General features: G+C 60.7%; 50 protein-coding genes and 6 pseudogenes. 20 read left to right on the forward strand and 36 right to left on the reverse strand.

Going from position 1 to position 49058, the window contains the following annotated elements; all coding sequences use genetic code 11:
- Positions 1-183: 183 nt before the first annotated feature.
- From CXY72_RS03050 to CXY72_RS03060, 3 genes are all read right to left on the reverse strand, one after another.
- Positions 184-729, reverse strand: coding sequence for an RNA polymerase sigma factor (locus CXY72_RS03050; RefSeq protein ID WP_104126244.1), 546 nt, complete (start codon positions 727-729; stop codon positions 184-186).
- Positions 726-1310 (reverse strand): hypothetical protein, encoded by a 585-nt coding sequence (locus tag CXY72_RS03055; protein WP_104126245.1) that lies wholly within the window; start codon positions 1308-1310, stop codon positions 726-728. The genes CXY72_RS03050 and CXY72_RS03055 overlap by 4 nt, the downstream gene beginning before the upstream one ends.
- 294 nt (positions 1311-1604) lie before the next feature.
- Positions 1605-2546 (reverse strand): DMT family transporter, encoded by a 942-nt coding sequence (locus CXY72_RS03060; RefSeq protein ID WP_104126246.1) that lies wholly within the window; start codon positions 2544-2546, stop codon positions 1605-1607.
- Positions 2547-2618: 72 nt separating this feature from the next.
- On the opposite strand from CXY72_RS03060, the gene CXY72_RS03065 reads away from it, so the two are divergent.
- Positions 2619-3536 (forward strand): LysR family transcriptional regulator, encoded by a 918-nt coding sequence (locus CXY72_RS03065; RefSeq protein ID WP_104126247.1) that lies wholly within the window; start codon positions 2619-2621, stop codon positions 3534-3536.
- A 333-nt stretch (positions 3537-3869) separates the two neighbouring features.
- A complete protein-coding gene (locus CXY72_RS03075; RefSeq protein WP_104126249.1) occupies positions 3870-4262 on the forward strand; it encodes a hypothetical protein in 393 nt (130 codons plus the stop codon).
- Positions 4263-4486: 224 nt separating this feature from the next.
- Here the strand turns inward: CXY72_RS03075 and CXY72_RS03080 are convergent, their stop codons facing one another.
- The 3 genes from CXY72_RS03080 to merA all read right to left on the reverse strand — a co-directional run bounded on the left by CXY72_RS03080 (position 4487) and on the right by merA (position 8096).
- Complete coding sequence (locus CXY72_RS03080; protein ID WP_104126250.1) at positions 4487-5836, reverse strand: NAD(P)/FAD-dependent oxidoreductase; 1350 nt, start codon at positions 5834-5836, stop codon at positions 4487-4489.
- Positions 5837-5943: 107 nt separating this feature from the next.
- Complete coding sequence (merB, locus tag CXY72_RS03085; protein WP_104126251.1) at positions 5944-6606, reverse strand: organomercurial lyase MerB; 663 nt, start codon at positions 6604-6606, stop codon at positions 5944-5946.
- A 32-nt stretch (positions 6607-6638) separates the two neighbouring features.
- Positions 6639-8096: a mercury(II) reductase gene (gene merA, locus CXY72_RS03090; RefSeq protein ID WP_104126252.1), complete on the reverse strand. Its 1458-nt coding sequence runs from the start codon at positions 8094-8096 to the stop codon at positions 6639-6641.
- Between the two features lie 144 nt (positions 8097-8240).
- Between merA and CXY72_RS03095 the strand changes: the two genes are divergently transcribed.
- Complete coding sequence (locus CXY72_RS03095) at positions 8241-8630, forward strand: heavy metal-responsive transcriptional regulator (RefSeq protein WP_104126253.1); 390 nt, start codon at positions 8241-8243, stop codon at positions 8628-8630.
- 108 nt (positions 8631-8738) lie between these two features.
- On the opposite strand, the gene CXY72_RS03100 is transcribed toward CXY72_RS03095, so the two are convergent.
- The 3 genes from CXY72_RS03100 to CXY72_RS03105 all read right to left on the reverse strand — a co-directional run bounded on the left by CXY72_RS03100 (position 8739) and on the right by CXY72_RS03105 (position 9744).
- The gene (locus tag CXY72_RS03100; protein WP_104126254.1) at positions 8739-9011 is read right to left on the reverse strand and encodes a hypothetical protein; all 273 of its coding nucleotides are present in this window, start codon (positions 9009-9011) and stop codon (positions 8739-8741) included.
- A gap of 67 nt (positions 9012-9078) precedes the next feature.
- Complete coding sequence (locus tag CXY72_RS20310; protein ID WP_255409247.1) at positions 9079-9204, reverse strand: hypothetical protein; 126 nt, start codon at positions 9202-9204, stop codon at positions 9079-9081.
- Positions 9205-9330: 126 nt separating this feature from the next.
- Entirely contained in the window at positions 9331-9744 is a 414-nt protein-coding gene (locus tag CXY72_RS03105) for a helix-turn-helix domain-containing protein (protein ID WP_104126255.1), read from the reverse strand.
- A gap of 81 nt (positions 9745-9825) precedes the next feature.
- On the opposite strand from CXY72_RS03105, the gene CXY72_RS03110 reads away from it, so the two are divergent.
- A complete protein-coding gene (locus tag CXY72_RS03110; RefSeq protein ID WP_104126256.1) occupies positions 9826-10641 on the forward strand; it encodes an NmrA family NAD(P)-binding protein in 816 nt (271 codons plus the stop codon).
- A gap of 33 nt (positions 10642-10674) precedes the next feature.
- On the opposite strand, the gene CXY72_RS03115 is transcribed toward CXY72_RS03110, so the two are convergent.
- The 11 genes and pseudogenes from CXY72_RS03115 to CXY72_RS03165 form a co-directional block, all read right to left on the reverse strand.
- Positions 10675-11208, reverse strand: coding sequence for a hypothetical protein (locus tag CXY72_RS03115; RefSeq protein WP_104126257.1), 534 nt, complete (start codon positions 11206-11208; stop codon positions 10675-10677).
- A gap of 2 nt (positions 11209-11210) precedes the next feature.
- Complete coding sequence (locus CXY72_RS03120) at positions 11211-11807, reverse strand: RNA polymerase sigma factor (protein ID WP_104126258.1); 597 nt, start codon at positions 11805-11807, stop codon at positions 11211-11213.
- A 342-nt stretch (positions 11808-12149) separates the two neighbouring features.
- Positions 12150-13295, reverse strand: a complete 1146-nt coding sequence (locus tag CXY72_RS03125; RefSeq protein WP_104126259.1) for a CU044_5270 family protein — start codon at positions 13293-13295, stop codon at positions 12150-12152.
- Positions 13261-13857: an RNA polymerase sigma factor gene (locus tag CXY72_RS03130; RefSeq protein ID WP_104126260.1), complete on the reverse strand. Its 597-nt coding sequence runs from the start codon at positions 13855-13857 to the stop codon at positions 13261-13263. The genes CXY72_RS03125 and CXY72_RS03130 overlap by 35 nt, the downstream gene beginning before the upstream one ends.
- Positions 13858-14176: 319 nt before the next feature.
- Positions 14177-14488: a hypothetical protein gene (locus tag CXY72_RS03135; RefSeq protein ID WP_104126261.1), complete on the reverse strand. Its 312-nt coding sequence runs from the start codon at positions 14486-14488 to the stop codon at positions 14177-14179.
- 590 nt (positions 14489-15078) lie between these two features.
- Positions 15079-15699, reverse strand: a complete 621-nt coding sequence (locus tag CXY72_RS19450) for a hypothetical protein (RefSeq protein WP_158252450.1) — start codon at positions 15697-15699, stop codon at positions 15079-15081.
- A gap of 191 nt (positions 15700-15890) precedes the next feature.
- Complete coding sequence (locus CXY72_RS03145; RefSeq protein WP_146071032.1) at positions 15891-16250, reverse strand: hypothetical protein; 360 nt, start codon at positions 16248-16250, stop codon at positions 15891-15893.
- Between the two features lie 984 nt (positions 16251-17234).
- Positions 17235-17489 (reverse strand): alpha/beta fold hydrolase, encoded by a 255-nt coding sequence (locus CXY72_RS03150; RefSeq protein WP_233197627.1) that lies wholly within the window; start codon positions 17487-17489, stop codon positions 17235-17237.
- Between the two features lie 5 nt (positions 17490-17494).
- A complete protein-coding gene (locus tag CXY72_RS03155) occupies positions 17495-18985 on the reverse strand; it encodes a hypothetical protein (protein ID WP_104126264.1) in 1491 nt (496 codons plus the stop codon).
- Between the two features lie 554 nt (positions 18986-19539).
- A complete protein-coding gene (locus tag CXY72_RS03160) occupies positions 19540-20127 on the reverse strand; it encodes a hypothetical protein (RefSeq protein WP_146071033.1) in 588 nt (195 codons plus the stop codon).
- A 450-nt stretch (positions 20128-20577) separates the two neighbouring features.
- Positions 20578-20772: pseudogene (locus CXY72_RS03165) on the reverse strand (IS3 family transposase); the annotation flags it as partial.
- 579 nt (positions 20773-21351) lie between these two features.
- Here CXY72_RS03165 and CXY72_RS03170 point away from each other — a divergent pair.
- The 6 genes and pseudogenes from CXY72_RS03170 to CXY72_RS03190 form a co-directional block, all read left to right on the forward strand.
- Positions 21352-21759: a DUF4383 domain-containing protein gene (locus tag CXY72_RS03170; RefSeq protein ID WP_104126266.1), complete on the forward strand. Its 408-nt coding sequence runs from the start codon at positions 21352-21354 to the stop codon at positions 21757-21759.
- A gap of 44 nt (positions 21760-21803) precedes the next feature.
- On the forward strand, positions 21804-22388 hold the full coding sequence (locus tag CXY72_RS03175) for a hypothetical protein (RefSeq protein ID WP_104126267.1): 585 nt from the start codon (positions 21804-21806) through the stop codon (positions 22386-22388).
- Positions 22389-22699: 311 nt separating this feature from the next.
- Complete coding sequence (gene lepB / locus CXY72_RS03180) at positions 22700-23431, forward strand: signal peptidase I (protein WP_104126268.1); 732 nt, start codon at positions 22700-22702, stop codon at positions 23429-23431.
- A gap of 135 nt (positions 23432-23566) precedes the next feature.
- Complete coding sequence (locus CXY72_RS19145; RefSeq protein WP_146071034.1) at positions 23567-23923, forward strand: hypothetical protein; 357 nt, start codon at positions 23567-23569, stop codon at positions 23921-23923.
- A gap of 402 nt (positions 23924-24325) precedes the next feature.
- On the forward strand, positions 24326-24769 hold the full coding sequence (locus tag CXY72_RS20520) for a DUF1883 domain-containing protein (protein WP_104126288.1): 444 nt from the start codon (positions 24326-24328) through the stop codon (positions 24767-24769).
- Positions 24672-25605 (forward strand): annotated as a pseudogene (locus CXY72_RS03190) (IS256 family transposase); the annotation flags it as partial. The gene CXY72_RS20520 and the pseudogene CXY72_RS03190, both read left to right, overlap by 98 nt.
- A 35-nt stretch (positions 25606-25640) precedes the next feature.
- Here the strand turns inward: CXY72_RS03190 and CXY72_RS03195 are convergent.
- Positions 25641-27962, reverse strand: a complete 2322-nt coding sequence (locus CXY72_RS03195; RefSeq protein WP_104126289.1) for an FdhF/YdeP family oxidoreductase — start codon at positions 27960-27962, stop codon at positions 25641-25643.
- A gap of 393 nt (positions 27963-28355) precedes the next feature.
- Here CXY72_RS03195 and CXY72_RS03200 point away from each other — a divergent pair, with 393 nt between their 5' ends.
- From CXY72_RS03200 to CXY72_RS03215, 4 genes and pseudogenes are all read left to right on the forward strand, one after another.
- Positions 28356-28577, forward strand: a complete 222-nt coding sequence (locus CXY72_RS03200) for a YrhK family protein (protein ID WP_104126269.1) — start codon at positions 28356-28358, stop codon at positions 28575-28577.
- Between the two features lie 105 nt (positions 28578-28682).
- Positions 28683-28805, forward strand: a pseudogene (locus CXY72_RS19945) (IS481 family transposase); the annotation flags it as partial.
- Between the two features lie 36 nt (positions 28806-28841).
- A complete protein-coding gene (locus tag CXY72_RS03210) occupies positions 28842-29156 on the forward strand; it encodes a transposase (protein ID WP_104126271.1) in 315 nt (104 codons plus the stop codon).
- Positions 29153-30079: an IS3 family transposase gene (locus CXY72_RS03215; protein WP_233197630.1), complete on the forward strand. Its 927-nt coding sequence runs from the start codon at positions 29153-29155 to the stop codon at positions 30077-30079. Before CXY72_RS03210 ends, CXY72_RS03215 begins: the two co-directional genes overlap by 4 nt.
- A 257-nt stretch (positions 30080-30336) precedes the next feature.
- Here CXY72_RS03215 and CXY72_RS03220 read toward each other — a convergent pair whose 3' ends face one another.
- Positions 30337-31704 carry an NAD-dependent succinate-semialdehyde dehydrogenase gene (locus CXY72_RS03220; protein ID WP_104126273.1) on the reverse strand — a complete coding sequence of 456 codons (1368 nt, stop codon included), beginning with the start codon at positions 31702-31704 and terminating at the stop codon, positions 30337-30339.
- Entirely contained in the window at positions 31701-31964 is a 264-nt protein-coding gene (locus CXY72_RS03225) for a transposase (protein ID WP_104126274.1), read from the reverse strand. The genes CXY72_RS03220 and CXY72_RS03225 overlap by 4 nt, the downstream gene beginning before the upstream one ends.
- 21 nt (positions 31965-31985) lie before the next feature.
- On the opposite strand from CXY72_RS03225, the pseudogene CXY72_RS19950 reads away from it, so the two are divergent.
- The 4 genes and pseudogenes from CXY72_RS19950 to CXY72_RS03240 all read left to right on the forward strand — a co-directional run.
- Positions 31986-32666 (forward strand): annotated as a pseudogene (locus CXY72_RS19950) (recombinase family protein).
- A gap of 143 nt (positions 32667-32809) precedes the next feature.
- The gene (locus tag CXY72_RS19785) at positions 32810-32953 is read left to right on the forward strand and encodes a GPGG-motif small membrane protein (RefSeq protein WP_199183939.1); all 144 of its coding nucleotides are present in this window, start codon (positions 32810-32812) and stop codon (positions 32951-32953) included.
- Between the two features lie 100 nt (positions 32954-33053).
- Positions 33054-33236 (forward strand): annotated as a pseudogene (locus CXY72_RS03235) (transposase); the annotation flags it as partial.
- Positions 33223-33435 (forward strand): annotated as a pseudogene (locus tag CXY72_RS03240) (helix-turn-helix domain-containing protein); the annotation flags it as partial. The pseudogenes CXY72_RS03235 and CXY72_RS03240, both read left to right, overlap by 14 nt.
- On the opposite strand, the gene CXY72_RS03245 reads toward CXY72_RS03240, so the two are convergent.
- The 4 genes from CXY72_RS03245 to CXY72_RS20315 form a co-directional block, all read right to left on the reverse strand.
- The gene (locus CXY72_RS03245; RefSeq protein WP_233197628.1) at positions 33414-34337 is read right to left on the reverse strand and encodes a DNA/RNA non-specific endonuclease; all 924 of its coding nucleotides are present in this window, start codon (positions 34335-34337) and stop codon (positions 33414-33416) included. The pseudogene CXY72_RS03240 and the gene CXY72_RS03245 overlap by 22 nt on opposite strands.
- Before the next feature lie 807 nt (positions 34338-35144).
- On the reverse strand, positions 35145-36332 hold the full coding sequence (locus CXY72_RS03250) for an NAD-dependent formate dehydrogenase (protein ID WP_104126275.1): 1188 nt from the start codon (positions 36330-36332) through the stop codon (positions 35145-35147).
- 136 nt (positions 36333-36468) lie between these two features.
- Positions 36469-37437 (reverse strand): LysR family transcriptional regulator, encoded by a 969-nt coding sequence (locus tag CXY72_RS03255; RefSeq protein WP_104126276.1) that lies wholly within the window; start codon positions 37435-37437, stop codon positions 36469-36471.
- A 1034-nt stretch (positions 37438-38471) separates the two neighbouring features.
- Positions 38472-38600 carry a hypothetical protein gene (locus CXY72_RS20315; RefSeq protein WP_255409248.1) on the reverse strand — a complete coding sequence of 43 codons (129 nt, stop codon included), beginning with the start codon at positions 38598-38600 and terminating at the stop codon, positions 38472-38474.
- Positions 38601-38687: 87 nt separating this feature from the next.
- On the opposite strand from CXY72_RS20315, the gene ccsA reads away from it, so the two are divergent.
- Positions 38688-39425 carry a cytochrome c biogenesis protein CcsA gene (gene ccsA, locus CXY72_RS03265; RefSeq protein ID WP_104126278.1) on the forward strand — a complete coding sequence of 246 codons (738 nt, stop codon included), beginning with the start codon at positions 38688-38690 and terminating at the stop codon, positions 39423-39425.
- 154 nt (positions 39426-39579) lie between these two features.
- Positions 39580-39948: an iron-sulfur cluster assembly accessory protein gene (locus tag CXY72_RS03270; RefSeq protein ID WP_104126279.1), complete on the forward strand. Its 369-nt coding sequence runs from the start codon at positions 39580-39582 to the stop codon at positions 39946-39948.
- A 470-nt stretch (positions 39949-40418) separates the two neighbouring features.
- Here the strand turns inward: CXY72_RS03270 and CXY72_RS03275 are convergent, their stop codons facing one another.
- The 9 genes from CXY72_RS03275 to CXY72_RS03315 form a co-directional block, all read right to left on the reverse strand.
- Positions 40419-41537 (reverse strand): folate-binding protein YgfZ, encoded by a 1119-nt coding sequence (locus CXY72_RS03275; RefSeq protein ID WP_104126280.1) that lies wholly within the window; start codon positions 41535-41537, stop codon positions 40419-40421.
- Between the two features lie 245 nt (positions 41538-41782).
- Complete coding sequence (locus CXY72_RS03280) at positions 41783-42334, reverse strand: iron-sulfur cluster assembly protein (protein WP_104126281.1); 552 nt, start codon at positions 42332-42334, stop codon at positions 41783-41785.
- A gap of 6 nt (positions 42335-42340) precedes the next feature.
- Positions 42341-42793, reverse strand: a complete 453-nt coding sequence (gene sufU, locus CXY72_RS03285) for a Fe-S cluster assembly sulfur transfer protein SufU (protein WP_199183941.1) — start codon at positions 42791-42793, stop codon at positions 42341-42343.
- Between the two features lie 14 nt (positions 42794-42807).
- The gene (sufD, locus tag CXY72_RS03290) at positions 42808-44133 is read right to left on the reverse strand and encodes a Fe-S cluster assembly protein SufD (RefSeq protein WP_199183942.1); all 1326 of its coding nucleotides are present in this window, start codon (positions 44131-44133) and stop codon (positions 42808-42810) included.
- On the reverse strand, positions 44130-44906 hold the full coding sequence (gene sufC / locus CXY72_RS03295; RefSeq protein ID WP_104126283.1) for a Fe-S cluster assembly ATPase SufC: 777 nt from the start codon (positions 44904-44906) through the stop codon (positions 44130-44132). Before sufC ends, sufD begins: the two co-directional genes overlap by 4 nt.
- On the reverse strand, positions 44906-46369 hold the full coding sequence (sufB, locus tag CXY72_RS03300) for a Fe-S cluster assembly protein SufB (RefSeq protein ID WP_104126284.1): 1464 nt from the start codon (positions 46367-46369) through the stop codon (positions 44906-44908). The genes sufC and sufB overlap by 1 nt, the downstream gene beginning before the upstream one ends.
- Before the next feature lie 51 nt (positions 46370-46420).
- The gene (gene fdxA / locus CXY72_RS03305) at positions 46421-46741 is read right to left on the reverse strand and encodes a ferredoxin (protein ID WP_104126285.1); all 321 of its coding nucleotides are present in this window, start codon (positions 46739-46741) and stop codon (positions 46421-46423) included.
- Between the two features lie 49 nt (positions 46742-46790).
- Positions 46791-48116, reverse strand: a complete 1326-nt coding sequence (locus CXY72_RS03310; protein WP_233197629.1) for a SufS family cysteine desulfurase — start codon at positions 48114-48116, stop codon at positions 46791-46793.
- 26 nt (positions 48117-48142) lie between these two features.
- On the reverse strand, positions 48143-48910 hold the full coding sequence (locus tag CXY72_RS03315; protein ID WP_104126287.1) for a metalloregulator ArsR/SmtB family transcription factor: 768 nt from the start codon (positions 48908-48910) through the stop codon (positions 48143-48145).
- Positions 48911-49058 lie beyond the last annotated feature (148 nt).

Here is a 49058-nt window from a genome sequence, read left to right on the forward strand (position 1 = left end):
GCCTGCTTCTCCACCAGCTCATACTTCGACCACACGTACAACACCTCACAAAATCGAGTGTTGCGACGACCGGTTGAATCCGCCGTTCCCTTTGCGGGCATTGTCGATGGTCTGGTGGTTTCCGGCGCTGCAGTTGCGGCGCACCGCCGTGAATAAGTAGATCGCCCGACAGGCATTCGCGAGCTATCCAACGGATAAACACGGAACGTGTGCGAGGTTCGCTGGCTCGGGCTGTGCTGTTGACAGTAGCGCTCGTAGCTGCGCCTTGGCTTTTGTCATCCTGGATCTGACGGTTGAGGGATTGATGCCGAGGATTGCTGCTGCCTCGTGTGATTTGAAGCCGTCCCAGTAGATCAGTCGGACTAATTCACTTTCACCGGCGGAAAGTGATGCGATCGCATCTCGGAGCTCAACACCCTTGTCTTCGGGCTGGGGTGCCGGAGTGGTTCGCAGTTCGTCGGCGAATCTCTGCACCGCGGCCGAGTGGCGTGCGGAGTTGCGTCGGGTGCTTCGCAACACATTGTGAGCGACACCGAATAGCCACATGCGTGCTTCTGTCGCGTCTGTCGGCATTTTGCGATGGAGTTTCCATGCCGTGATGAGCAGCTCACCATATGCTTCGGCGGCATCAGCCGGGTTCGAGATCCTGCGCAAGAAGTAGCGGAATAGGTCGCCTTCGCTGTACTTGATAGCCACCTCAAAGCGAGCTTGCCAGTCAGCAGCGCTCACAAGCCGCACCCTTCCGTGGCCATGCCGAAGCCGACGAGATCGGGGTCGTAACCCTTTGCCTCCAGGTGCTCCCACGTCAAGTTCGAGGCCACCCGCCACACAGCCATCTGCTTGGCCTGCGCATCGCTCATGGTGATCGGATTTACATCGCCACTCTCATCGCGGGCGGTGAGATACGACTCGCGGTTCTCGGCTTCCATCTGCGCGGTGTCCAACGTTTCAAGATCGAGCGCGCCCACGAACGCTCGTGTTTCACGCGCGATGTCTGAGTCCTCGTCTACGCCATCCAAGAAGCTGACGGTGAATCCTGCGAAGCAGATCTCGGCACCATTGGACACTGAGAAGACATTGTCCGCGACCCAACCCCAGGGCGTTTCCATGCCGCCGGCAGCCATCGCTGCTGACCCTCCACCGAGAAGCAACACCGAAACTGCGACGCCGGCGGTCCACGCCCGCAAACGACGTGCACGGCGCGGCTTTGCTTCAGCGAGGATCCGCTCACTGTGCCCGGCCAAGCCTGTGGGCAGCAGCGGCTGGGGTGCCGTCTCGCGGAGCAAGAGTTCGAGTTCAGTGTTGTCCATGGTGCGCCCTCCGATAAGTACATTCACTCAGTACATGACCGCTGGCACCCGTTTTGTCCACGTGTCCTCAAGAATAGGTCAGGAGACAGTAACGCCAGTCATAGATACCGCGACGTCTTTTCCAGGACTCGGAACCGCTTTGCGGGCTGAGGATCCGACACCTTCGACTTTGGACTGCTCCAGCCAAAAAATGCCCGTATGGGGTTCCCTGACTGGGACTGGAACGCGCGCTGGATGACGCGGATGTGCCGATCGCGGACTAGCGTTTCAGACAGTTCCCGCTGCTCGTCCCCTTCATTTTGCAGTCGACACTCGTGACTCTTGGCGGTCGGGTGGGTTGACGTTGAGGCGGTGCCTTTGCTCGATGGAGCGGCCCCACGCTGTTCCGGCGAGGATAAGGGCGATACCGAAATATCCGGCGGGTGCCACGCTGTCGTGAGCGATCGTGATCCCGACGATTGCGGCCCAGATCGGCTCGGTTCCGAGGAGGAGGCTGACTCTGGATGGCGATGTGCGCCGGACCGCCCAGGTTTGTACTAGGAAGGCGAAGACTGTGCAGGCGAGAACGAGGTAGAGGAAGAGGACTGTACGTACGGCGTCGAGTTGCGCAAGGAAGTGCGGGATCGCTTCCCCGTAGAACAGTGACGTCGCCGAGAAGAGTATCGCGCAGGTGGCCAGTTGCACCGTGGTGAGGTGAAGCGAGTCCATCGGTCTGTTGATCGTGACTTTGAACATCGTGGTGACGTGGACGGCGCGAACGATTGCCGCAACGAGGATGAGTAGGTCGCCAAGGCTCGGCGGTTGGAATGCGCCGTTGCTGGCGAGAAGCGCGACTCCGGTGATGGCAATCATGGCGGCGAAGAAAAACCTGCCGGGCAGCCGTCGACCGGATACCGCGGAGTCAAGAATTGGGGTGAAGACGATCGTCAGGCTGATTATGAGTCCGGCATTCGTGGCTGACGTATGGACTATCCCGAAAGTTTCGAAGGCAAACACAGCAGCCAACACAATCCCGAGGATCACCCCCACCCGCAGCTCTGCTGCGGTCACACGGTTCCGCCTTGCGGCCACGATTGCCGCCATGATGGCAGCGGCGAGCATCATGCGTAGCGCGAGGAGTGACACCACGGAATTTGGCGTGACCAGTTCTTTGGCTACGAGGTATGTCGATCCCCACGATGCGGCGACCAGGAGTAGGAGCAGGTCGACACGGAATCGGCTGAGTAGAACAGTCATTCCTCAATCGTCCAGTTTGACCTCGCGTAAGATAAGAAAGGAGTTTCGTGACGAATGGTTTAGTTTGAACTTATGGAACTAGGTCAGCTTCGCGCATTAAGAGAGTTGGGTGACCGGGGCAGTATTGCCGCCGTCGCTGCGGCGCTCTACGTCACGCCGTCGTCGGTCTCGCAACAGATCAGCGCTTTGCAACGTCACTCAGCCGTCCCATTGACGTTCAAGAACGGACGGCGGACGGCACTCACCGATGCCGGGCACGCCCTAGCGTTGGCAGCGATCGATGTGGAAGTGGCGCTCGAACGCGCCGGACAGGCAGTAGCACGCTTTCAGGGCGACCCGTTGGGCACCGTTTCAGTGGCGGCCTTCCACAGTGCGGGCCGGGCGGTCTTCGGTCCACTGATCACCGCGTTGAACAGCTCCGATCAGCCTGACGTCCGACTGAGCGATTTCGACGTGGCTCAGGAAAATTTCCCCCCTCTCACGGCCGAACATGATCTCGTCCTCGCGCACCGGCTGGTCGGCAGCCCGTCATGGCCAGGGTCCGTGCGTGTGGAACCTCTCCTGTTCGAGCCTCTGGACATTGCCGTCCGACGCGATCACCGACTGGCAGCGAAAGTTGCGATCGAACCCGCGGATCTCCACGACGAGGCATGGGTGGCAGTGCAGGAAGGCTTCCCGCTCGAGCAAGCTATCACCGTGATTGCGGGCATCGGCGGCAGCGAAGCGCGCATCCTGCACCGGATCAACGAGTTCCTTGTTGCTGCCGCGGTTGTCGAAGCAAGCGGCTGCATCGCACTGATGCCCCGGTACACAACCGACATCCACGACCATCCAGGCCTCGTCCTGCGTCCGCTCGCCCATCCCGGGCTGGGCCGGCACATCGACTGCCTCGCTCGACCCGAAACACTTGAGAGAAACAATGTGAAGGCAGTCCTATCGCAGATCAGGACGATCGCCATGAGCCTCACCCGGCGACCGCCTACCGTGTAGCCGGATACGCCTTCAATCTCAGGCGTCCCGTTGGGGGTTCCCCATACGGTCGAGCATGGCGGATTATCACCTATCCGGCGCTCCTCGCCCTCGGAGTGCGGGTCGTTGCACGGGAGAGGGTACGGTCCCGGCGGCTTCGAATGGCAATGGCGACGCCGCCAATGATGCGAAGACCAGGTGCGCCGCAATCAGTGGCTCCGCTAGCCTCATCGGTAACGAATGAATGGGGACAACATCGCTAACACGGTACCGGCCACGGCGGTCAAGCATCTCGTCGGTCTTTGCGCCGTGTTCATCGCGAGTGCAGTCCTGTCTGGCTGCTCGGGTCCGATTATGAATGCGTGTACGGCGATCGGGTGGGCAAATACGCTCACCGTGACGCTTGACGGTGGAACGGCTGATGTCAGCCTCGTGCAGCTGTGCATCGATGATGAGTGTTCAATTCCTGCTCCGAGCGACATCCTGGGACCGGAAGATCTTGAGATGTACACGCCCGATCCCCGTGCAGTGAAGCTCCCGTATTTCGCTTCCAAGATCAATGACCACTCGTGGGAGATCGACCTCAGCATGTCGTCCCCGGACAAGGTGACACTCCGCGCCTTCTCAGCGAACGGAATTGTCCTCGCCGAGGAGGACATGACGCTCAGCTGGGTCCGAGTCGGCGGTAGCGAGCGTTGCGGCGGCCCTGAAGAAGCCGCCCCGGTCACTATCGAAATTACGACCTGAACCCATCAAAGGTTCTTGAGATGAGCGCGTCCCGCAAGGGGTTCGGCTTGCGGGACTGGATCGAAAATCGTCGATCGCCTGCTCGGCTCTCCGACTCGACGTCCCCCTTGCAGGCTCACCGTAGGGTCCTATTCGCGCGAACGGCACCGTGCTATCCGAGCGGCCTTGCGCGAGCGTTCAGGCGCCCGGGAACGGCAGCACTTCGGATCGTCCGGCGATAGGAGCTAGATGTCCAGTTCCTCAAGTGCTGCTTGGTAGGCCTCGTTGTAGGTGGGGAATTGGGCGACTTGGTCGCGCAGGATTTCGATTGGGATCTGTGTGCGGATGGCGAGGGCGGCATGATGTATCCATTCGCCGGCCATTGGCCCCACAGCCCAAGCGCCAATGAGAGTCTTGCTGTCGGTGTCGGCGAGGAGTCCGAGGAATCCGCGAGGGTCTTGTTCGTAGGTCCAGGGGCGAGCGATGGCACTGGCAACGTCAAGCTCTGTTGCGACGGTCCGCAAGCCGTGCTGCTCGGCCTGTTCTTTTGTGAGCCCTGCGGCCGCAATTTCGGGATCTCCAAACACGACGCGGGGAATGCCGCCGTAGGACGCGGTGTGCGGTTTGCCAAGAATGGCGTCTGCTGCGATCCGTCCCTGATATTTAGCGACGTGGGTGAAGGGCATGATGCCGGTGACGTCTCCGATGGCCCACACATTCTCGGCCGCACGACAGTATTCGTCCACCTGCACCTGCCCGTGATCGCCCAGAGGGACACCAGCGTTTTTGAAGCCGAGGTTTTTGGTACGAGGGGTGCGTCCGGTTGCGAAAATGACAACGTCGCCCGTCACCTCCGTGCCGTCATCAAGTTCAATCACGCTCTGGTCACCGTTACGGTGGGCCCGGCGGGCGGTCACGCCCAGACGGATATCGATTCCGGACTCCGTCAAATACTTATGGGTCAGCTCCCCGACCCTGGGTTCTTCGCGTTCCAGGAGCCGGTCGCCGCGGTGGACGAGTGTGACCTTCACTCCGAAAAGGGAGAGGAAGGTGCTGGTCTCGGTCCCGACGGCGCTACCGCCGATGATCACCGCACTCTTCGGCAGGGTCTTGGTCGTGTACTTTTCTCGGTTCGTCCACGCGGTGATCTGATCGAGACCTTCGAGTTCGGGGATGACTGCCTCCGAGCCGGTCGCGATAATGATGTGCTCTGCGGTGAGCTCGCGGTCCTCGACTTGGATCCGGCCGGGGCCCGTGATCCGGGCTTCGCTCTTTATTACGACGGCACCGTGGCGGGCATACCCGTCGACCTGTGCGCTGTCGTCGAGATTCCGGATCATGTAATCGCGGTACTTACTGGCCTCAGACCAGTCCAATTCCGCGCCAGATACCCCGGCTGCCCGTTGGACTTCCGTGCGGGCTTCAGCTGGCCGCAACAGCGTCTTGGACGGAATGCAGGCCCAGTAGGCGCATTCACCGCCGGTCAATTCCCGCTCGATGACCACGACCTTCTTACCGGCCTTGAGCAGCCGGCTTGCGGCCACCTCCCCGCCGGGCCCCATGCCTATTACCGCAACATCAAAATGTTCGCTCACAATTTTCTTCTTAATCTCAGATGTTTACATCAGGTTCTGCGCGTGGAGCTCTAACGGAGACTGCAGTGGATTGGTGCCGGTGACGGTGCCGGTGCGGCATTGCGGTCTTAGCAGCAGCCGTGCGCCCCGTTGTCAGGGTGGGCGGACCGCTGCGGTGTCGTCTCTGTGAGCATTGTTTCGGCAATGGAGGTACCGAGCCGGTAAGCCTCGTCGATGGGTATCACGGAGCCGCCGGGGTGGCTGTCAAGCCAAGGCTTGGCTTCTTCAGGGGATGCGAAGAAGTGGACCTGGTTACAGAACGATGAACGCACCGAGCTCATGTCTTTCGGATTGACCAGGGAGACCACGGCCGTGGCTGGCTCAACGCTTGTCACCCCGGTGGCGTCAACGCTGACCCGAACTGGGATTCCTGTTGCCCCGTAGGCTGATTCGATTCTTGCGGATGTTCCGAGGGCGGTTGGCAGGATCAGGGTATCCAGGGCGCACCATGTGTAGAGCTGTTCACCGTTGACCTCGAGGCGGTGCGGGGTGGACCGAAGAGTCAGGCCCTGCCCGCTAATGCGACCGGACCCGTCGTACTCCGTTTCGGGCACGGCTGCCAGAGCACGGTGAACGTCTTCGGCGGGCCGGCCGGATGCAGCCACCAGGTCGGCAATGTCTACTGCGTCGCCCTGGGCCAGCAGCTTCATGAGCGGCAGCCAGACCCAGGTTTCAAGTCCTGCATCGCCGGAGGTGAGTCGTTCTGTGACCTGATGGGTTTCATTCGTCATGAGAAGTGCCTTTCTTTGTGAGGTTGAGGTGGTTAGGCGGCGCAGCAGGAGAGCTTGGAGACGTCCGTGTTGTAGGACTGGCAGGCGATCTTGATGCCTTCGGCCATGGTCAGGTACGGGCTCCACATGGTGGCGACTTGGTCGACGGTCATCCCGGCTTCCAGGATGTAGACGCCGGCCGCGGCGAGATCACCGGCGTCTGTGGCGACGGCAGTGATCCCCACGATCCGCCGTGTCTGGGCGTCGGCGACGATCTTGATGAAGCCTCGAGTATCCCGGTTGACCAGGGCTCGGGGGACGTATTCCAGCGGCAATACCCGGCACTCACACCGGATGCCGGCCGCATTGGCTTCCTTGTCGGTCATACCTACCGCGGCCAGCGCGGGGCTGGTGAAGGTGACTCGGGGGAGGTGACGGTAGTCGACCACACGTCCGGCATCGGTGAACGCGTTGTCCACCACCAAGGATCCGTGGGAGGCGGCCACATACACGAACTGCGGGTGTCCGGTCACGTCCCCGGCACCCCAGATTCGCGGGTTCGAGCTGGCCAACATGCCGTTGACCACAATTTCGCCCTTCTCTCCCACGTTGACGCCGACCGCGCCCAAGTTCAGGCCGTCCGTCACGGGGCGTCGCCCTGTGGCGACGAGGAGTTTGCTGGCACGGAACTCTTCCCGCCCGCCTCCCGTTGTGGCCACGGCGACAACCTCGCCGGTGGACTTGTCGAGGTGCACGGCGGACACGGTGGTCCGGCGGATGACCCGCATGCCCTCGTCCGCGAAGACGCTCATCAGGGTGCGGGACGCTTCCGGCTCCTCCGCCGAAGCGAGCCGGGAGCGGACCAGCATTGTCACAGTGGAGCCCAGCCGTGAGAAAAGCTGCGCCTGTTCCAACGCGACGTATCCACCGCCCAGGACCAGCAGGGACTTGGGCACCTCGTCCAGTTCCATGGCCGTCGTGGACGTCAGGTAGCCCACCTCCTCCAGACCCGCGATCGGAGGCGCCCACGGGGTCGACCCGGTTGCCACCAGGTAATGGGCGGCGCGCACGGTTTCCACCGACCCATCGAAACCGGTAACTTCCAACACCGGCTCATCGGCAGTCCCGGCGAACACGGCAGTGCCTTGGCGCAGCTCCCAGCCATACTCACCGATCAGGTCCACGTACTTACCGGTGCGCATCGTTTCCACCAGAGAACGTTTGCCACCAATCAGCTCCGACATATTGACTACGTCAGCGGCGGTAGAGATCCCCGGGAACCGTCCGGAATCCAGTGCGACGTGGCGCGCGTCGGCCGCCGCTAGCAGGGCTTTAGACGGAACGCAGCCTGTGTTCACGCACGTTCCACCGACGGTTCCGCGCTCAATCATCACGACCCGCTTACCCAAATTCGTCGCTCGAATGGCGGCAGCGAACGCGGCCCCACCGGAACCGATGATCGCCAAGTCAAAATCAGACGCGGCTGTTTCAGACGTTGTTGCTTCAGACATGAATCCTCCGGAAAAGCTGTGGACGCCCAAACCTGTCTTGGACAAGAACGTGCATGATTTTTTGGTGCTGAGCCCAGTCTGCACCTTCCCCTAGACTGGAAGGTCAAGTGTGAAAGTTCCCGATATGCGAGCGAGAAGTACGGAGTGCGCATTGGTGAAGCGGCCGCGGCCGTTGGCATGACAACCAAAACCCTAAGGTTTTACGAGGACCGGGGACTGCTCCCCGCCGCTCAGCGGGCGGCCAACGGGTACCGATCCTATGGGGACGAAACAATCACGCGTCTAGATTTCATTCGCCGGAGTCGGGGCGCGGGGCTGACCCTGGCCCAGATCAGTGACATCTTGCACATCCGTGACGCCGGCCAGGCTCCCTGCACGCATGTGAGCGACCTTCTGGCCAGGCAACTGAAGGATCTGGACTGGCAGATCACCGAGCTGGTCGCTCTTAGATCCACCGTCGCCCGATTCCATGACACCGCCGCCGCTGCCGATCCTGCCGCGTGCGACTCCAAACGAATCTGCAGCTACCTCTGAAACGTTCCGAGCCCAGACGCTAGACACGCCGCGCCTCGGCGCTACGGGTCGCGGACGGCAAGCAAGTACGCGACGCGGGACCAACGGTCAGGATTGTCGGCGTGCAGATCATGGTTCCTGAGCGGGCTCGCAGCAGTCGTCACCTTCGCGCAACCGGCGGGACCTAGCCCGTTGCACCAAAGCGCCAATAACTGTCACCGCGACTACCGCGCTGGCGACGATGACGATCACCAGCTGGTTGCTGCTAATCCAGCCAGACAGTGACCCGGCTGCCCCAGACAACGCGGAGGTACCCGGGCCACCGCCGAGAAGTTGCGGCAGCCAATACACGATCAGATAACCGCCGGGCAAGAGCAAGATCGCGCCGGTGATCCGGTTCATATGCGGCAGGAGGCGGCGCAGGTACCGGTAATTAACATGCTGGCGAAAGCTGTCACGACCACCAGGATCAGCAGAAGCACGGCGGAACCGACGACTTGACTTTGCCGACCGCGTAGGCGGCGAAGACCAGGAATACCGTGGCCAGACCTGTCCCAGCCAGTGCCTGGGTGATCACAGCCAGCAGCAGGGCCAAGCTGCGAGAGTTCGTCTCCGGGCTGGGTCTCGGAAGCCTGGCCTCAAGCTGCCGCTCGCGTCGACTCGACCGTCATAGTCGACCTGAACCGTCCCGGTGAGGGTTCGGCTTGCGGGCGGCTCGTGTTTAGCGGATCTCGTTGTCGGGGTGTTGGGCGTCGTAGTGCGCTCGGGAACGTCCAATGGTTTCGCGGTGGTCGAGTGACCAATCGGCGAGTTGTTTGACGAGGTGGGTCAGGCTGCTGCCCAGAGCTGTCAGCTCGTACGTGACTTGGGCGGGGACTGTGGGGTACACGGTTCGGGTGACAAGGCCGTCGCGTTCCAGCCGGCGCACGGTCAGGGTCAGCATCCGTTGAGAGATTCCGTCGATGCCGCGTTGTAATTCGCGGAAGCGGCGTATGCCCGAGGCGAGTTCGACAATGACGAGGACGGACCATTTGTCGCCCACCCGGGTCAGTACGTCGCGGATACCGCAATCCGGGTGCTCGTCCAGACCGCAGGGATCGAGGGATGCGGTTACCTGAATGTGACTGTCTGACATGAAAGTGCCTCCTTGTGGAGTGCCGGTAAGTTACCGAAAATGAGTCTAGTTACTGTTCAGAACCACCGAGGGGACTTACGCATGATTTTAGTTACCGGAGCATCCGGCCAGTTAAGCCGGGCCATCGTCGAACGACTGGCTGGCGGGGGCCAGCCAGCTGTCGCGGGCACACGACGACCAGTCGAGGGCAGCGAGCAACGACGCGTCGACTTCGACGAACCCGGTTCTTTGGACTTCACCGGTTTCGCCACAGTAGTCATGGTCTCCGCTGGATATGCCGAAGATGACGTGGTGATTGCTCGGCATGAAAGCGTCGTCGCGGCTGCGGAACGCGACGGAGTGCAGCACCTGATTTACACCAGCATCGCCACAGACGGGGACCATCTGGGCTTCGCCCTCGCGCATCGCTGGACCGAGCGGCGAATACAGGGAAGTACTTTGCGGTGGACTATTTTGCGCAATGGCCTCTATGCCGAGCTTTTTGGGTCGTTGCTCGCGCCGAGTGACGGCGTCATTACCGCGCCGTTTGGAACGGGTTCTGTGGCCGTGGTCACTCGCGCAGATTTGGCCGAGGCAGCAGCCATCGTGGCAGCCGCACCCGACCGCCATATCAATCGTGTGTACGACCTAGTCGGGTCGAATGTGGTCACTGCCGGCCAGATCGCCGAGGGGGCCGGTTTGCTCTACCGACCAGCTGCGCTCGGCAGTCACCGCGCCGCTCTCGAACAGAGCGGGCTGTTGCCCTTTCAGCCAGCGATGCTGCTTTCAATCTATTCGAGTGCGGCACACGGATTTCTTTCGCGCACGACTACCGACCTCGGCGATCTCCTCGGTCGTGGGCCGACTGATCCCGGACCAACCGTCATGCGCATCCTGGAGAAACAGGCTGCTGCCTGATCCCACTGTGTCCCGCAAGACGTTCCTCTGTGGTTAGGGGGTGAAGGGTCTGCCGGATCCGATCCGGAATATGCCAATCACTGTGGTGCCGTCCGATGCGTAGGCCAAAATGTCGACGTAGGTTCCTTCATGCGCATTCGTCCACTCGATCGCTTCCTCGGGTGACTTCACGTTCGAGCCTTCAGCGACTTCAAGGTCCTTGGAATAGACGTAGCCCGACTGCATATCGAGGGTTTGGACGAGGATGAGGTCGGGTGCGATCGCGCTGTCTCCTTGGACACCGAACGTTTGACCGTTTGCGTTGACAGGCCAATCCGGAACCGGCTCGAGTGTGGCCTGTGCGCCGGGAGAGGCCGAGGGCGTGTAGAACAGGGTCCCGTAATTCAGTGCCGTCGCCGTTCCACCTGTTCCGACGGCCGCGATCAGGAGGATCAGCGCAGTCCAGCGGATTGCGCGCCCTCTTCGAGTCACGGGATGCTTCTCCTGAGGGAGCGAACCTTGCGCTTCAGCGACAAGGAAGTGCCTCATTTGGGTTTTGCGTTCCGAGAGAAAGTTGTCGTCGTTCATGATCAGGCAGTCCCTTCTGGCTGCACGTGCGGAGTCGGTGCTGCACCAGTAACCCCGAGGGCAAGACGGCCTTTGGCTCGGGCGAGTCGGGATTTCACCGTTCCGACCGGGATCCCCAAGGCCGATGCCGCCTGGGCCATCGACATGTCCTCAAGGACGCACAAGGCCAGGACGTCCTGGTCCCGTGCGCTCAACCGGGAGAATGCCTTCCGGACGCCAGTTCGGGGCGATTGAGCGTCGAGACGTTGGCCGGTAGCTTCCGCGAAATCGTCGGCGTCTCGAGGTGCAGGGAGTCTGGCAAGGGCCAAATGTTGGCGCCGCCGGGAACGGGCCAGATTGCGGGCCGTGTGGGTGGCCGTTACGAGGAGCCAGCCGATGATCGATGTGTCCACTACGCGAACGGATCGGCGGCGCTTCCAGGCTGTGAGAAAGGCAATGGCGGTCACATCGTCGGCGTCGGCGCGTGACCCTGTCAGTCGAAGGCTGTGGCCGAAGACGCGATCCGCGTGAAGTTCAAAGACTCGCCCGAACGCTTCAGGATCGCCGGCGACCGCGCGCAACCACAGTGCGCTCTCGCTCACGTCCTCCGAATGGTCCATACCTAATAATGTCCACTCGGCTCATTCGAGTTCCCTTTCTCGGACACGAGCGTCAAACGTCGTCGCGGAAAGAAGGCACTCCACGCGGCACTCGCGAGAAACCTGTTGTTCACAGCGCTGACAAGGTGCTTGACAGCATTGACGCGGTCAAGCACTGGGCTCATGGGTGCGACCCTCACCTCGTAGTTTGTCTCTTGCAGATGCGAGGGGGACTTCCGGCGGCTGCAGGAAGCCCCACTCCCATGGAGTGCTTTCTATCGAATTTCGGTTCGGAGTAGTGCGGTGATGTCGATGGATTCCGTCGGTGGGAGGCCGACAGCGGCCGGGTTGATTAAGGGGGTGTCATTCATCGGGGGCTCCTTCGGGCGGGCATTGGGACACGCCCGGTGCGGTCTGCGTGCACCCCATTTCGTCGAAGACGCCGTTCGCGCTCCCGCCTTCGGGCGCACCATCGACGACCGTGGTCGTGATCGCCGTCCAGGAAATGGTGGTTCCGATCGGGAAGCCACTTTGCTCTTTGCCTTCGTGGGTAAGTACTTGTCGTTCTCCGATCAGTTGGCCGGTGGTCGGGTCGATGATGAGGTCCTGACGGATGCCGTTCGCATCCTCCAGGCGACCGATCGCGACCCCGGTCGCACCGTTAAGGTTCGCCTGCTTCTCGGTGATCTCGACACCCGGGATCATCGCGGCCGCCTGGTAGAGCGCCGCGCGAAGATCGGCCGGGACGGCGCCGAAGCGGAGAGTGTCGGCGATCCATGTCAGCGCTTGGCCGTCCGGGGAGTTGCCCTGTCCCATGGTCGTCTTATAGATGTGGTTCAGCAATAGGTACGGATTCCGGGAAAGCTCGGCGAGCTGATCAGGTGAGTGTACGTTTTCATAGCTGTAGAACGCACCCTTTGGTGCCCGTACCAACTCCTTATAGTCGGCACCGCGCTCCGAAACGACCGCTGCCCAACTCTCCTCGGCGACCCGCTCCGATTCAGGACCGAATGTATCGTAGGGCTCCGCAAGGCCGCGTACCCACACCCAGTCCTGGGCGCGGTCGGCGGGAACGTACAACTCGTCATTCGTGATGGTCAGGTAGCTCACCATCCTGGCTGAGTCACCGATCTGTGTCGTCGCGCCGTATACCGCCGCCGTATCAACGCGCAAATACTGACCGGGCGCGAGCAACGCGTCGGAGTTCCCGATCGATGCCAGCGCGGCGCTGTGCAGGACTTCGGCTGCAGCCGGCTCCGCGCTTCCGCGCCAGCCAGCCAGACCAATCACGTTGGTCACGATTAGCCCGGTCACGAGAGCTGCCGTACCGATGGCGCCGATTCCCGCGCTAGCCCAACGGACGCGGGCCTTCTGCTTGGGGCGTTTCACCGCCGTCGAGCCCGATTCGTTGATGCGATTGAACAGTGCGGCCCGCCCCTTATCGAGTATGTCGCCGCTTGCTTCAGGGACGTCGCTACGCACCTTGCGCAGCAGAGTCGATTCGTCCATGTTCCACCTCCATCTCAGGGGCTTGGCCCCTACTGATCGCTTCACGCAACACCCGTCGCGCGCGGTTAAGTCGTGAGCGGACAGTGCCCACCGGCACTCCCAGCGCCAGCGCGATGTCCTCGTAGCTGAGCTCCGCCCACGCCTGCAGCAGGAGCGCGTCGCGGTCTCGCTTCGCCATTCGGCGAAGCGCCGAGCTGATTCTTTGAACGGAGGCCTCCGCATCGACCCGGGATTCAAGACTCGCGATGTCGTCCGTGACTACCTCGGCCGCGCCTGAAGCAGCCATCCCCCGCCAGGAAGCGGCCTCGAGTCGCGCGTGTTTTTTCATCAGTGTGGTCGCGATCCCGTAGAGCCACGGAAGTGCGGCACCAACCGTTGGATCGAACGCGGCACGGCGTTCGAATGCAACGAGAAACGTCTCCGACATCACGTCATCGGCAACACCCACCCCGAGCCGACGTGCTGCGTACCGGTAGATCGCGCCTGCGTGCCGATCGTAGAGCCCGGCGAACGCGCCGGGAGTGTCCCTCGACCGCTCGATGATCTCGTTATCACTGCTCATAACTGTTATTGCCGCAACGCAAACATTAAGTTCACGGCAATGTCGTCAGATACGGCCAGATTTCCTCGAATCCACATAAGTCATAGTCTTGCCGCAGTCAAAGGGCTTGCGACGCCCGTTACGCAATCTGCGCCGCAGAGGGTTCCTCTTGTGGATGTTTGTACAACGGTCACGACAGCGCCGAGAAGCCTGAATCAGCAGCCTCGTTGGGAGGGATTGGCTCTCGAACGAGCCGGCTGGAAAGAGGCACGCCCGCGATCGACGAACGTGGCCGCCATGCCCACGATGCGACCGCCAATAAGAATGGGGCTCCGCCGGATTACTTCGATTCGAAGAAGGGCGAATCTGCCGGCCAAAGTTCTCCGCCCATATCCGTCTGGGCCGTCAGGAGATCTTCGGGATTTTCGCTTCCAACAACCCACAGGTCACCGACGAGGAAAAGGCCAGTCTCGGGGCTGGCCTCGTTGAGTTGCAGGAGACCGTCCAGGTCGGCCTGAGTAGCAAAAGTATTTAGACCGTTTTCACTGTTGCGGCACACGCCCGATTCAAACGAACCGGCCATGACGTTCTCTGTGACTACCCATTCACAGGGCAGACCTGTGGCGATGTAGGCCTCGTGCAGTTCATCCAAGGTGATCGTCGCTTTAGGAGCGACAGTATCCGGCGCCGTCGTTTGGGTTTCTGGCGTTGCTACGGCGGTCTCGGATGATTCCGGCAGTGACGACGCTGTGCAGCCTGCGAGAGCGGCGGCGACGATCGTTATAACGGCTAACGCAAGTGACGTGCGGATGGTGACTCCCAGAGCAGATGAGGACGCCTTGAGCGCCCGACTCAGTTAAGACACTATCGCGCCATCAATGTTGGCGGCGCTGCGGTGGTGGCATTGTCGCCGCGGGTTAGCCAGCTTCGACTGGCGAGAGACGAACCATGTCCCGTAGGGGGTTCGGCTTACGGGCAACTCGCTCAGGGAATCGATTTGAGGAATCACGCTTCAACGCGTCCGGTGGGAGTCCGTCTTGCGGGCATGTTGGCAAGGAGTCGCGCTATTTCGTCCGCAGTCGGAAGGCGAACGGTGAGTCTGACAAACTGTGCGGCTCGGGGAGCGTAGCGCGTGGAGCGCGTGGAGCGCGGGCACCGATTGCGCCGGACCTCTCGGCTGATGGTGGAGGGGCTGTGGCCGAGAGCGGCGGTGATCATTCGTGTCTTACGGCAGAAGGAGCTCTATTCGAGATTTAGGCTGCTCGCCACCTGGCGAACCAAGTCATAGGCAGAGTCATTTGCGGGGAGGGTGAGCGTAACGGTGTAGTAGCCCATGTCCGGCGTGACCAGATGGATCCGTGCATCGAAGATGGTCCCGGAGAGAGTAACTCCCTCAGTCGTGTCGTTATACGGTTTCAGGGGCGTCACTTTAATCGCTGCGTACGCTGCTCCGCTGACGTCCAGACGGAATGATTCCGTTCCGTCCTCAGCGTCCCAACCGCCGTACCAATCGGTCTTCTCACCTTCACAGGCGAACGCGATGCTTTGACCTAAGGAAGTGCTGCGTTCGGGATTTTCCACGATTAGTGCCGCCTCGGCATTATTTATGAAAGATCTTACACCTGCATTGAATGACACGTCCTCCCAGTCGGCCGGGGACGAAAAGCTCAATCCCTCACATGTTCCCGCTACCCAGCCCTCCGGAGCAGCGGCGGCCACGCCATCAAGTAGCGGCAGTAGGTCAACAGGCATTGATTCGGGAGCTGTAGTGGCAGTGGGCGTTGCGGTAGCGATTGGCGCCGATTCGCTGGCGGTTTCCGTCTCGGGTGCAGAGCACGCCGCCACCGACAGAAGAAGCGCCACGCCAAGTGTGACCGCGAGCAGATTGCGTTTGTGAGTCGAAATAATGTTCCCCCATTTTGTTACAGTGTAACGGCCACGGAGCGCGGGGATCGTCTCGACCCGCAGGGACCCCGCGACCCTCTGCGGAGGCCTCGGCAAGAGTGGGCCGAGGGTTGCATTGCCGCCAGCCGATTCAGACTAGGCTCCGCGGATCACCCGGCAAGAATGCCTTGCTGGGATTGCACCCATTCGGTCGCGTCCCCACTGGCATCCACTTTGGCCGTCGTCAGACACCACGCCGAGTGGATGCCAGCGGCCCAGTCGACCTCATTCACGTCGTAGCAACCCGACATCCAAGACCGAGGGTCTCCGACCGGAGTGTATCCGCCGAGATACTCGCTGAGCGCCGGCCCCTGCAATGCCGTCTGTGCCGCACCGAGCTGTGCCGGGAATTCCTCCCCGGGATACTCGCCCACCCAGTAGACCTCATGGGTGTGTGCATCCGTGCACGGCACTGAGACGAACTCTCGAAGACAGTCTCCGAACACTGGAGAGTAGGGTGCTGCTTCCACTTCGGGGGTCGTCTCCGGCTCCGGCGTTACCGACGTAACGATGTCCTCAGCTGTAGCTGACGGGGTAGCTGTGTCGGGCTTGGCGGAGCTGGTCGAACAGCCGGTTAACGCGAGAGCGGCGATTCCTATCGCTATGAAAGAGACAGCAAGCACTCGTTGTTTCTCGCTAGACCTTATATTTTTCATATTGAAGTGATCATATCGTTCCGATCGATGACGGCTGGATCGCCCCAGGCTCCGAGCCCGACCAGTTATCGTCAACTGCCCCGACCGGTACCGATGAGATCTGCAGGATGGAGATGGTGCTGGTGTCGGCCCAGTGGTCGGTGCCGAGAAGGCGAAGTGCCCGTTATGGCCAGGGCGGCGACGGCCCGGTTGAGGTAAGGGCATCGTGTGTGTCGCTGGTTCTGGTTCTGGTTCTGGGACTGGGACTGGGACTGTCGGCAGAGGTGACCAATATTGTTTGCTAATTTGGAATCGTTGGAGGTGCGGTGGAAACAGCGACCGTGCACGACAAGATGGCGGCTCGGCGCCATCTCAGAGCCAACTGGGGGGGGGTCGCGCTGTCGATGGTTGCGATTGTGATCAGCGTGAGCTCATTCGTCTATCCCCTCGTTTTCGCAAGCGGGCCATGTGGGTCGTAGCGGTAAGGGGGTCTTTGCGCCGCCTCAGCCGGTGGGGAACGATTGGCCCGACTTCGTGCGGTCAGTTCTGGAGCAGGGATACTGGCAGGCGATCATGGTCAGCGAGTTCGGCGGGGTGAGCTACGCGCCCGACGCCGCCGAGAACNTTGCGCGACAACCCTCTGCTGGCAGGCTTCTGTTACACCCAGCTCACGGACCCCCTGCAGGAGACCAACGGCCTGACCGACGCGAACCGCACTCCCAAGCTGCCCATTGCGGTCATTCGCGCCATCGTGACGGGGGACGCCGACCGCGGGGGTGCCGAGGACGTGGGTCAGGCATCCGCTACCTGGAGTGGGCGCTATTTGGCGAGGAAGGCGAGAACGCGCCGGTTCCACTCCTCTTTACGCGAGACGGTGACGCCGTGCGGGGCGTCTTTGATCAGCGCGAGTTCACTGCCGGCGATGAAGGCGTGGGTGCGGTGGCCGCTGACCTCGAAGGGCACGATGGCGTCGGAATCGCCGTGGATCACCAGCGTCGGCACGGTGATTTTCGTGAGGTCGGCGGGGGCGGCGGAGGGGGGGAGGCGGAGCGGCCTGCGGGAGCGGGTCGGCAACTGGGTCAGTCGGTGAGGGTGTAAAGTGCGAGACCCGACGCTCCGCCGATCACGTAGGAGTTCTCGCCGGCTTCGACGCCGCCCATGCGCACGGCGGCCGCCGAGAACGCGGTTCCGCCAGTCGGGGTTTGGTCGCTCGAGCACGCGAAGACGTCGCGTCCAGCGCTGTAGGCGAGTATCTCGCCGGTGCCATTCTGCGGCGCCTGGAACCCGTCACGGTAGTCCAGGCAGGCGAAGATCGCGCCGCTGGGCAGGTCGGTGACCTCGCCGGTCAAGGCGTTGACCAGGCTCACCGTGCCCAATACGTCGACCGGACGGACGGCCGATCTGGTTTCGAAAAGGACATCGGTTTCTGCCAACTCGGTACTGGCGCTGCCTAACGGCACCGTCCACTGCACCTCACCGGAGATCGGGTCGACGCCGAGCAGGTCGATGTCGAAGTCGGTTCGGGTCGACTCGAGGTTGAGACCGTCGGCACCCAGCGTAATGGTCGTCGTGCCGGAGTTGTATCGACACAGCGGGGTGATGTCATCGAGGAGTTCGGGAGCGATCGTGGACGCGGCACAGATGGTGGCGCCTTCAAGCTTCCACAGCGTCACTCCCGTCGCGGGGTCGAGGCCGACGGCAGCGGTTTGCGTCTTGTCGATGACACCGGCACCGGTGGCGAGCCGGGCGGTGTCGAAGTAGCTGGCGATACCCACCACCGCGGCATCCGTTCCGGAGAGATCCCAACTCCAGCCGGCGTCGCTCGAATAGCCCTCGGCGAAGATGTCGCTGTAGGGGCGCAGCCACGTTGTGCTGCCATTTGCGCTGGAGCCAAGTTGCTCCGCGCCGTCGGGTGCGCGGTCGCCGGTGGAGAACAGGCGATCGTTGAGCATGCGCGCGTTGGCGGGAATGACGACGTCGGTGTCGGCCACGATCGTGCCGACCTTGGGGTCGAGACGAAAGTTCGCCCGGTCCTCGTTGTAAGGTTCCGCGATGAAGCCGGTGAAGCAGACCGCGATCTCGTCGGCGCACGGTGAGGGGCGTCTCGTCGCCCAAACCAGATCGTTCGAGATGGCGGTGGGGATGCCGGTGGCGATTTCTGCGATGACCAGCTCGCGCCATCCGTCGTCGTCGCCGATCGGCGCACTCAGATACGTGACGAAGGACTTGTCACCCGACTCCAGACCGGCCAAACTCACGACAACACCCTGCGTGGCGGAGCCGACGGCCGCGACGTCGCGCCAGATTTCGGCGCCGGTCTCGGCGTTCCAGGCGACCACGTTGAGCGCGCCATCCGGGGCGGCCACATAAGAGGCAACGAAACCGTCCTGGTAAATCGGCTGCCCGACCAGATCGACATCTGCGGTCCAGGCCGGCTCGACGGGAGTCACGAAGTCGGGTTGGGCCGCGGTGGCGGTGGGCTCGGGGGACGGAGCGGACGCGGAGCATCCGCTGAGAGCGGCAATCACGACCAGCGCGATGAGTGTGGCCGTCTTGGTGTGCCGTGACATGGTTCCCCTTTGGTTCGTCAATCGCCCCCGATCGCGAAAACACGATCTGTGACAACTATGCCGTATCGGGGGCGGGAGGGGCGCGAGAGCAGCTGGAGGCCGCGATTCGCGATCACACCGACGGGCACACGGTCCGATTCTCGTGGGAAAAGACCGCACACATACCCGTTCCCTTCCGGTAACGGCAGCCGCACTTTCGCGCACCGGACGTGCGGACCGGCGACAAGGAATAGCCTTCTCAGCCCGAATTCGTTACCCGCCAACTCGGGCCATCCGACGCAGTTCTTCGGGCCGGGCTGGCACATAAGCACTTCGAAGTGCCCGCTGAGACCGCCAACAGTTCCTTTCGGGTTATTCGCGCACGGCAGAAGCGACACGTCGCATTCCTGACGAGGGATGCGAACACCACAGACGATTCCGGGCTCATTCCGGCGCGGCACCGCTTCCCTAGAACGATCCGCTACCGGAACGTAGCTGTCCCACTCAAGGTTCCCATGCGGGCCCAGTTCTGTGACTGGAGTAGCCATCGATGGCTAGTCGGCCATTTCCTCATTTCAGTATTGGATTGTGAACTCTCCAATGCGAGTTTCGCCATCGTTTTGATAGACGGGGACCGAAACGTTTTTCCCCGCCATTGAGTCTTGCCACGCGAGTGCTTGCTCCGGGGACGTGAAGGTTGCTGCTTGTTCGCTTCCGTCTGCGTGGGCAAGTTCCCCAGCATGAACAAAGCCTTCGTTTCCATTTGTCGCGATGACTGCAATCAAGTCAGGCTCACCGCCTTCGTTCAGCGCGCCATACGTCTCGCCGTTGTCGTTAACGGCCCACTCTGTGGTCCGCTCGCTGACGGACGTCGCGGTAATAGTCCAGCTGGATTCTAGTGGGGTCGTGATGGTGATGGACTGCTGTCCCGGCGAGAGAGTCAGCGTGTAGCTGCCACCGCCGGTGGCTTGACCGACGTCGTCCATGGTGCAGCCGATGCTTGCGCCGTCCTCAAAGGTGAACGTTCCCGGAGTCAGACAGGTCAGGGAAACGAAAACACCTGTTGCCCCGTCAGGCACAGCGTCCAGCTGGACAGTGTCTGTTCCCGTCGCCGTTTTCACCACGGATGCACCAAATTCGGTGACCTCTTGTGCGCCGGGCATGGTCAACAGGCCTGCGGCAGCAGCAGCAGCAGCACCACCGATCAGGATGCTCGCTCCGGCAAAGATGCCCGCTCCGAGACGGAGGTGTCTCAACGTTGTCGCTAGGTCCCCCACAGTCACCTCACCCGATTCCGCACCTGCGATCATACTCAGCAGCTGAAGTCAGGTGGGGTCCGCCACAGCACGCAGGGTACGCGCCAACAGCTCTGCGGCCGTCCGATCCAGTGGAATGAACGGCTGCGCTACAGCTGTGTCGTCGTGAAGAGCAGATGAGGGCATGCAAGCAGTATATGAGCGTCCTCAGACTCGGAACTCGGCGATTTCATGACAGGGCGATGACGTACAGCAGACCTTAACGCCGAGCCGACTGCTGGCTACCAACGACACTGTCGGCGGACATGAGAAGTGACCTGCCGCGGGCATTTCGGACAGCGGAATTAGTGGATTCTTCTACGCTGCCAATGCTGGCTGTTGATAACAAAAGTGGACGTCATTAGGCCGGCGGTAACCGAGCGCGGAGTGCCGGCGACGACTGTTGTAGAACCCTTTGACATAGCGAATGACGTCGCTTCGAGCTTGTGATTTCGTGGCATACGCAGTGCGGTAAACACGCTCGTTCTTGAGCATCGAGAAGAAACTTTCCGCTCAGCCCAGTTGACTTCGAACTGCAATACTCGTCAGACACCGCGGAAGTTCAACTCGCCGCTTAACCCGTGTCCACTAACCGGGGGCAAGGCTACAGCGCGGTGGTCTCGTGTTTCGTTAGCTGGCTGACTCAGTCGGAATTGTTGAAGGCGAGGCGCGCCGCACGAAGTGGGCGATGAGGCGTATTCCTCCAAGGCGATCCGTAAGCTTCTCTGCGATCGCGGCATCCGGGCGGTCATTCCTAAGCTGGCGGACCAGATCGCGAGCCGGTAGTGACGCGTCAGAATCGGCGGTAGCAGAGGCGGGCGTTCGCCGTCCTTTGACCGGGAGCTTTACAAACGCTGCAACCTTGTGGAAGGGTTCTTTATGATATCAAGCAGTGGCGTGGCGTCGTGACCCGTTACGACAAACTCGCCTTTACTTACCGCGGCGGAGTCGTCGTGCGGACCATCATCATTTGGCTCAAAAGCATTAAGAGACCGGCTCTAGCTGCCAAGGTCCACCACTCCACCTTGGTTCCCTGTCCGAATGATGTATTAGGACGACATCCGGCGGGAAATACTTAGGAGGCATTACATTATGACGAAGTCCCCAAACCGTTTGCTGGCTATTGTTTTCGGCGCGGTCTATCTTCTCGTTGGTCTGCTTGGATTTACCGTCACAGGAGGCGTTGACTTCTTTGATACCGAGGGAGGCTTGCTTCTCGGCCTGTTCGAAGTAAACATCTTCCACAATGTCGCTCACCTTCTCATTGGTGGTGCCCTGCTGATCGGGGGTCTGTCCAGCGTGCGGGCGGCAAAGGGTGCCAACATCACCGTCGGTGCGGCATACCTGCTGCTCGGCATCGTCGGACTGTTTCTCGTCGGATCACCCGCAAATATTCTCGCTATCAACGCCGCTGACAACGTACTGCACTTCGCAAGCGCCGCGGTTCTGCTTGCCGTCGGTCTCGGTGTCGACAAGAACGTGCGCACCTCGGTCGCATAAGCACCACCAACACCGGAATCACAACACGGCAGGGGAAAGCGACCATGTCACAGATCATGCGCACCTACCTCGGTTTCGCCGCAATCGGTGCTGGTTTGATTCACCTGGCAATGGTCGTCAGCTCTCCTTTGCCCGTAGCGATCGTCCTGGTCGGACTCGGAGTCACCGAGTTCGGCTGGGGCATTCTTACCTTCGCGAAAGACCGTTTGATCGGCGCATCCGCCGCACGAATCGCCGCCATCGGCCCGGTGATCGTCTGGGGCATACTCGTCGTTGCCGCGACCCTGTTCGACAAAGCCTGGCTGGCATCCTTTCTTCCTCTGATTCCGCTGGCCATCGCGACCATCTTCGAGTTGTTTGCCGTGGCCGTGCTGAGCTTGCACCTGCGGCCATCCAGAGCAACGGATGCCGCGACTCCCGCACCCGCCTTGCCGAGTGCCGGCCGCTACCTGCTGGCCCTCACCGCCGGGGGCATCGTCGTCGGCGCTCTGATCACTCCCGCCCTCGCTGCGACCGAGGCGGGCAAGCACGCTCAGCCGCACGGCGAGCACAATGTTGACTTCGTGCCAGCTCAGGTTGACAGCAATCCGCTGTCAGACCTTGTCCTTCCGAACCACGAGCAACACTGAGTTGGGCCATTGAGCGTGCCGGGCACCGAACCCAGCAGGAGCGTGTCTCCCTATTGCTGGTCTGTTCGCTTGGCATCATTTTCCGCATGACGCGTGATGCTGTGCTGTCGGATAACCAGTGAGCTCGAATTGAGTCGTTGATTCCTTCCTCGGGAAGTGTGTCGTGCGGCCATTCCGGGACCATCGTTGCGACGACCGGTTGAATCCGCAGTTCCCCTTATGGCGACGGGGAAGGTGAGTGAATTGCGTTCGAGTGCCCGCTCGGGTCGGCCGATCAATACCAGCTTGAATGACTGCCTTAGGATCAGGGAATGATGCCAGCCGACAACGCCACACGTTCTACGCGGCGGCGGACCGGGGTCGGGTCGCCTGCTTTAAAGTTCGTGCGGGACATCGTCGTCATCGTGGTCATCGCGATTCTGATCTCAGCGCTTCTCAAAACTTTTGTCGTTCGTTCGTTCTACATCCCCTCCTCCTCGATGGAGAACACGCTCCTGATCAATGACCGGATCATTGTGAATGAACTCGTTCCCAACCTGATCCCGATTGAACACGGCGACGTCGTCGTCTTCACCGACCCGGGAAATTGGCTCCCACCACAGGAACCCGTGCCGCTGAATCTTCTCAGTGCACTAGACGCCGCGCTCACGGCTGTGGAGCTGAGTACCGCCGACAGCAATAATCACCTCGTCAAAAGGGTCATCGGCCTTCCCGGAGACACTGTGGTCTGTTGCACCGCAGCCGGGCAGCTCACCGTCAACGATCTCCCCATCGACGAGCCGTACATCCAGGTTCCCGACGGTCAATCCCAGGCAACCAAGAGTCCGTTTACGGTCACTGTGCCCGACGGAAAACTATGGGTGATGGGCGACAACCGATACAACTCAGCCGACTCAGCCTTCCACCACCTCAACGGCTCGCCGGGAGGAGGCTTCGTCCCCATCAGCAGCGTCGTCGGCCGCGCTGTCGTGGTGAGCTGGCCTGCCAAACACTGGGGATGGCTCGGCAACTGTCCAGAAACCTTCACGCCATTAGCCCACTGAATTAGGCGATGACCTCGAAACAAGAGGGTCAGCTCCTCAGCTCAACTCGTCCCGCATAGGGTTCGCGTTACGGGCGGTGCTTTATCCAGCTTTCACGAACAACAGGCCAGCGTAATTCCCCGTTACTCTGAGCCCATGACGACCAAACCGGATGAACAGGCTAAAGCGCGAGCTTTATGGCGTTGGACGGTGCCGCCTGCCGTGATCGCCGTCGTCTCTATTTTGCTGATCTGGATAGCCCAATCGTTACCCACTATTTGCCCCGCAATTTACCCCGCGCCGCCAAGCTGCGCTCCTGATGCACGCTCGGGTCCCGCACTTCTTGGCAGCGCCTTCCTCGTTGCTCTGTTTGTGACGCTGTTGGTCACCGGCGCGGTACTTCAACCCAAACGCCGCGATAAAGCATTACGGATCCTTGTGATCGTGCTTGTCGTGGCTGCCGTCGGCGCGCCTTTATGGACGCTCACCGGTTCCGGGTTCGCACCCGGTTAGCGTTCCACTCGTAGGCGACTTGCTCAGCGAATCGACTTGCTCAGCGAATCGACTTGAGCGGAATCACGCTTTAACGCGCCCGCTCGTCGTTCGACTAACGGGCACTCAACCCATGTTCGACACGCGTCATCTATACGTTCGAATACGTGACAGACCTAGCTTCGGCTTGCGAAGGATCAAATACGTCACTTATCCCGTCACTTATCCCGTCATTTACCCTAAGTTACGCAAAGGTTACGGCGCCAGGTTGGGTGATGGCGCTCACACGACAGGCTCTCAGGAGCTCTCGACTGGTAGGCCCGCCAGCGTCGGGTTAATTGACTCGGAACTGCTGGGTCAGTGGTCCATGGTTCGATGTAGTCACGGGGACTCAAGATCGAGACCACCAGATGCGGGGGCGCAATGTCAGGTTTGCCATTTACGAAGCACCACTGGAATCGTCTGGACAAGGGCGCCACGGTCGTTGTCACGTTGACCACAGCGGCCAATGTTCGCCTTCTGGACAGTTCAAACTTCACCTCTTACAAAAACGGCCGAGCGCACAAACACTTCGGGGGCCTGGTAAAGACGTCACCTTTCCGTCTCACCGTCCCTCGCAGCGGCAGCTGGTACCTCACTGTCGATCTGATGGGTTTGAGAGCAACGAATGTGCGATCGTCAGTCGCTGTCGAACCTCCCGCTCTTCCCGTCGCCAAGTCGTCACCGCCCCAGTCGCTCAGCCGTATTCGGCACGAGCGTCCGCCGGTGGTCCCTGACAACCGTCGTCGCGACCTGCTACCTGTTAGGCGTCTCGACCCGGCGGATGGAGAAACTCGTCGAGACCCTCGGCATCATCCACCTCTCTAAATCTCAAGTCTCGGAGATGTCGAAAGAACTCGACGACCACGTCGCCGACTTCCGAACCCGCCCCCTGGACGGCGGCCCCTACATGTTCGTCGCCGCCGACGCCCTCGCGATGAAAGTTCGAGAAGGCGGCCGGGCCGTGAACGTGTCCGTGATGGTCGCTACCGGCGTTAACGCCGATGGCCACCGCGAGATCCTGGGCCTCCAGGTCGCTTCCAGCGAGGACGGCGCGGGCTGGTCTGAGTTCTTCCGCGACCTCACCGCCCGGGGCCTCACCGGTGTCAAGCTCGTCATCTCTGACGCCCACGTCGGCCTGGTCGCCGCGACCGCGGCGACCCTGCCCGGGGCTGCGTGGCAGCGGTGCCAAATGCACTACTCGGCGAACCTGATGTCAGCGACACCGAAGAGCTCGCGGCCGTGAGTGAAGACGCTGCTGCATACCGTTTATGACCAGCCCGATGCAGACGCAGTGAATGCCCAGTTCGACCGGGTCCTGGACGCATTGGAACACAAGCTCCCGAAAGCGTGCGCATCTCGACGCGGCCAGGGCCGACATTCTCGCGTTCACAGTGTTCCCGAAAGAGCTCTGGAAACAGATCTGGTCGAACAACCCGAACGAGCGCTTGAATAGGGAGATCAGGCGCCAGACCGATGTCGTCGGGATCTTCCCTAACCGGGACTCGATCATCCGTCTCGTGGGAGCTGTCCTTGCCGAGCAAGACGATGAATGGGTCGAGTCCCGCCGCTATCTCGGCCTCGATGCCCTGGCCAAATCTCAGGCCGTCGGGACCGTTACGCCCGAGGAGGTGGCTATCGAGATCTCTGCCCTCAGCGCCTAATCAGCCGAGGGATCACAGGGAAACCGAAACACCACTCAAAAGGACTTGACCGGGGACTCCTGCTTCTGAGCAGGTTCCAGCCTGACGATGACGGCCTTGGATACCGGTGTGTTGCTGTCGTCGGCTACTTTGTCCAGGGGAACAAGAACGTTCGCCTCGGGAAAGTACGTGGCAGCGCACCCACGGGCGCTGGGATAGGCAACCACACGGTAATTGCGCAGTACTCGCTGCGCGCCATCATCGTGCACGCCGTGAATGTCCACCTGCTGGCCGTCCTCCAAGCTCAGTTCAGCGAGGTCTTCCGGATTCACGAAGACCACATGCCGGCCTTTCTTGATGCCCCGGTAACGGTCGTCGAAACCGTAAATGGTGGTGTTGAACTGGTCATGGGATCGCATAGTCTGCAGGATCAAGGTCGCGGCCGGCCGGCCAATAAACTCAAGCCCGTTGACAGTGATCATGGCCTTGCCCGTGGGCGTGTGGAAAGTGCGCGAGTCTCGCGGTCCGTTCGGCAACACAAAGCCGCCATCCTTCCGGATTTTTATGTTGTAGTCCTGGCATCCTTCCACCACGTGCGAGATGTGTTCGCGGATCAGATCGTAGTCTTTCTCGAATCCAGGCCAATCAGCGTTGGTCTTCTCCCCGATCGTCGCCCGTGCCAAGCGGGAGATAATGGCAACCTCGGAAAGCAGGCCAGGTGCAACCGGTTCAATCACGCCGAAGGAGGGATGCACCGCACAGACCGTGTCTTCGACCGACACGAATTGCTCTCCCGATGCCTGTCGGTCGACCTCGGTGCGGCCCATGGTCGGAAGAATAAGCGCTTCCTTGCCCACGACCGCGTGGGAGCGGTTCAGTTTGGTGGAGATCTGGACGGTCATGTCCGTGCCGTGCATCGCGGCTTCGGCGGCATTGGTATCCGCGATCGCCCCGACCAGGTTGCCTCCCAATGCCATGAAAAATTTGATGCCGCCGTCACGCATGGACTGGATTGTCTTGACCGCGTCCACTCCATGATCAATTGGCGGCTCGAAGCCGAATTCCTTGCCGAGTGCGTCCATGAATGACTGTGGCATTTGCTCCCAGATACCCATGGTCCTGTCGCCCTGGACATTGCTGTGGCCTCGGATCGGGCAAGCGCCAGCGCCCGGCTTGCCGATGTTTCCGCGCAGCAGAAGCAGGTTGATGATCTCCTTGATCGTGGCGACCGCTTTCTTGTGCTGGGTTATCCCCATCGCCCAGGTGATGATGACCCTCTCAGCTTTCAGGTATCGGGCCGCCAACTCATCGATCTCGTCTATGCGCAGGCCAGTCGCCTCCAGGACTGCACCCTCGTCCAGCTCCGCGAGGTGCAGTGTGAACTCCTCCAGCCCTTCACAGTGCTCGTCAAGGAATTGGCGGTCCAGAACTGTTCCCGGGTTTTCGGCCTCAGCATCGAGCACCCTTTTGGAGACGGCCTGTAACAGGGCCATGTCCCCGCCCAGCCGGATCTGAATGAACTGATCGGCAATCTCAGTCCCGTGGCCGATGATGCCCTTGACCTGCTGCGGGTTCTTGTATCTTCTCAGTCCCGCTTCCGGCAGGGGATTTACGGCGACAATTTCCGCGCCGTTGTCCTTGGCTTCCTCGAGAGCAGTGAGCATGCGGGGACTGTTGGTTCCCGGATTCTGACCCATGATAATGATCAGATCGGCCTTGCCGAAATCATCGTAGGCGATCGTGGACTTGCCAATTCCAATGGTCGGGTCCAAGGCCCGACCGGTTGATTCGTGGCACATATTGGAGCAGTCGGGCAGGTTATTCGTCCCGTAGCCGCGGGCGAAAAGCTGATACGCGAAGGCGGCCTCGTTGGACGCGCGACCGCTGGTGTAAAAGACAGCGTCATTGGGGGACTCGAGGCTGTTGAGCTTGTTGCCGATGATGGCCAATGCCTTGTCCCAGCTGATAGGCCGGTAGTGGTCCTCACCGGCTGGCTTATAGACAGGTTTAGTCAGGCGTCCCTGCGTGCCCAGCCAATACTCCGAACGCGTGAGCAGGTCGCTGACCGAATGCTCGGCCCAAAAACTGGAGGACACGACAATGGGCGTCGCTTCCCAGGTGACGGCCTTGGCGCCGTTTTCGCAGAACTCGAATGCCTTGCGATGATCAGGATCCGGCCACGCACAGCTCATGCAATCGAAGCCGTCCTTCTGGTTCAGAGACAGCATCGTCTTTCGCGTTCGATCCACGCCCATATCCTTGATCGCCGGAATCATTGAGTGCAGCACACCGGGCATCCCAGCGGCCCAGTCCTTAGGCTTCCCGACTTCAATGTCGCTGTCTTGAGGTTCGTTCACCGGAGGGTTCTCGCGCATCATGACCACTCTCTTCCCGCTTGTAACAGCAGCGACCAGAATCAATCGTGCCAGCCATATCAGGACTAACAGGTGCGCTCAGGCATAGCAACTAAAACGATTAAATTGCCAGCCCCGACGCGAGTATCCTGAGCGAATGCAGGCAATTATCGAACACTGTCACGTTGGGAGACGAGACCGTGGTTGGGCACTATGAAACGCGGTCGCGGCCAAAGGATCGCCATTCAAGAGGGTTGATTTGAAGTCCTTGCCTGATGTCGGGGAGCTTACCTTCGGCCGGCTCGACTGGCACAACAACCGGCGTCTCCACAACGCTCTCGAGAGCGTTCCGCCGCAGGAATAGGTCAGCACAATCGGGTTGTCATCGCCCATGAAAAAAACTGAAGGAATCTCCTCATGATTCGCACCCTCATCCAAGATTACGAACAGATCCACACCACCATAGGCATCAGCGGCAACCTGTTGTTCGTCGTGGGCTCTGTGCTTTTCTTCAAAGCCTTTAACCACTTCTATACGCTTGCGGTCTGGCTGTTCGTCATCGGTTCAATCTTCATGTTTATCGGCGCGCTCGGGGGTGGCCTGCACCGAATGCTGCAGCGTCGCAACAATAGGGTCTAGGTGTTGTTCTCACGGTGGTTGTATGCCGCGTGGCTGGAGTAAAAAGGTGAGGACCTCCGGTATCGATTGGGTTACCACGCTCAAGCCGATGCCACGGAGGCCCTCATCTCTTACGTTACTCACGCCAACGCGCACCTGACGCCCGAGGGACGCCTGAAACTCGTCCAGCTCGTCACCCGCGACGGCTGGGCCCAAGCCCGCGCCGCGGAACGCTTCCTGGCTCTGCCCCCGTTGACTGGACACCTCACAAGAGAGAATGTTCACATGGGAAACACACGCAGGGAGTTCACTCCTGAGCACAAAGACGAGGCAGTGAAGCTGGTGATCAACACCGGCCGGGCAGTCGCGACAGTCGCCCGCGAACTCGGCATTAACGAGGCTTCGCTGCGGCGGTGGGTGAGCGCGTTCAAGGCCCGAAACGACACCGGCGATACCGCGGTCACCGAGTCCGAACGGGCCGAGTTGCTCCGGCTGCGTAAAGAAAACGCGGACCTGAAACTGGACCGGGCGTTTCTAAAAAAAGCGTCCATCTTCTTCGCCCAGGAAGCATCGGATACGAGCGCAAAGCGTTCGAACTGATGCTGGCGGAGAAGACCAACTTCACCATCACCCGCATCGTTCGCCTGCTCGAGGTGTCCCGCTCGGGATACTACGTCTGGCTCAACCGGACGCCATCGGACCGTGCCATTCGGCGGGAGAACATCGAGCAGAAAGTGGCGTGGTTCCACGGCGACTCCGACGAAGTTTATGGATCGCCGAGAATCCTCGCCGACCTCCGCGCCGACGGGGAGACCATCTCGCGCAAGACCGTCGCCAAGACCATGAAACGCCTCGGACTGGTGGGCATCTGCCCCAAAAAATGGCGGACCACCACGATCATCGACCACGCCGACGCTTACCCCGTCGACGCCGTCAAACGAAAATGGGACACCGGGGCCCTCAACCAGGTCTGGGTCGGCGACATCACCTATCTGAGGACCTGGGAGGGATGGGTCTACTTGGCGACAGTGATCGACGCGCACAGCCGCCGGGTCATCGGCTGGGCCATCGCCGACCACATGCGGACCGATCTGATCGAGGACGCCCTCGTGATGGCCATGACGCTGCGCGGGGACAGGCCGGCGCAGGTCATCTTCCACAGTGACCGCGGCACCCAAGACAGATTCAGCCGGTGGAAGCAACACCTCAAATATGGAGGTGGGTTATGGGACGTTCAAAAGGTTGGATGGCCACACAACTGGGGCGGGAACCGATGCGATCGCCGGGCCGACCGCCGGAGTGGCGTCGGGAGCACCGGCAGGAATTCTGGGACCTCGTCGGGCGAGGCATCTCGAGCGAAGAAGCTGGCGAGCGGGCCAGCGTGTTGGCGCCTGGATCGAGGACCGATACAACCGCCGGCGCCGGCACTCCTCGATCGGAGACGTCTGACCTGCCGCCTTCGAACTGCAATACTCGTTAGAGACCGCGCAAGTTCAACTCGCCGCTTAACCCGTGTCCACTAACCGGGGGCAAGGCCAGATAAGGCATTAGGAAACGCGCCAAAGCACCACACAACGTAGTAGACACCATCTCGCGTGGCTCACGCATCAATGGTGCCTAGCGATGCCGTTTGGCCCAGAAGGTGGAGAGGTTTTCTTCGAGAACGAAGACGTCAGTATTGTCGGATTTACTAGCTGACGGGTCGCGTTTGGGTCGGGGACGCGGCAGTATCGGCGACTGAACGGTGTTTACCGCGTCGGCTGAGAATTTCGGCGAAAGGTCAGCCGATGCGGATGAGTTTCTTGTTCACGAACTCATTTGCACCGAAGCGCCCGAGTTCGCGCCCGAAGCCGCTTCTTTTCACTCCGCCGAACGGGAGCTCTGCACTGCCGGCGTCGACGAGGTTGACGTAGACCATGCCGGCTTCGATACGGTCGGCGACTCGCAATGCCTGCTCGGGATCGGTCGTGAACAGGTAGGAACCAAGCCCGAAGGGAGTGTCATTCGCGAGGGTGACGGCGTCATCCTCGGAGGCTGCTCGGTAGACGAATGCTACGGGTCCGAAGAACTCCTCGTGGTAGGTGTCGTTGTCCCGCGTGACATCGGTGAGCACGGTAGGCGGGTAGAAGGTGCCAGAGCGTGTGCCCGTAGTTGCCAGGGTGGCTCCTTGCGCGACTGCGCGTTCTACCTGCTCCTGGAGATTCTCGGCCGCGCCGAGGGACGAGAGGGGGCCGTAGTCTGCGCCGTGAACGGTCGGGTCGCTGGGGGACATTGCCAGGATGGCTGCGGTGAACTTCTCCGTGAACTCATCGTAAAGTTCATCGATCACGATGAAGCGCTTAGTCGCGTCGCAGGCCTGCCCACCGTTGCGTAGACGACCGGCGACAGCGGCGCTCACGGTTGCGGCCATGTCGTCGGTACTGAGCAGGATGAACGGGTCTGACCCACCAAGTTCCAGCACGACTTTTTTGAGGTGGCGCCCGGCCACCTCAGCAACGGCCGCGCCGGCGCCCTCCGAACCGGTAAGAGAGACGCCCTGCACCCTTGGGTCGGCGATTACCGTGGCGACCTGCTCGCTGTCGGCATACACGTTCGTGTAGGCGCCGGCAGGGAATCCTGCATCATGGAAGATTTGCTCTATTGCCGCCGCCGATTCCGGGCACTGCGACGCATGCTTGAGGATGATCGTGTTCCCGGTCATGAGGTTCGGACCGGCGAAGCGCGCAACCTGGTAGTACGGGAAATTCCACGGCATGACGCCAATGAGCACCCCCAGTGAGGTGGAGCGCATGAACGCGGAACCCTCTCCGCCGCGCAGGGTGATTGGTTCGTCCTTCAGAAATTCCTGCGCGTTGTCGGCGTAGTACCGGTAAATGTTGGCGGCATAGTCGACCTCGCCGAGCGCTTCATCGACGGGCTTGCCCATCTCGCGCACGATTACGGCCGCCAGCTCCTCGCGGCGTTCTTCATGCAATTCGCCGACCTTCCGAAGGAGTGCGGCTCGCTCGTCGACGGAAGAGTTCCGAGACCAACCGTAGTGAGCCTCATCTGCCGTTGCGATGACCTGCTGGAGTTGATCATCGGAAATTTGGGGGTATGTTTTAATGGTCTCGCCGGTGGCGGGGTTGATCACGGCAGGGTGGCTCACGAGCCACCTCCTTTCACGGTCGAAATACTGTGCCGGAAATTGTAACGTAATACGAGCCAATCATGTTCGCTGAATTTGTCAAGACGAATCAGACCAGCGGTGTCGTTACGGGCTTTGAATGCGCCGACCCACCAGCCCAGCGATGCCTCGTTGATGCCGATTTCACGGGCCACGGTCACTATCGCCCTGCCAGTGTTGATCACGAGCATTACGGTCTCGTCTTTGTACCCAAGAGTGAACTCCCTGCGTGTCTTTCCCATGTGAGCATTCTCTTTTGTGAGGTGTGCACTCAATGGGGGCGGGGTCAACTGATCGGCCACGCGCGCGTATCGGCGCGTCAGCAATCCACCGACCGACAGCAAGTCGATATCCTCGCCGCTGGCGTCCGGCGTACGGCGTGATGACGTCTACGTCGACCATGGGTTCTCAGGAGCTCGCACATCGCGGCCCTTCTTCGATGGTGCGCTTGACGCTCTCGAGGCGGGCGACACTCTCGTCATCACGGCTCTGGACCGGCTCGGGTGATCGACGCAGAACATGCTCGCTTTCGCCGAAGAGCTCTGCGCCCGCGGTGCCGGCCTGAGGGTGCTCAACCCGGGCGGCGACGACGTCGATACCGCGACACCGATGGGGTCCATGCTATTCACGATCATGGCGGCGCTCGGGCAAATGGAACACGAAATCAAGTGAGAGCGCGTAGTCGACTCGATCAACAAGCGCCGCGACGCCGGAAAAATCTGGGCGGGCGACCTCGACTTATTACCGACAGTCAAATCCGAAACGCCCACCGGCTCATAAAAGGTGGAGAGACAGCGGCGCAGGTCGCGGTCGATCTTGGAATGTCCAGAGCGACCTTCTACCGCCGGGCCCGCGTCCTCGGGTTACTGCCAGATCAACCTACTAACGACACTCTGACACCTGCCCGCGCTTGCGTTCTCTTGATCGTTTCGCATGGCCGGTAACAGATGATGACAGAGTCTGACCTCCACGACATTCTGGATAAAACACAGTGGTCAGAGACCGAGCAAGGGGTACGTTCGCATTAGCAGATCGAAAACCGCTCTGGGCGTACGGCCCGCCGGCGCTGAATGAAATGGAGCAGCACATGGCAACAATTCTCTGGATCATTGCGGTAGTCCTCGTTATTGCAGGCATTGTCGCGCTATTTCGACGCCAGATTCTCTGGGGTATTGTGCTCATCGTCGTGGGACTGTTGGTTGGTCCAGGTGGCGTGAGCCTCTTCACTTGAGACTGCGGATTGAGTAGCCGTTCCGGGGCGTGGCGGAGCTCCGGAACGCTTTCGGCGTGAATGATCCACTGACGCTCTTTGCTGTCTGAGGGCTGCATAGGCGATCATCCGACTATGGGAATCGGTGTGGGAAGAGTTCACCCCGTTCTTGTCCTACGACCCCGAGAGCCGCCAGGTGATCTGCTCCACCAACGCGATCGAGTCGCACAACCCCCGGTACCGGCAGGCGGTGCGTGCTCGAGGATATTTCCCCACCGAGCAAGCAGCTCTTCGAGCGGTCTTTGATCCGTGAGCGTCAACGCGAGGGCATTGCCCTGGCGAAGAAGCGTGGCGTGTACCGTGGCCGTACCCCGTCACTGGACATGGCTCGTGCGGCCGTGCTGCGTGAGAAGGCTGCTGCGGGCGTGCCGAAGTCTGTTCTTGCTCGTGAGTTTGGGGTCAGCCGTGAAACTGTCTATGTTTACCTTCGCGCCGGGGACTGAGCGGGCTGTAGACGATTCGGTGTGGTTAGAGGTGGATTCCTGCGGTGTCGATCAGTTCGACCCAGCGCTGTCGACGATCGGCGTCTTCCCGGATCGTTGGGGTCGGGGCGTAGACGTCTGCTTCGGATAGGGCGGCTAGGTTGAGCCCGGTGAGGTCGATGATGTCCACGGTAGGTACTTGGTAGGTACTTGGTAGGTGCGGTATGGTCCAAGCGGTGGGGAGTGCCGTACATGAGGGCTGGTGCGTGGACCGTGTCAAGGTCGATGTCTTCTAATTGCGGGCTTTGGTCGAGGACGAATCCGGCAGCGTGCAGAACGGCGGAGCCGTGCATGGTCGTGGTCCATGCTGCGATCTTCCAGAATGCTTGCCGGATCTTCACCCCGCGGTAGGTCGGGTCCTGGGCGGAGAGTACGGGAGCGGTGAAGACGCTGATGCGGTTAGCGTTGGTGCGTGCGTAGGTGAGGACGTGGTCCTTGAGGCCGAGCCAGAGCTCTTTCGATTGGTTAAAGTTTCCGGCTTGGGGAGCGGCGTTGGTGTAGGCGAAGGTGTCGTAATTCGCTCGCCGGGCTGTTGTCTCGTCGCCCCAGACTGGATCTCGGCGCCGGACGAGGTGTCCGCGGTCGAGGTCGTTTCTGGCGTAGACGGCCTCCCCGGTCTGTTCGTAGAGCGGTATCCGTGAGTCGAGGTGCCCGTCGTCGCCTCGGTCAACGGTAACGAGCTGGTCCCCGTCGATGTTGACGCCGGTCGCGATTGCGAGGCGCCGCGCGGGATCGAGGAGCACGGTGAAATGTGTGTAGGCCAGTTCACGAATCAGGGTTCCGGAGGGAGGAGCCGGGAACGCCAGAGGGATCTGGAGGAAATCGGCGTTGTAGCCAGCAGGAGAAAATAATGCAGCGTTCATGGTGATAGTCAAGCAGCCAGAGCAAGCCGATAGTGGGGGCTGTCGGATTTAGATGGCGGTGTTGACGGGGAGATCCCGTTCGCTGGTGTTTTGTCTTGGTCAGAGATACGAGTGCCCGAACGGGGGTATTGCTGTTCCTCGGGGGCTACATAATCTTGGGAAAAGGCCTGGTTGCTCAAGGAGCGGTGTGAGTAAAATAATCGTGACATTACGACGCCGATTTGTGCGATGGCCGGTTTTCGTTCTCGTCGGCGTGAATCGTCGCGGTCAGCTACCCGCCGTCCTCGTGGATCCGGTGGATTGCACAGGGCGGGTCATTCGGGGCTTGTGGCTGTGCGACAGCGTCGACGACGGGGATGATGGCACGACGTACCGCAGAGTGAAATGGGTGATGTGGAGGCACTGACCAGGAGCGGATCAGGATCAGCGGTAAGACTCGCAGCCGCAGCCGCCAACGTCAGCTCTACGACTCTTTGCCTGTACGCACGTGCTGCCCACAGCCCTGCCGGCAGCGTCGTACGGCCAACGTGACCGAGACGACCCGGATGCAGGAACCTGTGCAGCAGACCTACTCACATCCGTTCATGATGGTGCCGTGGGGCTACGGCGAGGGCCGCCGGCGGGATCAGCCAACGGTTGAACCCGGGAGGGCGATAGTGCGTTCTCGATCGAGCCGACTCATAAGATAACTCCGTTGTTACGGTTGTGATGTGCAGAGCAGCCATGGCTGCCTGGTGGGGCGGAGCAGGCCGCCAGCCGTATCACAGTCACCGCAACCTCCTTCATTTAGTACTTACTTCAGCTGTCTTACTGGCCGCCACTACCAGGGCTCGATTCACCGCCGGCTGTGTAGGAGGCGGCACCAACGCCAGCGAGTTGCCCGCCGTCGACGATGAGATATTCGTCCCGAATAGGTCGATCGGCGAACCAGTCTTCGAGAATCTCCCGGGTACCCGCGGCGTAACGAGCCTGAGCGGAAAGAGTCGACCCTGAGACGTGGGGGGTCATGCCGTTATGCGGCATCGTGCGCCAGGGGTGGTCGGCCGCCGGTGGCTGCGGGTACCAGACGTCGCCGGCATATCCGGCGAGTTGCCCTGACTCGAGCGCGCGTACGATCGCGTCACGGTCTGTGATCTCGGCGCGGGCCGTGTTGACGATGTAAGAGCCGCGTTTCATCGACGCGATCAGAGCGTCGTCGAAGAGGTGATAGGTCTCAGGATGCAACGGTGCATGGATCGATACAACGTCGACGGCTTGCACGAGAGAGGCAGCATCCGGGTGGAAAGTCAGGCCGAGTTCACGCTCAATCTCGGGGGACAGCCGGTTCTTGTCGGTGTAGTGCAAGTGGACGTCGAACGGTGCGAGTCGGCGCAAGACGGCACGGCCGATGCGGCCGGCTGCGATGACACCGACGTTCATTCCTTCGAGGTCATACGCGCGCTCGACGCTGTCGGCGATGTGCCAGCCACCATTGACGACCCATTCGTGGGACGGGAGGTAGTTGCGTACGAGGGCGAGGATTTGCATGACCGCGTGCTCTGCGACACTGATGCTGTTGCTGTACGTCTCCTCGACCACGGTGATTCCGTGGCTGATTGCTGCGTCGAGGTCGACGTGATCTGAACCAATGCCTGCCGTGATCGCGAGCTTCAAGTTTGGTGCCTTCGTGATCCTCTCTTTCGTCAAATAGGCCGGCCAGAACGGTTGGGAAATCACGATGTCTGCAGTCGCAAGCTCCCGCTCGAACACCGAATCCGGACCGTCTTTGTCCGAGGTGACAACTAATTCGTGTCCGGCCGATTCAAGAAATTTGCGCAGGCCAAGTTCACCGGAGACCGAACCCAGGAGTTCACCCGGGGTGAAGTCAATGGCGGAAGGGCTTGGCAGCGTCTGACCGCCGGGGTAACCGTCAAGCACCGGGAGGGTGTCACGCGCGTATTGCGGCGGATACCCGGTAACGGAGTCCGGGTAGAGTACGAGGAGAATCTTGGCCATGTGGCCTCTTTCTGAGACGCCGGCCTGACAGCTGTCGCGCCCGGCTGATGCGCTTCACCCAGTTTCTGCCTCGCCTCTCCAGCCTGTCCAAGACCAGAAATTGACCAGCCGATAGCTGCCGGCTATCGAACCGCTTTCACTGTGGATGCAGCAGTACCGGACAAACCCTCGAAAGCTCTTGGTCGAACAGTTCGCCAAGCTCTTGGTCGAATAGTTCGTCCAGCGACAGCTTCGCTGCAACCGCCGCGAACGCACGAGCAATGACCGAACCAGGCGAAGCCGCATTGATCGCCACGACAACGCGCGCGGTTGCGATCGGATCGACCAGCGGTATGATTCGTGTCCTCGGAGATGAGGCGATATTTTGCACCCACGTATGCGGGACTATGCTTGCCCACCGGCCTGTCCTCATGTGGGCGTGGAGCGACGCGATCGAATCCGTCTCCACCTGAGGTATCAGCTGCACGTGGTTCCGCGCGAACGCTGCGTCGATCATTTGTCTGCTGCGCATTTCCGGCGTCAGCACGGCAAGTGGTAATCGGGACGCTTGTGCCCAGGTCATCGTGGTGGATATGTCGGGAATGAGCATCTCGGAGGCAATGAGCACGTAGTGCTCGTCATAGAAGGGCACGACATCGAGTCTTGGGTCTTCGCTGGCATCGAGGTACGTCACACCAGCATCCAGCTCGAAGTCATGTAATCGGCGTCCGATTTCGGTCGAAGATAGCGCGGATTTGATCTGCACTTTTGCCAGCGGATGAGCGGCACAAAAAGCGGCGACTAGCAATGCGACCGTTGTCGATGCGCTCGGCACGACGCCAAGCCGCAACACACCGGTCACGCCGGATTGGAGAGCCTGAACCTCCGCCTTGAACGCATCACGTTCCGCCACGATTCGTTTTGCCCAAATCATCAACAGTTCGCCCTCCGCAGTCAGCCCTTCAAAAGCGTGATCACGGTTTATTAGAGAGACATTGAGTTCTTGCTCTAGTTTGCTGATTCCCGCGGAGAGGGCGGGCTGGGAAACGTGACACGCGGTAGCTGCGTGCGCGAAATGTCGCTCCCTTGCGACAGCTACAAAATATTCAAGTTGGCGAAAAAGCACACGTTCTCCTTCGGTTCGAGAGTGATGGTCCTGACCGCCTGCTCCGGATCATATTGGTCCGTCACCCTGACGCTGAATCGACCGATGTGCAATTCTTGTCGCACGCCAGCTCAGTCAGCCTTAAGGCTACTGCGATGGATAGAGTAGGGGCAGTTGCCACCGTGGACTACCACTGAAAACCCACCAAATCACTGTGAGCCTGACGCCGTCGGCTACCCAAACCCAAATCCGGGCGCGCTAAAACCCATCGTCACCGGGCTCGACGCCTACGCCGTCACCCCGGGAGACGTCCAACACCACCCAGGTCCACAACTAGGGCGAACGGTTGAAACCACTCCCCGCCTATCCGCGGGAGCCGGAAACTCCGTAAATCAATCGAGCGCCTGCACATGAACGTCGGGCACATGCTTTCCGCGCCCTGCGGACCGCCGTAACCGACCCGCATGAAAACGCAACTGGTGGGTCGCATACGCGTTGTGGGTGTTCAGCTTTTTGACCACGACGACGTTCGTCGGCTCGGTGGCGGCCGGGACAACTGCATCACGGGGTCGGGAAATTACAACGGATGCCACGGTCGTCACCCGCGGAGTGCCAGGTGGATCCGCGTAATGACGCACCCATCCGTGCGTTCAAGGATGATGTGCTTGTCCACTTTGGTAAGCCGTTGCTCGACGTGCGCTCCCCGGGAAAGTGCAGCGGTGAGTAGTGCGCATCAATGTCGGTTTATCCGTTCAAGGCCCGCGACGAGCTCGACGCCATTCATCGGGGCAAGGCCCTTCTCACCGAGGGCGACAATGTCATTGTGTATTGTCGGGCGTTCGAGTCACACCTGGCTCGTGCTGACCCCCTTGTTCAGGCGCAAGGGGGTCAGCAACTATGTCGGTTTCTAGGTTGAGTGGGGTAGCACCGTTCGGGTCCCGATCGGTGTGGGCGTCACGAGGCCTGAGGCGGTTCAGACTTAGGCGTGCATCGTGCATCGTGCATCGTGCATCGTGCATCGTGAATCTCAACGAGCTCTCTATTCTCAGCTTGTATTAGGCGATGGCCGTGCATGCGCAGGCATTCATCGCCTTCACGATTGACCTGGCGAAGCGTTCGTCGGCAGTGGGCATGACGAAACGGATGCCGTGGCTGCCAACCACGCGCAGGCCGGTGTGGGGCATCCGGTGGCGCCACGACCACCCCCAGTCGTCTCAGTGCACGCAATGGGAATGACGTGACACCCGTATGACCTCTCGGCCAGCCTGCGGGTGGGCGTTTCGCTCACCGTGCTCGCCTGGAGTTTGCACCTCGTGGCCAATGCACTGGGCGGTGTTGCTTCCAGCCGTGTTCCGTGGGCGAACGTGTACGAGTTCGCGATGACGGGCACGCTTCTCATTGTTACGGTGTTTCTAACCGTGCTGACGAAGGCCGACCTGCGTTTCCTCGGCACGTTCGTTATCGGCCTGATTTTGGTGCTGCTGGGGATTGCGGCCTTCAATTTCAACGTCGAGATCGCACCGATGCCGACGGCACTGCAGTCGGCGTGGCTTATCATTCATGGTTTCGTGGCGTCACTCGGCACGGGCTTTTTCGCGCTCGGCTTTGCGCTGTCCGTGGTTCAGCTGCTGCAGCTCAGGCGGGAAAGTCTCTTATCGGACGCCAATACCATTTGCTTAAGGTTCCTGGTCACGGTGCCCGCAGCTGCGACCCTCGAAAACCTCGCCTATCGGATTAGAATCCTTGGGATTATTCTTTGGACCTTTACGCGTATGGCCGGCTTGATCTGGGCTGAAAGCCTGGGGACGTTATTAGGGTGGGGATACGAAGGAAGTCTGGACCTTCATCGTTTGGGTCATTTACGCCGGTACATCCACGCACGGGCGACCCGCGGATGGCGCGGTTTACGGTCGGACTGGCTGGCAATCAGCGAGTTCGCCGCCGTCATATTTAACTTGGGCATTGTGAACGTGCTTGTCAAAGGCCTGCACTTGTACTCGAGGCTGTAAACACTTCGCTCCCGATTAGAAGCCCTCCCTCTCGAGCCGAAAATAACCCATGGATGTGTAAGGAAGGCTAGAAGAGCCTAGAGTGTTTCTAAAACCTTGTGCAATCGCGACCGCACAAGAGCGAACTCTAGCGTAGACAGCCCAAAGGAGCACCATGACCGCCACCATTACCGAGGCCCTCGCCCCCAGCACCACATCCCATGGCGTTGGCCTTACTGAAGCCGCTGCGCAGAAGATTCGTAGCCTGCTTACTCAGGAGGGCCGCGACGACCTTCACCTCCGCGTTGCCGTTCAGCCTGGTGGTTGCTCCGGCCTGATCTACCAGCTCTACTTTGACGAGCGTGTGCTCGACGGTGATGCTCTGGTCGACTTTGACGGTGTCGGGGTCGTCTTGGACAAGATGAGCGTGCCGTACCTTGAGGGGGCATCCATCGATTTTGAGGACACCATTGCGAAGCAGGGCTTCACCATTGACAACCCGAACGCGGGCAGCAGTTGCGCTTGTGGAGATTCCTTCAGTTAGTCGCGATATGCACGGTTTTCGGGGAGATCATCCGCAAGGATGGTCTCCCTGGTTGTGTTTAATGCGCGACACTTCGGTTCTCCTGACACGAACTGCAGGTGATTTGGGTGTCCCTCAGCGGCTGAGTTCCGCCGACTGTTGAGGTTTCTGGCTATCAAGGTTTGGAAATATGTGGGGTGGAAGAGCGGCGTACAAAATGGCCGTCTCTGGCGGTCCTGTCTTGGTGTCGAGACGATGCCCGTGGGATCGATTGGCAGGAACGGAGTTCCTGGTTCGCGACAAAACCCGCGATGCAGTGTTCGCCGTGCGGCAAGAGGTTTCGATGCGGCAGATCGGGTTGCTACGCGTCGGTGGCCGTCTCCCTTGGCTGCACGAACGAAGAGAAGGTGAGATCGACGATCGAGATTGAGCTGGGAAGTTAGAACGTCTGGTGCGCTCGCCCTGTTCATATGGACAGCACAGGAACCGAACTAACTCCGTACAGGGCTGCGGCGCGGCAGACGAGGAACGGTGATTGAGGATGATGCGCCCGCATCTGGCGGTACGATCACTACCTGCCTCGCTGGTAAGTCACGGCTAGCGGTTCGCACGAGAAGTTCGGTAGTTGGATCGGTATCGCGTTTGATGACTGCGAGTGCGATCGGTCCTAATTCGAAGTGCCGGGCAACAGAGGTCACCTGGCCCACACTTTTGTCCTGGCCGTCCTGGTCCGGCACCACAACGTCGTCCCCGTGCGACGACAGCACTGCACCACAGTCGTGCAAGTAAAGCATGACAAGTCTGCGCGGTGGATGGCCGATGTTATGGACCTTGGCCACCGTCTGTTGGCCGCGATAACCACCTTTGCTCAGGTGCACAGCCGTGCGCAACCAATCCAGTTCATGGGGAATGGTTTTGTCATCGACTTCGGTGGCAAAACTTGGACGCCAAGCGGCGATGCGCAGCGCGTCGAGAGCGAGCAGCCCAGCGACAGGAATATCAGAGGCGGCGATGCCGGCAAGTTTGGTGCGGGGCAGCAGCAATTCGCTGTACGTCCAGCCTGCGGCCGGGTGTCTTATCGCTTCCGCGTACTGGTGCCCACCTTGGCTCACCTTCATCCACGGGTCGCGCCAGACCAATGGGAGACCATGAGGGGCAGCTACCGGGAGCTCAGGCTGGCCAAGGGTGCCGATTGTCGCGAAATCTACGGAACGATCTGCAAGTTCCACCCGCAACGCGAATTGCATGCTGCTCAGCCACTGCAGAAGCCCGGATGCTTTTTCCCGCTCCAGCAAGAGCCACAGGTTGGTACCGTCATCGATCAAACGAACCGCATATTCGATCCGACCAGTCATATTCAGCAGCAGGGTCTCTGTGGATTCGCCTGGTGCCAGGTGGGCGACACTCTGACTGGTCAGCGAGTTGATCCAGCTCAGACGATCGGGGCCGGTGATGGTGATCACTGCCCGGTGGGAGAGGTCGACGATCGCGGTTCCGGCGGCCAGTTCGCGCTGCTCGAAGATCGGGTTTCCGTAGTGGTCGGCCACACCGGCATTGGTCGCATTACCGGCCTCGATGGTGCCGGGCCTGTTCAGGAATTCACTCGACATGAACGAGATGTCCCGAAGCGCACGTGGCCTGTTTGTGGGCGAGCGCGCTGATGTCCGGGGACCGCGACCGGGACCCGTACCTCGTGCCGGTACCCGGCGTGACGTCGTGGAGCTGCATGCTGGTGTGGGAATTGTTGTTGAGCTGTGGCAAGTGGTTTCCTTCGTTCATCCTTTGCGCTCGGTTATCTTTCGCTCGCGGCGCACACAGGTGGCGCAACCCGGGGTTGGGGCCGGGGCCTGTCTAGTCAGTACATTCCGAGTTGGAGCCTGGCGGCTTCCGACATTCGGTCCTGGCCCCAGGGTGGGTCCCAGACGAGTTCGATGTCGATGTCGCTGACGCCGGGAACCGATTGGATTGCGGTGCGGGCGTCTTCCTTGAGCACGTCACCCATGCCGCAGCCGGGAGCGGTCATGGACATTTTGACTTCGACTCGGTGGGAACCATCAGCAAGCAACTCTTCTTGGCAGAGATAGATCAGTCCCAGGTCCACGACATTGATCGGGATTTCTGGGTCGAAAACGTTCTTGAGCTGGTCCAGCACCTGTTCCAGGTCGAACGGACCATCATTCTTGATCACTGTTTCGGCGATGGGCTTGATCAGTCCGAGCGCGGCTGAGTCCTCGGCGCTGATCCGTACCAGGTAACCCATGGCGGTCTGCACGGTCACGCTATCACCCAGGGTCTGCGTCACGACGACCTCTTCGCCTGCCTGGAGCAGCATCGGCTGCCCGCCCGGAATCACCGTCGCCTGCGCGTCCTGGCTGAGTTCAATTATTGTGTACCTGTCTAAGCCCATGGTCGACTACTCCTTTTCGCCCGGGCGGTCGCCGGTTTCGAGGGCGTTGCGCAATGCCTGCCAGGCCAGGGTCGCGCACTTAACCCGTCCGGGGTATTCCCATACCCCCGACAGTGCAGCTAGCTTGCCCACGTCGACCAGTGATTGTTCATCCACGGTTTCGGTGGTCAGCATGCTGTGGACGCGGGTGAACAGGGCGAGGGCGTCACCTTGTGGGAGACCCTTCACCGCCATGGTCATCAGCGATGCGGAGGCCCGCGAGATGGCGCACCCGTTTCCCTCGAAGGCAATGTCGGAGACAGCACCATCGGGGGTGAGGTTAAGGTAGAGGGTCAAATGGTCACCACAGAGTGGGTTGACCACGTCGACCGTGCGGGTCGCGTCGGCCAGTTCACGAAAATTCCGGGGACTTTTGGCATGCTCGATGATCATTTCTTGGTAAAGTCCGGCGATGCCCACACTCGCTTGCCCGTTCATAGCTCGACCGGGCGGTCGTCATTCCTGAACCGGCCAGCGACGAGTGGTTCCAGTTGCGTCCGGAGCTGCTCGATGGCAATCCGGTCCACCATCTCGTGCACGAACGCGTAGATGAGCAGACCGCGCGCTGCCTCCGCCGGTATCCCGCGTGCCTGCAGGTATAGCAGCGCTTCCTCGTCCATTTGTCCGACTGCTGCACCGTGCGTGCACTTCACGTCATCGGTGTAGATCTCCAGCCTTGGTCTGGTGTCGACCTCGGCGTGGTCGGAGAGAATCAGGTTTTTGTTCTTCTGGTTCGCATCGGTTCCGTCGGCACCATGGCGAACCATGATGTGCCCGTTGAACACCCCGTGTCCGCGTCCGTCCAGCACGCCTTTGTACAGCTGGTGGCTGGTGCAGTTGGTGGCGGCGTGATCGATGAAGATCGTATTGTCGTGGAGTTGATCGCCTTGCGGCAGGTAGACGCCGTCGAGGCTGACCTCGGCGCCGACGCCGTCCAGCAAGACCCGCACCTCGTGGCGGGCGATGCTAGCGCCGAGCATGACGGAGCGGGAAGTGAAGCGGCTATTGCGCCCTTGACGCACATCGAGCAGTGCCAAATGGAACGCCGTCACAGGTTCGAGCTGAATCTTATAGTGCTCAATCTGCGCGTCATCGGCCAGGACGAATTCGGTAACAGCATTGGTGAGATACACGTCGCCATCGATCCCCGCGTAGGTCTCGACGATCGTTGCGCGACTGCCAGAATCGGCGATGATCACCGACCGTGGACTGGATATCAGGGGGACTCCGTCGGCATTGGAGAAGAATACGAACTGGATCGGCTCGTCCAGGATCGCCCCGGATGTGAGGTGGATGAATGCACCGTCCTCGGCGAGTGCGTCGTTGAAGGCGGCGAACGCGTGATGTTCGCCGGGGGTATGCGAGAAGAAGGGTTCGAGGCGATCAGACCCCGAGGCCAGCACCGCGGCGAGAGTTGTCACGACAGAGCCAGCTGGCAGGCCGGTCAGCCGCGAAAGCTCGGGCGCGAAGTGTCCGTTGACGAAGACCAACCGCGGACCACCGAGGTCGACCGCTGCTGCGTCGATCATTTCTGCAGTTACCCAGTTGCTGGAGGTTACGGTGGCGGCTTCGAAGGGCACAGCGAGGATCGGGGCCAGCGCTGTGTACTTCCAGTCCTCATCCTTGTGGGTCGGGAAGCCGTGCACGCCCACCCATTTGAGGGCGGCCAGTCGTGCCTCGTGGAGCCACGCGGGATCGCGGTCGTCCCGGTGGGGTTCGCGGCCGGCGAGCACTCCGCCGGCTGCACGCGTCAGCGTCACCTGGCCACCCCCACCGGTGCCAGACGCCCGGCGTTAGCTTGTTGCACACTCGTGTAGCCGTTCGCTTCGAGTTCGACGGCTAGGTCTTTGTCCCCTGAGCGCACAATTTGGCCAGCGGTCATCACGTGCACCCGGTCGGGAACGATGTAATCCAGGAGCCTCTGATGGTGCGTGATAACCAGCATGCTGCGGCCGGCGCTGCGGAGGGCGTTTACGCCGTTCGCGACGATCCGAAGGGCGTCGATGTCCAGACCGGAGTCCGTCTCATCCAGAATTGCGAGTTTAGGTTCCAGGATCGCCATCTGCAGGATCTCGTTGCGTTTTTTCTCACCGCCAGAGAATCCCTCATTGACCGACCGGTTCATGAAGCTTTGGTCCATCTCGACTAGCTTCATTCGCTCTTGGGCCAGTGCCAGAAAATCCACCGGATCCAGTTCTTCCTGCCCGCGTTGGCGGCGCAGGGAGTTCAACGCGGTGCGCATAAAGTACATGTTGCCAACGCCCGGAATCTCAACCGGATGCTGGAAGGCCAAAAATACACCGGCGGCAGCACGCTCCTCGGGCGACAGTGCCAGCAGGTCTTGACCCTCGTAGGAGACGCTGCCCGAGACTTGGTAGCCGTCTCGGCCAATGAGCACACTGGCCAACGTGCTTTTTCCCGATCCGTTGGGCCCCATGATCGCGTGCACCTCGCCCGCGTTCAGCTCAAGATTCACTCCCCGAAGGATTTCTTTGTCCTCGATACTGGCGTGCAGTTCTTTGATTTTCAGCATTATCCAACGCTTCCTTCCAGGCTTACGGTTAGTAGTTTTTGCGCTTCGACGGCGAATTCCATCGGGAGCATCTTGAATACTTCACGGCAGAAACCGTTGACGATCATCGAGACCGCCTCCTCTTCAGGAATGCCTCTTTGGCGGCAGTAGAGCAGTTGCTCCTCACCGATTTTGGACGTGGAGGCCTCGTGTTCAACCTGCCCGGTCTTGTTCTTCACCACGATGTAAGGAAGGGTGTGTGCCCCGCTATCATTGCCGATCAACAGCGAATCGCATTGGGTGAAGTTGCGGGCGCCGACGGCCGAATGCCGCATGTCTACCAGCCCCCGGTAGGTGTTCTGGCCGTGACCGGCCGAAATCGCTTTCGAAATAATGGTGCTCTTGGTGTTCTTACCAATATGCACCATTTTGCTACCGGTATCGGCCTGCTGACGCCTGGCTGTTAATGCCACGGAGTAGAACTCCCCGACCGAGTTGTCGCCCTTAAGAACGACGCCGGGGTACTTCCAGGTGATCGCCGAACCCGTTTCGACTTGAGTCCAGGAGATCTTCGAGTTCTTCCCCGACGCCATGCCACGTTTGGTCACGAAGTTGTACACGCCACCGTTGCCGTCTGCATCCCCCGGATACCAGTTCTGCACAGTGGAGTACTTGATCTGTGCGTCATCAAGGGCGACCAGCTCGACCACGGCGGCATGCAGCTGGTTCGTATCACGCACCGGGGCGGTGCACCCCTCGAGGTAGCTGACATAGGCGCCCTCCTCGGCAATGATCAGGGTGCGCTCGAACTGACCGGTATCGGCCGCGTTAATGCGGAAGTAGGTGGACAGTTCCATCGGGCAGTGCACCCCTTTGGGGATGTAGCAGAACGAGCCGTCGGTGAACACTGCAGCGTTTAAGGAAGCGAAGAAGTTGTCGTTGTAGGGGACCACCGAGCCGAGGTATTGACGTACTAGGTCCGGGTGGTTCTGAACGGCCTCCGAGAAGGAGCAGAAGATGACACCGACCTCAGCCAACTTGTCCTTGAACGTGGTCGCCACCGACACCGAATCGACAATGGCGTCCACGGCGACGCCGCTGAGCCGCTCCTGCTCGCCGAGGGAAATGCCGAGCTTGTCGAACATCTCTCGCACCTCCGGATCGACCTCGTCTAGACTCCCTAGATTTTTCTTCGGCTTGGGGGCGGCGTAGTAAATGATGTCCTGGTAGTCGACCGGTCCGTAGGAGACGTGCTGCCAGGTGGGTGGTGTGAGCGTAATCCAGTGCCGATAGGCACGAAGCCGCCACTCCAACAGCCACTCCGGCTCGTTTTTTTTACTCGAGATCAGCCGGATGATGTCCTCGTTCAGCCCTCGGGGGGCGACGTCGGTATCGAGATCGGTGACGAACCCGTACTTGTACTCTTGATTGGCTAATTCACGGACCTCGTCAGAGATACCCGGCGCGATTGTGGGTGCACTCATTTACTTCTCCTTGTCAGTTGTTGAAAGTTTCTGTCGGGCAGTTGGGGGCGATCAGTGCCCCTGGGGTGGCAGGGCGGCCACGAGCGGGTGATCCTTGGCATAGGGACCCACCTTCGCCGCTCCGCCCGGGGAGCCGATGTCATCGAAGAACTCGACATTGGCCGTGTAATAGTCGGCCCACTGCTCTGGCACGTCGTCTTCGTAGTAGATCGCCTCGACCGGGCAGACGGGTTCACAGGCACCGCAGTCGATGCATTCATCGGGGTGGATGTAGAGCGAGCGCTCGCCCTCATAAATGCAGTCGACCGGGCATTCGTCAATACATGCCTTGTCTTTGACATCCACGCATGGCAGCGCGATCACATACGTCACGGTGCGGCCCGTACCGAGTGCTCCAAGAATATTTCCTGACCGCACCCCATTAGGCTGCCACCCTAAATACCGCGGGTACCTGATCGAGAGCGTTCAGCAGCGTATCAACCTCAGCCACAGTGTTGTACGCGGCGAAGCTGACTCGCGTCGTCGCCGCCACGTTCATGCGCTGATGCAGCGGCATGGCGCAATGGTGACCAACCCGAACGGCGATCCCGGCATCGTCAAGGATTTGGCCGACGTCATGCGCGTGCACACCGTCAACCACGAATGAGATCACGCCAGATCGGTCCTGGCAGTCGACCGGACCGACGACACGGACCCACGGACGTTTTGCGAGTTCGGCGAGCAGAATCTCGGTCAGGGCGTGCTCATGGGCACTCACCCGCGACATACCCAAACGGGTCAAGTAGTCGCAGGCTGCGGCCAGGCCTACGGCCTGAGCTGCCACCGGAACACCCGCTTCGAAACGTTGCGGCGGCGCGGCGTAGGTCGAGCCTTCCATGCGGACGGATTCGATCATTGAGCCCCCGGTGAGGAATGGGGGCATGGCTTCCAGGAGAGCGTAGCGGCCCCAGAGGACGCCGACCCCGAGGGGGCCGAACATCTTGTGGCCGCTGAAAGCCACGAAGTCCACGCCGAGATCGACTACGTCAATGGCTAAGTGCGGGACCGACTGGCTGGCGTCCAGGACAGTCAATGCACCGACCATCCTGGCTCGACCCACAATGGCTGCAACAGGATTAATCGTACCCAGGACGTTCGACACCTGGGTGAATGCGACCACCTTGGTATGCTCAGTGATCACCGTCTCCAGATCAGTCAGGTCAAGACGGCCATCGTCAGTGACACCAATCCAGCGCAGGGTAGCGCCGCTGCGCCGGGCAAGTTCCTGCCACGGAACGAGATTGGCGTGATGCTCCATCTCAGTGACCACTATCTCGTCTCCCGTTCCGAGCGCGAACCGCGCCGCGACATCCGCGTCAACGCCGTCCATAGCCCCCACCGCAGCGGCATTGCTGAAGGAATACGCCACAAGATTCAGCGCTTCGGTCGCGTTTTTGGTGAACACCACCTCTAGAGCGTGCGCACCAATGAAACGGGCCATCGTCTCTCGCGCGGACTCAAACGCTGCAGTGGCCTCCTCAGCCAGCTGATGGGCACCACGGTGAACCGCGGAGTTGTGCTGCTCATAGAACGCACGTTGTGCATCGAGCACCTGACGCGGCTTCTGCGACGTCGCCCCGGAATCTAAATACACCAACGGTTTCTCTCCACGCACGGTGCGCGACAGGATCGGGAAATCGCCACGTATGGCGGCCGACTCCTGGGCTGTGAAGGCCCCGGCACCTTCAGAGCGTGTGGTTTCCGTCAAGCCAGAGTTTGACCCTTGGAGGGTTCTCATAGATTGGACCTTTCATCAGAGTTGTTCGTTTCGGATGACGTCGTAAAGGGGACAGTGTCCAGGGGGATGAAAGTCGTACAGACATGCTCACCTTGCACAAGAGTTGTTCGTCGTTCAACGCCAACCCCGAGCAGTCGCGAGAACGCTTCGGTCTCGACGTCGCAGAACACCGGGAACTCGGCCGCGACATGCAAAACTGGGCAATGCCCCTGGCATAACTGCACACCAGCCACGGGCAGGCCCGTGCCGGTCGGCCGGATCGTCGCTGCGAAACCGTCAGCGTTCAATGCCGAGGCCAGTGCCTCCGCGCGGGCGCGCACATCTCCACCCGTCGAGGGCAGCTGTGCGGCATACCGCCGCTCCAACTGTGCGCCACGTTCACGAGCGAACTCGTTCACGGCATCCGCACCGGCGTGTTCTGCGAGATAACGTAACGCCGAGGTGGCCACATCGGCGTAGTCACTACTCATCCCGGAATGACCAGCCTCGGAGAGAACGTACGCGCGGGCCGGCCTGCCACGGCCACGGCCACCGGCTGTGGCGAGCTCGCGTTCCTCGATGGCGCCTTGCTCGGCGAGCAGGTCAAGGTGACGGCGTGCGGCGGCGGGCGTCAATCCCAAACGTGAGGCGAGATCGGCAGCAGTAAGCGGGCCATCCTCGGCGAGCAGCTGCTGGACCCGGTCCCATGTGCGGGTCTCAACACCATTCGGTCCGTGTGTCGACCCGTCTGTACCCTTGGAGCTGTGGCGGTGGGTTATTAACATTACATAAGCATGTCCTAATTGAACTCGACTATCAAGCCGGCGCGTCGACTCATAAAAACCTCAGCTCGGTCATGTCCCGTTGAGTGGTGTTGTTTCCCGCTCCTGAGTGTTGCTGCGTTAACGTAGCGAGCCACCGTGGGATGGTCAG

This window comes from Cryobacterium sp. Y57, assembly GCF_002929505.1.
Classification (GTDB): Bacteria; Actinomycetota; Actinomycetes; order Actinomycetales; family Microbacteriaceae; genus Cryobacterium.

Excerpts from the sequence above, each read along its gene's own strand:
- CXY72_RS03280 (WP_104126281.1), bottom strand. The coding sequence starts at position 42,334 with ATGGGCTTAGACAGGTACACAATAATTGAACTCAGCCAGGACGCGCAG.
- CXY72_RS03060 (WP_104126246.1), bottom strand. The coding sequence starts at position 2,546 with ATGACTGTTCTACTCAGCCGATTCCGTGTCGACCTGCTCCTACTCCTG.
- CXY72_RS03160 (WP_146071033.1), bottom strand. The coding sequence starts at position 20,127 with ATGCCCGGCGCACAAGAGGTCACCGAATTTGGTGCATCCGTGGTGAAA.
- CXY72_RS03155 (WP_104126264.1), bottom strand. The coding sequence starts at position 18,985 with ATGTCACGGCACACCAAGACGGCCACACTCATCGCGCTGGTCGTGATT.
- CXY72_RS03245 (WP_233197628.1), bottom strand. The coding sequence starts at position 34,337 with ATGAACGCTGCATTATTTTCTCCTGCTGGCTACAACGCCGATTTCCTC.
- CXY72_RS20315 (WP_255409248.1), bottom strand. The coding sequence starts at position 38,600 with ATGCCCCACACCGGCCTGCGCGTGGTTGGCAGCCACGGCATCCGTTTC.
- CXY72_RS03270 (WP_104126279.1), top strand. The coding sequence starts at position 39,580 with ATGACCGCCACCATTACCGAGGCCCTCGCCCCCAGCACCACATCCCAT.
- CXY72_RS03075 (WP_104126249.1), top strand. The coding sequence starts at position 3,870 with ATGAATGCGTGTACGGCGATCGGGTGGGCAAATACGCTCACCGTGACG.
- CXY72_RS03250 (WP_104126275.1), bottom strand. The coding sequence starts at position 36,332 with ATGGCCAAGATTCTCCTCGTACTCTACCCGGACTCCGTTACCGGGTAT.
- CXY72_RS03210 (WP_104126271.1), top strand. The coding sequence starts at position 28,842 with ATGGGAAACACACGCAGGGAGTTCACTCCTGAGCACAAAGACGAGGCA.
- CXY72_RS19785 (WP_199183939.1), top strand. The coding sequence starts at position 32,810 with ATGGCAACAATTCTCTGGATCATTGCGGTAGTCCTCGTTATTGCAGGC.
- CXY72_RS03195 (WP_104126289.1), bottom strand. The coding sequence starts at position 27,962 with ATGATGCGCGAGAACCCTCCGGTGAACGAACCTCAAGACAGCGACATT.
- sufC (WP_104126283.1), bottom strand. The coding sequence starts at position 44,906 with ATGCTGAAAATCAAAGAACTGCACGCCAGTATCGAGGACAAAGAAATC.
- CXY72_RS03105 (WP_104126255.1), bottom strand. The coding sequence starts at position 9,744 with ATGTCAGACAGTCACATTCAGGTAACCGCATCCCTCGATCCCTGCGGT.
- CXY72_RS03110 (WP_104126256.1), top strand. The coding sequence starts at position 9,826 with ATGATTTTAGTTACCGGAGCATCCGGCCAGTTAAGCCGGGCCATCGTC.
- CXY72_RS03065 (WP_104126247.1), top strand. The coding sequence starts at position 2,619 with ATGGAACTAGGTCAGCTTCGCGCATTAAGAGAGTTGGGTGACCGGGGC.
- CXY72_RS03120 (WP_104126258.1), bottom strand. The coding sequence starts at position 11,807 with ATGGACCATTCGGAGGACGTGAGCGAGAGCGCACTGTGGTTGCGCGCG.
- CXY72_RS03130 (WP_104126260.1), bottom strand. The coding sequence starts at position 13,857 with ATGAGCAGTGATAACGAGATCATCGAGCGGTCGAGGGACACTCCCGGC.
- merB (WP_104126251.1), bottom strand. The coding sequence starts at position 6,606 with ATGACGAATGAAACCCATCAGGTCACAGAACGACTCACCTCCGGCGAT.
- CXY72_RS03115 (WP_104126257.1), bottom strand. The coding sequence starts at position 11,208 with ATGAACGACGACAACTTTCTCTCGGAACGCAAAACCCAAATGAGGCAC.
- sufB (WP_104126284.1), bottom strand. The coding sequence starts at position 46,369 with ATGAGTGCACCCACAATCGCGCCGGGTATCTCTGACGAGGTCCGTGAA.
- CXY72_RS19145 (WP_146071034.1), top strand. The coding sequence starts at position 23,567 with ATGACGACCAAACCGGATGAACAGGCTAAAGCGCGAGCTTTATGGCGT.
- CXY72_RS03275 (WP_104126280.1), bottom strand. The coding sequence starts at position 41,537 with ATGTCGAGTGAATTCCTGAACAGGCCCGGCACCATCGAGGCCGGTAAT.
- CXY72_RS20520 (WP_104126288.1), top strand. The coding sequence starts at position 24,326 with ATGTCAGGTTTGCCATTTACGAAGCACCACTGGAATCGTCTGGACAAG.
- CXY72_RS03225 (WP_104126274.1), bottom strand. The coding sequence starts at position 31,964 with ATGGGAAAGACACGCAGGGAGTTCACTCTTGGGTACAAAGACGAGACC.
- CXY72_RS03170 (WP_104126266.1), top strand. The coding sequence starts at position 21,352 with ATGACGAAGTCCCCAAACCGTTTGCTGGCTATTGTTTTCGGCGCGGTC.
- merA (WP_104126252.1), bottom strand. The coding sequence starts at position 8,096 with ATGTCTGAAGCAACAACGTCTGAAACAGCCGCGTCTGATTTTGACTTG.
- CXY72_RS03200 (WP_104126269.1), top strand. The coding sequence starts at position 28,356 with ATGATTCGCACCCTCATCCAAGATTACGAACAGATCCACACCACCATA.
- lepB (WP_104126268.1), top strand. The coding sequence starts at position 22,700 with ATGATGCCAGCCGACAACGCCACACGTTCTACGCGGCGGCGGACCGGG.
- CXY72_RS03125 (WP_104126259.1), bottom strand. The coding sequence starts at position 13,295 with ATGGACGAATCGACTCTGCTGCGCAAGGTGCGTAGCGACGTCCCTGAA.
- CXY72_RS03315 (WP_104126287.1), bottom strand. The coding sequence starts at position 48,910 with ATGTTAATAACCCACCGCCACAGCTCCAAGGGTACAGACGGGTCGACA.
- CXY72_RS03100 (WP_104126254.1), bottom strand. The coding sequence starts at position 9,011 with ATGAACCGGATCACCGGCGCGATCTTGCTCTTGCCCGGCGGTTATCTG.
- CXY72_RS03175 (WP_104126267.1), top strand. The coding sequence starts at position 21,804 with ATGTCACAGATCATGCGCACCTACCTCGGTTTCGCCGCAATCGGTGCT.
- CXY72_RS03055 (WP_104126245.1), bottom strand. The coding sequence starts at position 1,310 with ATGGACAACACTGAACTCGAACTCTTGCTCCGCGAGACGGCACCCCAG.